Origin of the sequence: Streptomyces sp. NPDC051172, from assembly GCF_040682555.1 — a bacterium.
In the GTDB taxonomy this organism is placed as follows: domain Bacteria; phylum Actinomycetota; class Actinomycetes; order Streptomycetales; family Streptomycetaceae; genus Streptomyces.
In genome coordinates this window covers 1-55027 of sequence record NZ_JBFBBE010000064.1, presented here as the reverse complement: position 1 = coordinate 55027, position 55027 = coordinate 1, and the positions used below count along the sequence as shown (strand labels likewise).

Genomic DNA, 55027 nt, shown 5'->3' with positions numbered 1-55027 from the left:
CTCCCACTCCCCCCCTTCACCTTATAACCCCCTTTCCCTCAACCCGCCCTCACCCCCGGGCCGCCCGGCCGCCCCCGGCCCGGCGCCGACCGTTTTGCGCGCGCCGCTTTCGGAATCATTAATTCCGCCTGCCGCCAAGTCGATCCGGACCCATAGGCTCCGGCTTATGACGGCCACGCGCTTTATGTCTTGGACGGAGCAGAACCTCGGAATCTAGTATTTTGAACGTGAAATCAATCGGGTCCCGCCCGGAATTGTTTCGCAATCCCTTTCCGATCCACTTCCCCGGCTCCGCCGGGAAAACATGGGGAGAAGCGTGATCTCGACCAAGCTGACAGAGCTGCTGGGAATCGACCATCCGGTCGTCTGCGCCCCGATGGGCTCCGTGTCCGGAGGACTGCTCACCACCGCCGTCACCCGCGCCGGCGGGCTCGGGCTCGTGGGCGTCAGCTACGGCGACCCCGCCTTCATCGACGACCACGTGGCACAGGCCGCCCGGGGCGGGGGCGTCTGGGGAGTGGGTTGCGTGATGTTCACCTTCGACGAGCGGCCCGGCCTGTGGGACAAGGTGCTCGGCTACGCGCCGCCCGTGATCGCCCTCTCGTTCGGCGATGCCGACCAGGTGCGCCGGTACGTCGCCTCCGCCGCGGAGAGCGGGGCACATGTGGTGGTGCAGGTGCACGACACCGAACAGGCGGCGGTGGCCGTGCAGGCGGGCGCCTCGGTCCTGGTGGCTCAGGGCGCGGAGGCCGGCGGCCACCACAAGACGCAGGCCACACTGCCGCTCGTACCCGCCGTGCTCGACATCACCGGAGGCACCGTGCCGGTCGTGGCGGCCGGCGGGTTCGCCGACGGTCGGGGCCTCGCTGCCGCGCTGGCGCTCGGGGCCGACGGCGTGATGATGGGCACCCGTTTCGCCCTCACCGAGGAGTCGCTGGGCACGCCGGGCTTCAAGACCTCGCTGATGTCCGCCGCCACCACCGACACCGTGAACACCCGCGCCTTCGACGTGGTGCGGGGCATCCCGTGGGACACGGTGTACCAGGCCCGCTCGGTGAGCAACGCCTTCACCCGCGCCTGGACCGGCAAGGACACCGAACTCGCCGCCCGGCGGGCCGAGATCGAGCCCGAGTGGACCGCGGCCGTCGCCCGCGACGACGCGGCTCAGCGCGCGCTGTTCGCGGGCGAAGTCCTCGACCTCGTCCAGGACGTCCGGCCGGCGGCGAGCGTGGTCCACGACACCGTCGCCGAGGCCGAGGCGATCCTCACCCGTCTCGCGGGCGCCATCAAGCCCTGACCCGCGCGCGCAAGGCCTGAGCCCGGTGCCGGTCCGGGGGATCCGCTCCCCCGACTCTCCTGGACCCGAGGCTCCGCAAGGCGCTGCCCCGACCCCCTCTTCCCCTTCGCACCACGGGAGACCCCTGTGATCCACGTCCTCACCCTCACCTACCTCAAGCCGCGTGAGACCGTCACCGCCCACATGCCCGAGCACAAAGCATGGCTGCGCGAGCACTCCGACCGGGGCCGCATCCTGCTCAGCGGCCCCCGGCCGGACGGAGGAGCCGTCATCGTCACGGCCGACCTCGACGAGGCCACCGTGAGCGAGCTGATCGAGAGCGACCCCTGGCACCGGCTCGGCATCGCTTCGTACGAGCGGATCGGCTTCGAGGCCCGCAACGTCAGCCCGGGTGTCGTCACCGCACCCGAGCCGGACGAAGGCGTGCTGCTCATCAACGTGGCCACCACGGACGGCGCGCCGGAAACCGTGGATGCCCTCGCCTCCGCCGTCGAGCACGTGGCCGCCACCGCCGACGGGTTCCTCGGCTCCCGTCTGCTGACCAGCGTCGACGGCGACGCGGTGATCAACCTCGCGGCGTGGGCGGACGAGAAGCGGTTCAACGCGATCTTCGACGACCCTGAGTTCACCCGGCGCTACCAGGCGTTCGCGAAGACCACGACCGGCGCCAAGTACCGCCTGTACCGCACGAGCCGGGTCATCACCCCGGGCCGCTGACCTCGCCGCCCCTCGGCAACGCAAACTGTCACACCCATAGGAGCAAACATGTCAGCCTCCCCCGCATCCGCCGAGTACGACCTCGTCGTCATCGGATTCGGCGCCGCCGGACTGTCGGCCGCCCTGTCCTTCGCCGAGGCCACCGAAGGACGCGAACAGCCCGCCCGCATAGCGACACTCGAGCGGTCCGCCGAGAAGGACCGCGGCGGCGCCACCCGCTGGACCGGCGCCTTCCTCAGGATCAACCAGGACCGGCAGCTGGACAGCGACTGGGCGGAGCACGTCAGCCGGGTCTCCGGCGGCCTGGCCGACGTCGCCTACTGCCGCAAGGTCGAGCACGAGGCCCCGCAGACCCTCGCGTTCGTCGAGAAGCACGGCGTCGAGATCGCCTTCGCGGACTTCCCGCTCCCGCACACCTTCGACGGCGGCACCCCGTCGATGACCCCGCCCGCCAGCCCGCGCGGCGGCGGCGCCTCGATCGTCGAACACCTCGGCGCGGCCCTGGAGAAGGACCCCCGGGTGGACATCCGTTACGAGACGGAGGCGCTGCGGCTTACCACCGCCGACGACGGCACCGTCGACGGCGTCGTGGTCCGCGGCTCCGACGGCCGCACACAACGACTGGCCGGCCGCGCGGTGGTCCTGGCCTGCGGCGGCTTCGAGGGCAACACCGAGATGCTCACCCGGTACGTCGGCGACCGCGCCTGCGACCTGCCGCTGATCGCGCCCGGCATCGCCAACAACCGCGGCGACGCCCTGCGCATGGCGCTGGAACTCGGCGCGGACACGGCCGGCCAGTTCGACGGCATTCACGCCGAGCCGGTCGACCGCCGTACCGAGAAGGCCGACGCGGTGCTCTACGGCTTCCCCGCCGGCATCTTCGTCAACGGCCGTCTGGAGCGCTTCTTCGACGAGGGCCGCGACACCTGGGACAACACCTTCGAACACATCGGCTACGAGATCTGGAAGAACCAGGACCAGGAGGCGTACTGGATCGCCGACGGCAAGACCCTCGCCATCCCCGGCATCATGAACTCGCTGCTCAGCGACGTGCCGCCGGAGCAGGCGGACACCCTGGAGGAGCTCGCCGGGAAGCTCGGCGTCGACGCCGAGACGCTGGAGAAGACCGTCGCCGAGTTCAACTCGGCCGTCGGGCCCGGGGAGTTCGACTTCACCCGCCTCGACGGCAAGAGCACGGTCGGCATCACCCCGCAGAAGTCCAACTGGGCCACCCCGCTGGACACCCCGCCGTTCATCGGCGTCCCGGTGACCGCCGCCGTCTGCTTCACCTACGGCGGTATCCGCACCGACCTCGACGGCCGGGTCGTCACCCCGTCCGGCACCGCCATCCCGGGCCTGTACGCGGCCGGCGAGGCCACCGGCCTCTTCTACCACGCCTATCCGCCGGCCACGTCCGTCCTGCGCTCGCTCATCTTCGGCCGGCTCGCCGCCCACCACGCGGCCGCCCAGCAGTCCGTCTGACCCATCCCACGTCAGCTCTCTGTTCCTGGAGGATCCATGAGTATCGTCAACATCGACGTCACCCTCCGCGACGGCGGTTATCGCAACGGCTTCGACTTCCCGCTCCCCTACGCCCTGAAGCACGCGAAGTTGAGCGTGGAGGCCGGCTTCGACTGGGTCGAGATCGCCTACCGCAAGGGCTCGTTCGCCCCGATACCGAACCTGGGGCTCACCGGACGGGGCGACGACGACTACATCGCCGCCATGGCCCAGGAGATCGGGCCGAACCGGGTGGCGATGATCCTGCACCCGAAGAACATCACCCGGGACGACCTGCCTGCCATGTACGCGGCAGGAGCGCGACTGGTGCGCATCATCCTGCCCGCCGAGGGCTACGGACCGGGCCTGGACTTCATCCGGCAGGCCAGGGACATCGGCTTCACCGTGGGCGTGAACTTCGCCCGGATCAGCCAGTGGCCCGGCCGGGACGTGGTCGAGGTGGCGACCGCCGCCACCGACGCGGGCGCCGAGTTCGTCTACCTGGCCGACTCCAACGGCAGCCTCTCGCCCGTGGACACCACCGACCTCACCACCCTGACCAGGTCGGTCACCGGCGGAGCGGTGGGGCTGCACGCCCACAACAACCTGGGGCTCGCCCTGGCCAACGCCATCAGCGCGGTCGCCGCCGGCGCGACGTGGATGGACTCGTCGATCCAGGGCATGGGCAAGGGTCCGGGCAACCTCATCGCCGAGCAGTGGCTGGCCCACCTCGACCGGACGGACCCCAAGGCCGCGGCACGGCTCAACCTGGCCCCGGTTCTGGAACTGGCCGACCTGCTGCTCGCCAACATCCCCGAGGGCACGCCTTCGCTGCCGCTGCCGGACCTGGTGCTGGGCCGCTACGACCTGTCGGTGGAGCACCGCAAGCACCTGCTCGGCGAGCACGGTGAGGCCATCGCCACCGCGCGCTCCCTCGCCGCCGTCCAGTGACCCACGCCGGACCGGCTGCGCCGGCGGCGGTCTTCGGACCGGAGGCCGCCGTCGGCACGGCACACGCCCTCGTGTTCGCCCCCGTCACACCGCGCTGGGACGAGGGAGCGTTCTTCGCCCCCGTCATCCGGACTCTGACCCGCGCCGGGCTCAGGGTGACGGTGGTGGACACGCTCTCGCTGTGGGACGAGGAAGCGGACTCGATGGACTCCTTCGTCGCCCGCTGGCGCGCGCTGCTGCCGACGTTCGGCCCGGTCGACCTGCTCTGCGGGAACGCCCTGGGCGGTGCGGTGGCCCAGGCCCTGCTCCCGGACGTCGATCCCGCCACGGCCGTCCTCCTCGTCTCGGGGCCGGCGCGCACGGATGCCGTTCTGGAAGAACGGCTCCTGGAGATCGCGGACCTGGCCGCCGCGGGCCGCGCCGACGCCGCGCTCGCCCTGCTGCACAGGCGCGTCCTGCCCGACGGCACCTCGCCCGCGCAGGACGGCCCGGCACCTGCGGACGCCGACGCGGCCGCGGGCCGCCGACTCGCCGCCGGCATGCGCCTGCTGTGTGGCATCGACGTCTCCGCGACCGTACGGGCCCACCCCGGCCCGCTGCTCCAGGTCGTCGGCAGCCGCTCCCAGCTCGTCACCGGCCGCCACACCGCCGCCGCGCCCCACCACCGTGTGCACGTCGCCCCCGGCGCCGGCATGCGCCCCCACACCGAACAGCCCACGGAAGTCTCCGCGCTCGTCGAGGCATTCCTGTGGGAGAAGGGACTCCGATGAAGCCGACCCCGACCAAGAGCGTCGCCGTCCTTCCGGGCGACGGCATCGGACCGGAGGTCGTCTCCGCCGCGCTCGACACAGTCGAACAGCTCGACCTGCCCCTGGACTTCCGGTTCGGAGAGATCGGCTGGGAGTGCTGGCGCCAGGAGGGCACCCCGGTACCGCAGCGCACCTGGAAGCTCCTGGAGGAGACGGACACCTGCCTCCTGGGCGCCATCACCAGCAAGCCGCTGCGCGAGACGGAGGCCGAGCTCACCCCGTCGCTACGGGGCACCGGACTGGAGTTCGTCTCGCCGGTCATCCAACTCCGCCAGCGCCTGGGGCTGTACGCCAACGTCCGCCCCGTCACCGACCTGGACCACGGGCGGTTCGACTTCACCGTCATCCGCGAGAACACCGAGGGGCTCTACGCCGGTCTCGACGTCCACGGGCTCGACGAGGCGCTGTGGAACGCGGTGCGCCACCACCCCAACGCCGAGGCCTCCGGCCCCGAGGGCAGCAGCGTCACCCTGCGCCTCCAGACCCGGTTCGGCATCGACCGGCTGCTGCGCTTCGGCTTTGCGTACGCCGAGGCCCACGGCCACCGCCGGCTCACCCTCGTGGACAAGCCGATGGTCCTGCGCAACAGCAGCAACCATCTGCGTGAGCGTCTCGAACTGATCGCCGGGGACCACCCGGACATCGAGACCGAGATCCTCAACGTGGACGCCGTCGCCCTCTGGATGGTCCGCAGGCCCGAGCGGTTCGGCGTGCTGGTCGCAGAGAACATGTTCGGCGACATCCTCTCCGACCTCGGCGCGGGCGTCATGGGCGGCCTGGGCCTCGCCCCCAGCGGCAACATCGGTGAGCGCGGCAGCTACTTCGAGCCGGTGCACGGCAGCGCGCCCGGCATGGCGGGCAAGGGCAGGGCCAACCCGATGGCCATGTTGCTGACCTTCTCCCAGATGCTCGACCACCTCGGCCTGGCCGTGCCCGGCGAGGAACTGCGCAACGCCGTACGCACGGTCGCTCGCGCCCGGACGACCGTCACCTACGACCTGGGCGGCTCGGCGAGCACCGAGCAGGTGGCGCGGGCCGTTGCCCGCGAACTGCCGGGCGGGACGCACGAGTCGGCGGACACCGCCGGCCACGAGGCGGCTGCGAGGCCGGCCGTCCCGATGGACGTCGTGGACCGGCTGGCCCGGCTGGACACCGCCTCGGTCTCCGACGCGCTGGACAGCCTCGGCATCGTCGGAGTGCTGGCCGGGGTGACAGCGCGCGTCCCCGGGGCCCGTACGGCGGGACTCGCCCACACCGTCACGTACAAGCCGGTGGACGGCTCCGCCGAGGGCTTCCGCAACGCGGCGAACTACCTGGACGAGGTGCCCGCCGGATCCTTCGTGGTGGTCGACAACGGCGGAAGCTCCTCCTGCACGAACTGGGGCTCGCTCCTGACCGCCGTAGCGCAGAGCCGTGGGGTGCGCGGGACCGCGCTGTACGGCTCGGCCCGTGACATCGCCGAGATCCGTGCCGCCGGATACCCGCTGTTCAGCACGGGGGCCACGATGGTGAGCGGGAAGAACCGGGTCGAGCTGGCGGCGACCGGACGGGACGTCACCGTCGGCACCGTCACCGTGCATCCCGGGGACGTCGTCGTGGCCGACGACAACGGCGTACTCGTCGTACCCGCCGCGCGGGCCGCCGAGGTCGCCGACCGTGCCGAGCGCGTGGAGCGGACCGAGGCGGCGATCGCCGAGGCGGTGAGCACCGGGCTGCGCCTGGACGAGGCCCGCCGCCGGTTCGGCTACGCCAGGCCTTGGGAGGGCCCCGCCGGCCGGACCGGCGATGCCTGACCCGGCGCTGCGCCTGGTGGACGTCCACTACCACGCGGGCCCCGACCTGTACCGGCGCCGCCTGACGACCAGCGGCGCCGGGAGGGCGTACGCCCAGGCCGACGGCTGGGTGGTGATCAAGAGCCATCTGGGGTCCACGGCGGCCGCCGCGTGGGAGGCCCGGCAGGAGGGGCTGCCTGTCTCCGGTGCAGTCGTCCTCAACGACCTCGCGGGCGGCGTCCGTCCCCGGGTCGTGGAACAGGCCGTCTACGCGCACGGGCCGCAGAGCCCGGCCCGGCTGGTCGTGCACCTGCCCACCCTGGTCGGCCCCGCCCACCGGACCACGCTGCGCCGGGAGTCCTTCCACCCGCTGCTGGACGCCGACCGGTGGCGTGGTGACCGGGTCCTGGACGGCACGGGCCGGCTGAGCCGACGGGTGAGCGAGGTGCTCAGGGCGGCCCGCGACCTGCCGGTGGTCCTGGCGACCGGGCACTGCGACCGGGAGGAGACGTTGCGGGTGATCGACGAGGCGGCGCGGCTTGAGCTGCCACGGCTCCTGCTGACCCACGCCACCCACCCGATGTCCGGCCTCACCCCCGAAGACCTGGCCCAGCTGGCCGACCTTCCCGGCCTGTACGTCGAACTCACCGCCCTCACCCTCCTGTTGGGACATCGCGACGCCCGTCATCTCGGCGAAGTGGTCCGCGCCCACCCGCGGGTGGTGTTCAGCTCCGACCTCGGACAGCCCGACCAGCCGGACGTGAGCGGCTGGTTGACGGCGAGCCGGCGCTGGTTCGCCGACGCCCGGCTGACACCGGCTCAGGTCCGCGCCATCACTTCCGCCAACCCAGCAGCGCTGCTGGCGCCCTGAACCGCCCTTCCAGGGAGGACTCATGAACGTCCGCATCACGAACACCGCACTGCGTGCCGACATCCGCCGACTGGGTGATCTGCTGGGCGAGACGCTCGTCCGGCAGGAGGGCCCGGAACTGCTCGACCTCGTCGAGAAGGTCCGCCGCCTGACTCGAGAGGACGGCGAGGCCGCCGCCGAACTGCTGCGCGGCACCGAGCTGGAGACCGCGACCAAGCTGGTCCGCGCCTTCTCGACGTACTTCCACCTGGTGAACGTCACCGAGCAGGTCCACCGCGGCCGGGAGCTGAGGGCCGCGCGGGAACGGGAGGAGTCGGCGCTTGCCCGCGTGGTGAGGCAGGGCGCGGAACATTCCCCTGCTCTCCTCGCCCGCGCCGCCGAGCAGCTGCAGGTCCGTCCGGTGTTCACGGCGCACCCGACGGAGGCCGCGCGCCGCTCGGTCCTCAACAAGCTGCGCCGTGTCGCGGCCCTCCTGGAGGCCCCGGTCACCGAGGCCGACCGCCGCCGCCACGACACCCGCCTCGCCGAGAACATCGACCTCATGTGGCAGACCGACGAGCTGCGCGTGGTCCGCCCGGAGCCCGCGGACGAGGCCCGCAACGCCATCTACTACCTGGACGAGCTGCACGCCGGCGCCGTCGGGGACGTGCTGGAAGACCTCACCACCGAGCTGAAGCGCGCGGGGGTGGCTCTGCCCGAAGGGACCCGGCCGCTCACCTTCGGCACCTGGATCGGCGGCGACCGCGACGGCAACCCGAACGTCACCCCGCAGGTCACCTGGGACGTCCTGATCCTGCAGCACGAGCACGGCATCAACGACGCCCTGGAGCTGATCGACGAGCTGCGCGGCTTCCTCTCCCACTCCACCCGCTACATGGGCGCCACCGAGGAGCTGCTGGCCTCCCTCCGGTCCGACCTGGAACGGCTGCCCGACATCAGCCCCCGCTACAAGCGCCTCAACGCCGAGGAGCCCTACCGGCTCAAGGCCACCTGCATCCGGCAGAAGCTGGAGAACACCAAGCGGCGCCTGGCCACGGGGACCCCACACGAGCCCGGCCACGACTACCTGGGCAGCGGCGAGCTGCTCAGGGACCTGACGCTGATCCAGACGTCGCTGCGCGAGCACCGCGGCGCGCTGTTCGCCGACGGCCGGATGAACCGCACGATCCGCACCCTCGCCGCATTTGGTCTGCAGCTCGCCACCATGGACGTACGCGAGCACGCGGACGCCCACCACCATGTGCTCGGCCAGCTCTTCGACCGCCTCGGCGAGGAATCGTGGCGCTACGCGGACATGCCCCGCGACTACCGGCAGCGTCTCCTGGCAAAGGAGCTCACCTCTCGTCGGCTGCTCGGTCCGGCGCCGGTGGACGCGGCCGGCCAGAAGACCCTTGCTGTGTTCGCGACGGTCAAGAAGGCCCTGGAGACCTTCGGGCCCGAGGTCGTCGAGTCGTACATCATCTCGATGTGCCAGGGCGCCGACGACGTGTTCGCGGCGGCGGTGCTGGCGCGCGAGGCGGGCCTGATCGACCTGCACTCCGGCTGGGCGAAGATCGGTGTCGTGCCGCTGCTGGAGACGACGGACGAGCTGAAGGCGGCCGACACGATTCTTCAGGACATGCTCTCCGACCCGTCGTACCGCAGGCTCGTCGCCCTGCGCGGGGACGTGCAGGAGGTCATGCTCGGGTACTCGGACTCGTCGAAGTTCGGCGGCATCACCACCTCGCAGTGGGAGATCCACCGGGCGCAGCGGCGCCTGCGTGACGTGGCCCACCGCTACGGCGTACGGCTGCGCCTGTTCCACGGCCGCGGCGGTACCGTCGGCCGTGGCGGCGGCCCCTCGCACGACGCGATCCTCGCCCAGCCGTGGGGCACGCTGGAGGGCGAGATCAAGGTGACCGAGCAGGGCGAGGTCATCTCCGACAAGTACCTGGTGCCTTCGCTCGCGCGGGAGAACCTGGAACTGACGGTCGCAGCCACGCTCCAGGCCTCCGCCCTGCACACAGCGCCGCGGCAGAGCGACGAGGCACTGGCGCGCTGGGACGCGGCGATGGACGTCGTTTCGGAGGCCGCGCACGCAGCGTACCGGCGGCTCGTCGAGGACCCGGACCTGCCCGCGTACTTCTTCGCCTCCACGCCCGTGGACCAACTCGCCGACCTGCACCTCGGCTCGCGGCCCTCCCGGCGGCCCGACTCGGGCGCCGGCCTCGACGGTCTGCGCGCCATCCCGTGGGTCTTCGGCTGGACCCAGTCGCGGCAGATCGTCCCCGGCTGGTTCGGTGTCGGCTCCGGGCTGAAGGCGCTGCGCGAGGCGGGCCGACGGCAAGGCGGGGACATGGTGCTCGACGAGATGCACGAGCAGTGGCACTTCTTCCGCAACTTCATCTCCAACGTCGAGATGACGCTCGCCAAGACGGACCTGCGGATCGCCCGCCACTATGTCGACACGCTCGTCCCGGAGGACCTCAGGCACGTGTTCGCCACCATCGAGGCCGAGTACGAGCTGACCGTCAGCGAGGTGCTCCGCGTCACCGGCGGCCGGCAGCTCCTGGACACCCACCCCGTGCTCCAGCAGACCTTCGCGATCCGCGACGCCTACCTCGACCCGATCTCGTACCTCCAGGTCGCCCTCCTCAAGCGCCGGCGCGACGAGGCCGCCACCGAGGCCGCTCCGGACCCGCACCTTTCGCGGGCGCTGCTCCTGACGGTCAACGGTGTGGCAGCCGGACTGCGCAACACCGGCTGAGGGCTCCCCGCACCTGCCCGTTCCGCCCCGGCAACAGACGGCGTACCGGTGCCGATCGATGCCGACACCCTCAGGTTCATGCGACCCACAGGAGCCCTCACCATGACGGACGACCCCTGCACCCCTGACCTCTCGCGCCGCGGTGTGCTGCGCTCCGCGCTCGCCACTACGGCGGCGATCTCCGCCCCGCTCCTGGATGTCACCTCGGGCGCCGCACACGCCGCTGCGAACCAAGGCGGAGCCGACGCCACCGGCCCGGCATCCGTGCGAGGAGCGCTGCACACGGCCCGAGGGGGCACCCGGATCGGAGCGCTGAGCGACCAGTCAGCCGTTCGTACCTTCACCGTCGGCGACACTCGGCTCACTTACGTCGTCGACGGCGCCATGGAGTTGGACCCGGCAGGATTTCTCCCCGCCGTCCCCGCCGAATACTGGCAAGCCCACCCCGAGGCGCTGACCGGCTCCGGCCGCATCGCCGCCTCGGCGGGTGGTGTCCTCGTCGAGCGAGGGCGGCGGAGGCTGCTGATCGACGTGGGCCTCGGCGGCAACGTCCTCTCACCGTCGCTCGGCATCTCCCGCGGCGGCGCCCTGCTGCACACCCTCGGGGCACTCCGCGTGTCACCGGAGTCCATCGACACTGTGGCCTTCACCCACCTGCACACCGACCACACCGGCCTCGGCTTCCTGAGGGACCGCAACCAGGAACTGCACAAGGCGTTCCCCCGCGCCGACTACTTGGTGGCCGGCGCCGAATGGGAACCCTTCTGGCAGGGCGAGATCAAGGTGGGAGCCCCGTCCTGGGACGGGTTCATGGTGCCGATGTCCCGCGTGCTGCAGCGGTTCGACGATGGTGACGAAGTGTGGCCCGGCGTCACCGCGCTGATCACCCCCGGTCACAGTCCAGGGCACACCACATACGTGGTCTCGGCCTCAGGCGGACGGCGGATCCTGGTCCTCGGCGACGCGTTCCACACCCCCGCTCAGATGACCCATCCCGAGTGGCCCTCCGGCCCCGACGTGGACATCGAGGGGGTGCTGCACGCACGCACAACTCTCCTGAAGGAGTTGCTCGCTCCCCGTACCTACGCTTTCGCCTTCCACTTCGGGGACACGGTCTTCGGCCGGGTCGTCCGTGACGACGCTGGGAACGTCCAGTGGCAACCTGCGCCCGCCCGAGAGCTCCTGCCCGCCCCGGTCCTCCTCTCCTGACCATTTGGAGGAGGTGGAGCGCACGAGGGCCGTACGGCGCGGCAGATACGTCCGTACACAGCGGGGGTTGCCGCCGGGTTCGACGGCGACCCGGTCGCCGGTGCACACGACCCGGGCAGCGCTCGTAGCAAAGACAGCCGTCGGTCAACACCTCCCGGTTCCGCACTCGTTCGACAGCAGGACCACCGGCCACCGCTCAAAGCCCCCGCCCGGCGAAGGGCCCCGGCACCTCCCCCGACCCCCGCCTGATCAGTTCCGTCGGCATGACGAGGGTGCGGGGCGGCGAGGTGTCGCCGTGGATGCGGGCGAACAGGAGGTGCGCGGCCATGGTGGCGAGGGCGACGGGATCCTGGGCGATGACGGTGACGGGCGGGGTGAGCCGCTCGGCCAGCGGGAAGTCGTCGAAGGCGATGAAGGCGATCCGGGGCGGCAGTACCGTCAGCGCACCGAAGGCGAGGCTCTCGTTGTCGGCGAGGAGGGCGGTGGGCGGCTCGGCGGAGGCGAGCAGGCTCGTGACGGCCTCGGCGGCGGCCGGCGCCGAGCGCAGGCCGTGGCGGACGAGCCCGGGGTCGGCGGTGATGCCCGCGGCCCGAAGTGCCGCCCGGTAGCCCTGGTGGCGCTCGCCGTTGGTCCAGATGTCCTGTCGGCCACCGAGGTAGCCGATACGGCGGTGGCCGCGCGCGATCAGGTGCCGTACGGCCTCCTCGACCGCGGCGCGGTTGTCCACCACCACGGTGTCCGCGTCCAGGCCGGGTGCGGCCCGGTCCACGCACACGATCTTGGTGCCCTGCGCCTGGGCCGGGCGCAGGAAACGGTGGCTGCCCGCGGCCGGCGTGAGGATGAGACCGTCGACGCGGCGGGCGGTGAAGGCGGCGACGACCTCGCGCTCCCGGCGCGGGTCGGCGCGGCTGGAACCGATCAGCACCACGCTGCCGCGGCGGCGGGCGACGTCCTCGGCGGCGGAGGCGACGGCGGCCATGAAGGGGTCGGCGACGTTGTCGACCAACAGGCCTATCGTCCGGCTCGGTTGGTCCGCGCGGCGCAGCTGGCGCGCCAACTCGTCGCGCTGGTAGCCCAGTTTGCGGACGGCGTCCTCGACTCTCGCGGCGGTCCGCGGGGCCACGCTGCCCGCGCCGTTGACCACGCGGGACACCGTCATCGCGCTGACGCCCGCCTCGGCGGCGACGTCCTTCATCGTGGGGCGGCCGACCACGCCGCAGTCCTCCTCGGCACTCGGGCGGGCACCTCCGGGCCGCTGTGCAACCTCTTGGGAACAGGTCACACACGACCCTTGACGCCCACCCATGGGGCTCCCAGAATCGACGAACTGTTAACGATACCAACGCGAAGGCACAACATGGCCTCTGCAAGGGAACCACTTCTCGCGGCGCACGGTGTGGTCAAGCGTTTCGGTCACGTCCAGGCGCTGCAGGGCGCCGACTTCACGGCGTACGCGGGCGAGGTCGTCGCCCTGATCGGGGACAACGGCGCAGGCAAGTCGACTCTGGTGAACGTCCTGTCGGGAGTGCTCGCACCCGACGAGGGCGAAGTGCGGGTGGAGGGGCGGGCGGTCCGGTTCGGCGGGCCGATGGACGCCCAGCGGCACGGACTTGAGACCGTCTACCAGGATCTGTCGCTCGCACCGGATCTGGACGCGGCGGCCAATCTGTATCTGGGCAGGGAGGTCGTGCGCGGCGGGCTGCTCGGCCGGCTGGGGGTGCTCGACCGGCCCGCGATGCGGCGGGAGGCGGTCAAGGCGTTCGCCGAGCTGGGCGTCGAGCTGAAAGATGTGACGGCTCCTGTGACAACGTTGTCCGGCGGTCAACGACAGTCGGTGGCCGTGGCGCGTGCGGTCGCGTTCGCGAACAAGGTCATCTTCATGGACGAGCCGACGGCCGCGCTGGGGGTGGTGCAGCGCGCCCGGGTCCTGGACACCGTGCGCAGGGTCGCCGACCGGGGCATCTGTGTCGTGCTGATCAGCCACAACATGCCCGAGGTGCTCTCGGTCTCGGACCGGGTGGAGGTGCTGCGGCTCGGGCGCCGGGTCGCCTCGTTCACCGCGGCGGACACGACGATCGAGGAACTGGTCGGGGCCATGACCGGGTCACTGGACGAACCCGCCCGGCCCAACGGGTCCTTGAGGAAAGCGGAGGACGGGCGATGACCGCCGACAGCAGGGAAGTCCGGCCGGCCGCGGCACAGCAGCAGGCCCCGCCGGCGTCGGACGGTGCGGGCAGGACCGTACCGGACTGGCTGCGGCGGGCGGCCGGCATCAGCGAACTGTGGACCTTCGTGATCCTCGTGGTGCTGGTCGCGTTCTTCACCATCGCCGCACCGGGCAAGTTCTTCACCCAGTACGACCTCACGCAGATCGCCGTGAACGCGGCCATCTATCTGGTGCTGGGCGTCGGCATGACCTTCGTGATCATCACGGCGGGGATCGATCTCTCGATCGGTTCGGTGCTGGTGCTGTCCGCGGTGGCCGCGGGCGAGTACAACATCCACCACGGCGGGCCGGACGCCGGCTGGGGCACGGTCGCGGTCTGTGTGGTCATCGCCCTTGCGGTGGGCGCCGGTTGGGGTGTGCTGCAGGGTGCGGTGGTGGCGACCGGGAAGGTGCCGCCGCTGATCGTGACACTCGGCGGTCTGGGAGCGGCGCTGGGGATCGCCGAACTCGCCACCGGGGGCCAGGACCCGGCGGGTGCGGCGGCCACGCATCTGCAGAACAGCCTCGGCTTCGGCAAGGTGCTCGGCATTCCCTGGATGGTGGTGCTGGCCGCGGTGGTCACCGCCGTGTTCGGCCTGGTGCTGGGCGCGACGAGGTTCGGCACGCACACCCTGGCGATCGGCTCCCATCCAACTGCCGTACGGCGGGCGGGAATCGGAGTCGGTCGGCACCTGGTGAAGGTGTACGGGCTGATGGGCCTGCTGGCCGGGCTCGGCGCGGTGATGTGGCTGGCCTCGTACGGCACCACGTCGATCGCCGGGCACTCCACCGACAACCTGAAGGTGATCACGGCCGTGGTGCTCGGCGGCACCAGCCTCTTCGGCGGGCGCGGCTCGGTGCTGGGCACCGTGATCGGTGTGTTCATCCCGGCGGTGCTCACCACCGGACTGATCGTCATCGGCGTTCAGCAGTACTGGCAGGACGTCGCGGTGGGCGTGGTGCTCGTCGCGGCCGTCTACGTCGACCAGATGCGCAGGAAGACCCGAGAGCAGGATTGAGGAGATGTCTCGATGTTGAGCATTCGCAGCAGGCGCAGCGCACTGGTCGCCGCGGGCACCGTACTGGCCCTCACCGGGGCCGCCGCGTGCAGTTCGTCCAGCGGTGGCGGGTCGGGTTCGTCGGGTGGGGCCGCGCACAAGAAGGTGCGGCTGATCACCGGAGTGAAGAGCGACCCCTTCTACATCACCATGACCTGCGCGGCGAAGACGGAGGCGCAGGCCAAGGGCATGGACTTCGGCGCGGACGGTTCCGCGCAGTGGGATGTGTCGGTTCAGCGGCCGCTCCTGGACTCGGTGGCGGCCTCCCGGCCGGACGGGCTGATGATCTCGCCGGTGGACACCAGCGCGCTCACGCCGTCGTTGAAGCAGATCCAGTCGGCGGGCACCAAGGTCGCGCTGGTCGACACCACGGTCACCGACGACTCGATCGGCGTCACCCGTATCTCCTCCGACAACGAGAAGGGCGGCCGGGTCGCCGCCGACGCGCTGGCCAAGCTGATGGGTGAGAAGGGTTCGGCCATCGTGATCAGCGTCAAGCCGGGTGTCTCCACGACCGATGCCCGGATCAAGGGTTTCACGGAGGAGATGAAGAAGTACCCCGAGATCAAGATGCTGCCCACGCTCTACGACAACGACCTGCCGGCCACGGCTGCCTCCCAGATCCAGTCGACGCTGGCGGCCCACCCCGACCTGGGCGGTGTCTTCGCGGGCAACACGAACACCGGCCAGGGCATCGCCACCGGTCTCAAGCAGGCGGGCAAGCAGGGTGCGGTGAAGGTCGCCGCCTTCGACGCCGAGCCCGACGAGGTGGCCTCGCTCAAGGCGGGCACGCTGCAGGTCCTCGTCGCCCAGGACCCGGCGGCGATCGGCAGGGAGGCCGTCGACCAGCTGGCGGCCGCCTTCGAGGGCAAGAGCGTCCAGAAGTCGATCGGCACCAACATGGTCGCCATCACGAAGGCGAACATGAACGACCCGTCGGTCAGCAAGTACTTCTACAGGTCGGGCTGCTGACCGGCCGACGCCGAACGACCGGGTGACTCTGGCGGGTTCACCCGGTCGCGGCGCCCGTCACGAGCCGCACGAGATCAACTCTTCGCGCAGGCAAGCCCGTTGAGGGTGAAGTCGTACGGCGAGGAGTTCCTGCCCTGCCAGGATCCCAGGAAGCCGAAGGTGATCTTGCCGTCTGCGGGGACGGCCTTGTTGTAGTCGGCGGCGGTCGCGGTGACCCGGGAGCCGTCCTGGGAGACGCTCGCGTCCCACATCTGGCCGACCTTCTGGCCGTCCCGGTAGGACCAGGCGACGCGCCAGGTGTCGAGGGCGGCGGCGGTGGTGACGGTGACAGTGGCCTGGAAGCCGTCGGTCCACTGGTTGTCCAGGTGGTAGGCGACCTTGCAGGTGGCGGACGCGCTGTTGCCGGGATCCGGGGCGCTGCTCTGCGTGGTGGCGGAGGTGCCCTGGGGTTCCGGGTCGGAGTGCCTGCCCCCGTCGGGTTTCGTCGGGGTGGCGGAAGTGGTCGGCGAGGCGCTCTTCGGCGTCGGAGTGGCGGACGGCAGGGACGGGCGCGGGGCCGCCACGGGGCTGCTGTCGGTCGGTGCGTCGCTGCTCGCGGCCTCGTTGTCGCTGCCGCCGAACGGCATCATCGACGTGGCCAGCGCCAGCAGCGACACCATGACGGCGGCCACCAGCAGCCCGCCCCGGACGACGCGTGCGCGGTCGACGACGGCCTTCGGTTCGCCGCTCTGCCCGTCTGCCGCCTGCGGCCGCCCCACACCGAGGCGCACCTCGGCGGCCCGGCGGCGGCGTTCCAGGTAGGCGAGGCCGCCCCAGCCGATGACACCGCCGGCGAGGGCCGCGGGCAGCCCGCCGCCCTGCGGACGCAGACAGGCGGCGGCCTCCGCGCAGTCCACGCAGGTGGCGAGGTGCCGCGAGAGGTCCGGCGGGATGTCGGCGGCGGGCGACCTGGTGATCGCGTCGAGGAGGCGCGCATAGCTGCGGCACTGCGCGTCCATCGGCGTGTCGAGGTGGTTGCGGTGGCAGCGGTCCCTGAACAGGCCCCGCACCTGGTCGAGTTCCTCGCCCACGAGGGCCGGGTCGAGGCCGAGCCGGCGGGCCACCACGGACCGCGGCAACGACTCCACCTCGGCCAGCCACAGCAGCGCCGCATCCGCCTCCTGGAGGTCGCGCAGGCCGCGCAGGGCGATCGGGCGGCGCAACGGGGGGCCGGTGTAGCGGGCGGCCTTCTCCGAGTTGAGCCACAGGCGCAGATCGGGGTCGAGGTCCTGGCCCTGACCGTCGGCCTCCCAGGCCGCCGCCGTGGTGCGTACGGCGGTCAGCAGCAGGGGGATCACGGGGAGCCGGGGCGAGCGGCGGCCGTTGCTCCGGGAGCCTCCGGTCTCGGCGGCGCGGACCTCGCGGATACCGAGCGCGAACGCCTCCGTGGCCAGCTGAGTGGCCGCGGTGGCGCCGGCCGTGCACAGATCGGCGTAGGAAAGCACCGCGTCCCAGCACTCGGAGAACAGCGCGGCCTCGGCAGCGTCCTTCGGGTTCGGCAGGTCGGGCATGAGTCTCCTGCATCCACAAGCGAGGTCAACTCACCAATTTCGGCGAAGGAGTTGGGGGGAACCTCGCGGCAGGACAGGAGCCTTTCACGCTTTCAACACAACTGACAAGCGCTGTCTTCAGTTGTCCTGACAGAACCTGTGAACCGGCCGGAGACACAACTCCGGCCTCTTGTACGGACGGGGACCCGATTTGACTCAAAGTCCCCGTCCGCCACTCACACCTCCGCCGCCTCCTGAGCCGGGAGACTGTCCATGAACGAGCTGACCGAGAACACCGCGCGGCCGGGTCCGGGCGGGCCGTATCCGGGCGGCGAGGAGAGGCCGAAGTCGTCCATGGTCTGGCGATAGGCCTGCAGCAGCCGGATGTGGTACTCCAGCGGGGCGCCCTGCGGGTTGGCCTTGCCGAGCGGGGTGGTGGGCTCGGGGCACCAGGTGGTGAAGCGGGGCGTGATGCCGTGCGACATGAAGAAGCGCAGTCCCTCGGTCGTGGACTCGATGGCCTCGTCGACCGTCTTGAACCCGAAGGGCTCGGCCATCTCCACGCCGGCCACGAAGTTGGGGATGACGTTGCGCGCGCCGAAGATCTCCGCCGAGTCGAGGATCCGCCTGTGCCACTCCTCGCGGCCGACGTAGCGCTCCTTGCCCGGGCAGTACATCTTGAACAGATACTCGTCCCACACCTCGTAGTTGGGGTGGTAGATCTGCACGCCGTAGTCCTTGAACCGCTTCACGTCGTCCTTGGGCAGCGCCTGGGCGACGACCTTGCCGATCCAGCGGCCCGGGAAGTGCTCCTCGATGGCCTTGGCGTACATGCCGTAGAAGTCGGCCTCGTCACGGCCCTGGAGCCTGGAGGTGATGGCGCCGCCGGTGAGGGTGTAGGCCGTGGAGACCTTCGCCGTGTCGTAGCGATTGATGATCTCCAGGGCTTCCAGGACCTCGTCGACGTCCTTCACACCGGTGTACGGCCGCCCGGCGGCCTTGTGCTGGCGCCAGTTGTGGTTGATGTCGCAGTACTGGCACTCCTCCTTGGCGCCGAAGTACTGGCAGACCCGGAAGACGGTGAGGTAGATGAGGTAGCCCCACTGGATGGTGGGGGCCACCTCCATCACGGACTTTCCGTTGGAGAGCGTGTGCTTGTAGTACTCGGGCATCGGTGGCACACCCACGTCGGCGACGCGCTTCCCATCGAGGTAGAGCCCGAGCATCCCCTCATCGTCTGCGGCGACGCGGTACGGAGAGGACGGGTTCACCCGCACCGATACGACGGTACGCCGCAGGTCGTACGGCCCGCCAGTGAGGATGATCTCCTCCGGGGGCCGCCGCAGAGCAGCCTCGCCCAGTTCCGGCAGGGTGCCGTGGTCAAAAGAGAAGATGAAGTACGACTTCGGCTTGACCTCGCCGCGCTCGTTGTCACTCAAGGCCGATGGGTCGAAGGCCACGCCGCCACGGAGCAGGTCCTCTTTGAAGACGGCCTCCCGTGGCACGTACGGGAACCGCTCCATCAGGTCCTCGACCAGCGCGGTACGGCTGTCCATCCCTGTCTCCTCCCAGCTCAGACATACGACTCTCACGGTACGCCTGAGCTCGCCAAGGCCGCCCAGGAGGGGGGTGAGCACTACCGGCACACCGTTGCTGCAGACGACCTCAGCGTCTTCCAGCATCCCCGGCATTTCTGCCGGAAAGGTTCGTGGCGGTGTCACCAAAGAGTGAGGGCTTCGGTGTCCTGACGACGATCTCTCGCTTCTTGCTGCCGCTGGTGCGGCAGGGTTGCGCCACCTGCCCGCCCGCCTCGGCCGGGGTTCCGGCCGGGACGTTGGCGGCGGGTCTTACGGTCGGCTCCACGAGGCTTCGACACGCTGGGCGCGTCCTGGTCTCCGGCCACTCCGGTACCAGTCGATGCGGCCGCTGCGAGAGCGGCGAGGTTACTGGCTGCGTTCTCGTCCCGGTCCAAGACCAAGCCGCAGACATCGCAGGTGAAGACTCGGACGTGCAGCGGCAGCTTGGCTTTCACCGCGCCGCATGCCGAGCAGATCTTGCAGGAGGGATACCAGCGGTTCGCCACGATCGTGCGGCATCCGTTCCACTGGCCTTTGTAGGTGAGCTGGCAGCGGATCTCCCCGAATCCGGCATCGGCCACTCGGCGGGCGAGTCGTTTGTTGCGGAGCATTCCTGCGACGTTGAGGTCTTCGATCACCACGGTGCCGTACTCGGTCCGGACACGGGTGGTGAGTTTGTGCAGCGCGTCGGTACGCAGGTTCGCCACGCGGTGGTGGATCTTGTTGCGCTCGGCGTTGGCCTTCTCCCATCGCCTCGACGGCTTCTGGCCGGTCCTGCGGTCCGGACCCTCCCGCCGGGAGGCTCGGCGGGAATGGAATCTCGGTAGCTTGAGGGCGCCGTCCAGGTGCTTCGGGTTCGGCTCGTAGCGGATCTCGCCGGAGCTGTCGGCCAGGATCGCCAGATGTTTCACACCCAGGTCGATCCCGACCGCAGTGTGCGGGCGGTCGACGCGTGTGATCTCCCGGGCAGTCTCGACCTGGAAGGAGGCGAACCAGCGCCCGCGCTCATGCCTGACGGTCGTGGACAGGATCCGCGCCGCCCCGGCCTGGATGAGGGCCAGGAGCTTAAGCGTGGGTTCGTGGGTACGCAACGTGCCCAGCCGAGGCAGGGTGACGTGGCGGCCGTCAGGTTCGATGCGGATCGCGCCGGTGGTGAACCGGCAGGCCAGGCGGGCCTTCCGCTTCGACTTCCGGCGCGGGACACCCACCCTGGCACTCTTGCGTTTGCCCTGCTTGGACTTGGCGTAGTTGTCGAACGCGGCAGCCGCGTTCGCCAGCCCGGTGCTGTAGGCCTCCTTGGAGTTCTCCTCCCACCAGGCGGCGAATCTCGGGTCGGTGGTCTTGACCTGGTTGAACTCCTTGCGCAGCGCGGGCAGCGACCACGGCCGCCACGGCGTCAGCTCCTCATCACCGATGCCGTAGGAGACTTCCGCCTTGCGCTGCCACCACGAGGCGGTCACCCACGACACGGCCCAGTTGTAGGCGGCACGGGCGGCGCCGCAGTGCGAGCGCAGCGCCTGCTCTTGCCCAACGTTTGGGTCAAGGGCGAACCGATAAGCCTGCACCAGGAAACCGGCTCGCGGCCGAAACTTCCTGCTCACTCGGCAAGCTCTCCCCCACTTGAAGATCCCTCGCCGCACTCAACGAGCATCCGACCTGAAGGTCACGCATTCGATGCACGACCATCCGTTCGCACCCCCTCACGCCTCCCGTTCCAACGCCCCCAAATCCACCGGATGCGCCAACTCCCCTCCCGCCACCAGCCGTGCGGCCTCCTCCGCGACCGTCATGCCGAGGCGGGACAGCTCGTTGCCCTGCGAGCCCGCGAGGTGCGGGGTGACGAAGGCGCCCGGGAGGTCGTAGAGCGGGGAGTCCGCGGGGAGGGGCTCGGGGTCGGTGACGTCGAGAACGGCGTTCAGACGGCCGGTGCGGACCTCGTCGACCAGGGCCTCGTGGTCGACGAGGCCGCCGCGTGCGGTGTTGATCAGGGTCGTACCGGCCGGCATCAGGGCGAGTTCCCTGCGGCCGATCAGGTGGTGGGTCTCCGGGGTCTCGGGCGCGTGGACGGTGACGATGTCCGAGGTGCGCAGAAGGTCGTCCAACGGCAGGAGTGCCGCGCCGAGTTCGGCCGCTCGCGGCTCGGTGACGTACGGGTCGGTGAGGCTCACGCGCAGGTCGAAGGGTGCCAGTAGCTCGATGACGCGGCGGCCGATGCGGGAAGCACCGATCACACCGACCCGGCGGCCGTGGTTGCCGATGCCGGGGACGACGCCCCAGCCGGGATGGGACCGTGTGGTGCGCAGGCGTTCCCGGGCGCCCAGGAGGTCCTTCCCGGCGAGCAGGATCATCGCGAGCGCGTACTCGGCGACCGGCAGGGCGTTGGCCGCGGCGGCCGAGGAGACCGCGATGCCGCGCCGCCAGACCTCGGGCGTGGTGAAGCCCTTCACCGAGCCCGCCGAGTGCAGGACCGCGCGCAGTTTCGGTGCCGCGTCGAGGACGGCGGCGTCCAGGCGGGGGCAGCCCCAACCGGTGACGAGGATCTCGGTGCGCGCGAGCACCTCACGGACGCGCGGCTCGGCGAAGTCCCCGGCGATCAGGTCCGGATCGACGTCCAACGCCTCGCGCAGTCGCGCAAGGACCCCTGCGGGGAAGACGAGCGGCAGGTTCTCGGCGGTCATGGCGAACAGAGCCTGGGGACGCTCGGGCAAGGGGCGGGCCCTCCGGCTTCGTCGAGGAAGTTGTAGAAAACGCTCTCCACGGTAGGTCCCGGCAGATGAGAGGGTCAATGCAGAGGGTCCATGCACACGCACTCGCCGGAGGGACGACAGGAATGACGGAGACCGTCACCAACTGGGCAGGCAACATCACCTATGCGGCAAAGGAGTTGCACCGCCCCCACTCGCTCGACGCGCTCAGGACCCTCGTGGCCGGCAGCGCGAAGGTCCGCGTCCTGGGCAGCGGCCACTCCTTCAACGAGATCGCCGAACCCGGCCCCGAGGGCACCCTGCTCTCGATCGCCGGACTGCCGCCGGTGATCGACGTGGACACCACGGCCCGCACGGTACGGGTCTCGGGCGGTGTCCGGTACGCGGAACTGGCCCGCGTGGTGCACGCACACGGGCTCGCGCTGCCCAACATGGCCTCCCTGCCGCACATCTCCGTCGCCGGTTCGGTGGCGACCGGCACCCACGGCTCGGGGGTGGCCAACGGGTCGCTGGCGGCACCGGTGCGCGAGGTGGAGCTGGTCACGGCCGACGGCGACACGGTACGGATCGGGCGGGGCGACGCGCGGTTCGACGGCGCCGTCACCTCGCTGGGCGCGCTCGGCGTCGCGGTCACCCTCACCCTCGACCTGGAGCCGGCCTTCGAGGTCGAGCAGCACGTGTTCACCGAACTCCCCCTCGCCGGGCTGGACCCGCAGACGTACGAGGCGATCGCGGCGGCGGCGTACAGCGTGAGCCTGTTCACCGACTGGCGGGAGCCCGGCTTCCGGCAGGTGTGGCTCAAGCGGCGTACCGACCAGCCGCTCCCGGACTTCCCGTGGGCAGCGCCCGCCACCGAGAAGCTGCATCCCGTGCCGGGGATGCCGGCCGTGAACTGCACGGAGCAGTTCGGGGTGCCGGGGCCGTGGCACGAGCGGCTGCCGCACTTCCGGGCGGAGTTCACACCGAGCAGCGGGGCCGAGCTGCAGTCGGAGTACCTGCTCCCGCGGGAGCACGCCGTCGACGTACTGCATGCCCTCGACGGGATCCGGGCGACGGTGGCCCCCGTGCTGCAGACCTGCGAGATACGCACGGTCGCCGCCGACCAGCAGTGGCTGAGCCCGGCCCATGGGCGGGACACCGTGGCGGCGCACTTCACCTGGATCGAGGACACGCAGGCCGTGCTGCCGGTGGTGCGGCGGCTGGAGGAGGCACTGGACTCCTTCGACGCCCGCCCGCACTGGGGCAAGGTCTTCACCACGCCGGCGGCGGTGCTGCGCGGCCGGTACCCCCGGCTGGCCGACTTCCGGGCGCTTGCGCGGGGGCTGGACCGGGACGGAAAATTCGCCAACCCGTTTGTGCGGACAGTGCTGGGCGACTGACCTCCGAAGGGCTTTATAAACCCCCTTTCCTAACCCCTTGTCGAAAGTCCCCGGCAGGCCATAGCCTTGCGCCGCGCCGGTGCCGACCTGCCCGGTCCGCCTGGCTGAAGGAACGGGGGTCGACCGGTGCTGTGTCTTCCCGGGGGACAACCCCCGGACCCCCGGCCAGGGCGTCGCACCGGAGGTTCGGCAGTAAGGGGAGTTCGATGAAACGCGGCACATCACGTGACATCCGCACCGCGAACCGCTACGAGGTGCTGCGCCAGATCATCGCCGCGTCTCCCACCTCCCGGCAGGAGCTGGCGGCCGCCACCGGTCTGAGCCTTGCCACGGTCGCCACGCTCGTCGGCGAGCTCCTCGATCTGCGGATGATCACCGAGGTCGGGTTCGAGGACTCGGCGGGCGGCCGCCCCCGGGGTCTCGTGGCGGTCAATGCGTCGGGGGGCGCGTTGATCGGCGTCGACATCGCGGAGACGTACGTCCATGTCGAGCTGTTCGACCTGGCGCTGAACGTCCTCGCCCGCGCCGAGGAGGACGTCCGCCCCGGCGAGAGCCTCCCCGAGCAGCTGGTCGGTCATGTCGCCGCCGCCGTCGGCTCGGTGGTCACGCAGGCCGGCATCGAGGGTGCGCGGGTGCTGGGCGTGGGCGTCAGCGTGCCGGGGCAGGTGGACCGCGCCACCGGCATCGCCGAGTACGCGCCGAACTGGGACTGGCACGACGTGCCGCTGCTCGACCTGCTCACCGAGCACATCGCCTACCCCCTCTACCTGGACAACCCGCTGCGTGCCGTCGCGGTCGCCGAGCTGTGGTTCGGGGCGGCGCGCGGACGCGGGGACGCCGTCGTGGTCACCCTCGGGACCGGCGTGGGCGCCGGGCTCGTCCTGGGCGGCGGGCTGCACCGCGGGATCAGCAACAGCGCCGGCGAGTGGGGCCACAACACGATCGTCCTCGACGGCCGGCTGTGCCACTGCGGCAACCACGGCTGCGTGGAGACGTATGTCGGAGCGCCCGGAATCATGCTGAACCTGCGGGAGCTGAGCCCCCAGAGCCCGCTGCTGCACCCGGAGGACCAGACGGCCACCATCGCCGCGCTGGCCCAGGGGATGCGCGAGCACGACCCGGTGGCGGTCAAGGTGGTCCGGGACACCGCCCGTTACCTCGGCGCCGGCATCGCCGACCTGGTCAACCTGTTCAACCCCGAAGTGGTCGTGCTCAGCAGCTGGGTCGCGGCCGCCCTCGGCGAGCCTCTGGTCGCGGAGGTGCGCGAGGCCGTCGCCCGGCACGCGCTGCCGCGGCCGATGGCCGCCACCGAGATCGTCCTCTCCCCGATCCCCACCGACCCGGCGTGTCTGGGTGCGGCGACGTTCGCGCTGGAAGGCGCGCTGCAGTCCGTCGGGCAGAGGAATGCGAAACGCACCACCCCCGCAAGGAGCCGTACCGCACCACCTTCATGACGACGGAAGGGATGCACGTGCCTCACCCCCACCCCCGCAGATCCGCCCTGTTGACGGCCGCAGCCGCGCTCGCCCTCGCGGGTCCCCTGATATCCGCCCCGCCCTCCTCGGCCGCCACCCCCACGGCGGCCGAGATCTCCCCGCACGCCGCCCAGACCATCGACGACATCGGTGCGTCGGGCGCCTGGTGGGTCAACGACCTGCAGCACTTCAAGCCCGAGGTGCAGGCCCGGGTCGCCGATCTGCTCTTCTCCCAGCAGGGCCTGGCCCTCTCCTCCTACCGCTACAACATCGGCGGTGGCGGCACCGCGGTCACCACCCCGGCCCGCGCCGCCCAGGACTTCCTGGGCGCCGACGGCTCGTACAACTGGAGCAATGACAAGGGCGGCCGTACGTTCCTCAGGTACGCCGCGAAGTACGGCGTCAGGGACCTCATCGGCTTCGTCAACAGCGCGCCCGCGCAGTGGACGACCAACGGCCGGAGCTGCGGCGGCCAGTTGAAGGCCGGCAGCGAGGCGGACTACGCCAAGTACGTGGCGGACGTGACCGACCACTTCGCCGAGCAGGGCGTGAAGCTGGACTACATCAGCCCGTTCAACGAGCCGGACAACGACTTCGGGGACTGCGGCCAGGAGGGCATGAAGGTCACGGTCGACCAACGCGACGACATCGTGCGGGCCTTGGGCGCCGAGCAGCGGGCCCGCAAGCAGCGGACGTCGATCATCGCCGACGAGTCCAGCAAGACCACCCAGTTCACCGACGAGCTGCCGCAGTGGATCTCGCAGCCGGGCACCGCGCAGTACGTGTCCGCGCTCGCCCACCACACCTACAACAACCCCGACGACGGCCAGCTGGGCAACGTCTACGGGACGTCGAGGACGGTCGGCAAGAAGTCCTGGGCCACCGAGATCTGCTGCTTCGGCAAGGGCGGCACGGGCTGGAACCAGGAGTACGACCCCACCATCGACAACGCCCTGCTGATGTCGCGGATCATCTACAAGGACTTCGCGAGCTCGCACGACTCGGCGTTCCAGTGGTGGGTGGCCCTGGCCAGCGGCTACGGCACCTCCCCCACCGAGCGCAACGACACGGGCTGGAACGACGGCCTGATCTACTACGACCCCGACTACGCGACGAACGGCAACCAGAAGCTGTACTTCACCAAGCGGTACTACGCGCTCGGCCAGTACAGCAGGTTCGTGAGGCCGGGCTCGGTCGCGCACAACGTGACCGGAGCGCCGGACGGCGTCGAGGTGTCGTCGTACGACCGGAACGGCAAGTGGGTGGTCGTGGTCAACAACCACAACTCCACCGACACACCGCTGAGTTTGCACTTCAATAACAAGACGCCGGTGCGGGCCGAGCAGGCTGTCCGGACCTCGGCCACGGAGGACTGGGCGAACGTCGCCAGGCCGACGGTGAGCGGCGGCACGGCGTCCACGACCCTCGCGGCCCGCTCCGTCACGACGTACGTCTTCGACCAGAAAGGCCGCGGCGGCTCGGCGATCACGGGCGCGCTGCAGGGCAGGCAGTCCGGAAAGTGCCTGACCGCGGGCGCGTCCGGGGCCGCCATCAGCACGTGCACGGGCGGGACCGAGCAGTCGTGGTCGTACGACGGCAAGGGCGCCCTGAAGGGCCCGAACGGCTATCTCACGGCCGGGAGTTCGGGCCTGACGACGACCGCCGACTTCACCGGTGACGCAGGCCAGCGCTGGCTGCTGAACGCCAACGGCCAGATCCTCAGCGAGGCGTCCGGCAAGTGCCTGGACGTCAGCGGGCAGGCGACGGCCGACGGCAGCAAAGTGATCCCGTACAGCTGCAACGGCGGGACCAACGAGGTCTGGAACAAGGCCTAGCTCCCTGCACCGAGGGCCGCCGGCCGCACCCCGACCCGGCGGCCCTCACCCCCCGCACCCACCCTCGCGTTCGGGATTCCGAACCGGATTTAACGCTTCGAACAGACTTCGTCCAACCCCTTGCCGAAGCCTTAGCCGAAGGTTAACGTCCCCGCACCACCACGCAATTCGAGCCACGCAGCAGCCAGGTGCGCTGGAGCCGTGGAGCCGCAGCCGCCAACGAGACAAGGACGTCAGCATGTCGGCAATGAGCAACAGCAACTTCTCCCGCCGGTCCATATTCCGGGCCGCCGCGGGCATGGCCGCCGCCGGCACGCTGGCCGCGTGCGGCAGCAACAACGGGCGTGGGGGCGGGTCCGGCGGGTCCGGTTCGGGCACGCCGCTCACCCAGTACTTCCACGCCTACGGCGAGGCGGGCACGGAGCAGGCCCTCAAGCGGTACGCGGCGGCCTACAAGAAGGCCAATGTCAGCACCAACTGGATCACGGGCAACAACTTCGAGTCCGCGCTCTTCGCGGCGCTGCTCACCTCGAAGGCGCCCGACGTCTTCGAGTTCCACCCCCAGCTGCAGCTCGTCAAGAGCGGCCAGGTGGCGGACCTGACCGACATCATCGACCCGGTCAAGAGCGACTTCAACCCGAACGACATCAAGTCCCACACGGTCGACGGGAAGGTCTACGGGATCCGGATGATCGACGACCCGCAGTTCTTCTACTACCGCAAGTCGATGCTGGAGAAGGCGAAGGTCGAGGTCCCGACCACACTCGACGAGCTGATCGAGGCCGCCGCCAAGCTCACCACCAACAAGGTCAAGGGCGTCTTCCTCGGCAACGACTTCAGCGCGATCCAGAACCCCATCATCTGGTCCGCGGGCGCCGACACCATCAACGAGAAGAACCAGATCGCCTATCACACGGACGGAGTCGTCGAGGGCCTCAAGAAGCTTCGCACGCTGTTCACCAGCGGCAACGTGCTCCTCGACGCCCCGACCGACTTCTGGGACCCGTCCTCGCTCAACCAGGGCCTGTGCGCCATCCAGTGGGGCGGCATGTGGTCCATGCCGGCCATGCAGAAGGCGCTCGGCGACGACCTGGGCATCTTCCCGTTCCCGAAGATCGGCAGCGCGGGCAAGCAGTCCGTCTACAACGGCGGCTGGTCGATCTTCGTCAACGCCAAGGGCAAGAACGTCGAGGCGGCCAAGGAATACGTGAAGTGGCTGTGGATCGACCAGACGCAGTACCAGGAGGACTGGGCCACCTCGTACGGCTTCCACATCCCGCCGCGCACCTCGATCGCCAACAAGGCCGACAAGCTCAAGTCGGGTCTGCCGGCCGAGGGCGTGAAGCTCTTCACCGACTACGGCCACTTCGACAACATCGCCTACGACCAGACGATGCAGACCGCGTTCGCCGATGTGATCGCGTCCTCCGTCCGTAAGAACGGCAACCCCGAGGCGGCGCTGGACACCTGCGACAAGAAGGTCAACGTCGAGCTCAAGAAGCTGTTCGGATAGGCCGCCGGGAAGACCACGACATGTCGACCACCACCACACGCGGGGTCGCCCAGCCCGCCCCGGCCAAGGCCTCCCCGGCCCGGCCGCGGCGGGGCCTGCGGGGCAACGCCACCCTGAACTTCTGGCTCTTCACCGGGCCCTTCCTGATCGGCCTGGCGATCTTCGTCTTCGTGCCGATCGTCTGGAGCATCTGGCTCAGCTTCTTCGACGCCCGCTACACCGTCACGCCGAGCCATTTCATCGGTTTCGACAACTACAAGCAGATCCTGACCAACAGCGAGTTCCCCGGTTCACTGGTGACGTTCACCGTGTTCGCCGCGTTCATCGTGCCGACCACCTGGGCGCTGTCGCTGGGCCTCGCGCTGCTGGTCAACCGGCTGCGCTTCATGCGGGCGTTCTTCCGCTCGGTGTTCTTCCTGCCGACCGCCGTCTCGTACGTGGCCGCCGCCCTGATCTGGAAGATGTCCATCTTCAGCGGCGTCCGCTTCGGACTCGCGAACACGGTCATCGGCTGGTTCGGCGCCGACACCATCGCATGGATGTCGAACCCCACCCCGCCCTGGTACTGGCTGGTCATCGTGACCCTGCGACTGTGGATCCAGTCCGGTTTCTACATGATCCTCTTCCTGGCGGCGCTGCAGAACATCCCGACCGAGCTGTACGAGGCCGCCGCCATCGACGGGGCGAAGAAGGGCTGGCAGACCTTCCGGTACATCACGCTGCCGCAGCTGCGCGCCACCTCGACCGCGGTGATCCTGCTGCTGCTCATCGCCGCCTACCAGGCGTTCGACGAGTTCTTCAACATCATCGGACAGAAGGCGACCTGGGCCCAGACACCGCTCATGGTGCTCTACAAATCGGCCCTCGGCACCAGCCAGGACTACGGCGCCGGCAGCGCGGGCGCGGTCATCCTGTCGCTGCTCATCTGCCTCGTCACCCTGATCCAGGGCAAGTTCATGGGCTTCGGAAGGGGGGATGAGTCCAAGTGACCACCACCGCACCTCAGGTCGGCAAGCAGCGCAAGAAGGGCCGGGGCGTATTCGGCAACACAGGGCTGTACATCGCCGTCGGCGTCGCCGCGCTGCTCTTCCTGATCCCGTTCTACCTGATCGTCCGCAACTCCCTCTCCACGGACCTGGAGATCACGGGCGAGAACTGGAAGGTGCTGCCCTCCTTCCAATGGGGCAACATCTCCGAGCTGTTCGACGACCCCACGGTCGACTTCGGCCGCTCCATGATCAACTCGCTGGTGGTCGCCGTCCTGACCACCTTCGGCACTCTGCTGGTCTGTTCGCTGGCCGGCTACGGCCTGGCCCGCATCCCGTACAAGCACGCCAACAAGGTCTTCTACGCGGTCCTGGCGACCCTGATGGTCCCGACGGCCGTCACCTTCGTGCCCAGCTTCGTGCTGGTCTCTTCACTCGGCTGGGTGGACACCTACCGCGGTCTGATCATCCCGGGCCTTTTCAGTGGTTTCACCTGCTTCCTTTTCCGGCAGTACTTCCTCGGATTCCCGAAGGAGCTGGAGGAGGCGGCACGCGTGGACGGGCTCGGCTACTGGGGCGCGTACTGGCGGATCGTCGTGCCCAACTCGCTGAACTTCTTCGCGGCGATCGCCACGATCACGTTCATCAGCGCCTGGAACTCCTTCCTGTGGCCGCTGGTCATCGGCCAGGACCCGAGCTCCTGGACCGTCCAGATCGCGCTGTCCTCCTTCATGACCAACCAGACCGTGAACTTCCATCTGATCTTCATGGCCACCGCCATCTCCATCCTGCCCCTGATCTTCGTGTTCCTCTTCCTCCAGCGCTGGCTGGTCCAGGGGATCGCGCAGACCGGTATCAAGGGCTGACACCCGCAATCCCGAGACCTGGAGACCGATGACTTCCCGCACCACCTCCCCCACTCTCGGCTCCGCTCGAGCGGGGGGACCCCCATCCATCGACTACGTCGAGGACGTATCCCCCGGCAGCGGGGCCCTCCAGCCCCGCGCCTGGTACCCGTCCTCCGACGCCAAGTCGCTCTCCCTGAACGGAAGTTGGCGGCTGCGCGTATCGCCGACCATCGACGCCGAGGACGACTCGTTCGCCGAGCCCGGATTCGACGCCGACGGCTGGCCCGAGGTCACGGTCCCCGGCCACTGGGTCCTCCAGGGCGACGGCGCCTTCGGCCTGCCCATCTACACCAACCACCTCTACCCCTTCCCGGTCGACCCGCCGCACGTCCCGACCGAGAACCCGACCGGCGACCATCTGCGCGTCTTCGACCTGCCCGCGGACTGGCCGGCCGACGGCGGTGCGGTGATCCGGTTCGACGGCGTCGAGTCCTGCGCCCGCGTCTGGCTGAACGGCACGGACATCGGCGAGTTCAAGGGCTCCCGGCTGCCGCACGAGTTCGCGGTCGGGCACCTGCTGAAGCCCAGCGGCAACGTGCTCGCCGTACGCGTGCACCAGTGGTCCGCCGGCTCCTACCTGGAGGACCAGGACCAGTGGTGGCTGCCCGGCATCTTCCGTGACGTGACGCTGCTGCACCGCCCGGCGGGCAGCGCCCTCGACTTCTTCGTGCACGCCTCCTACGACCACGTCACCGGCGAGGGCACCCTGCGCGTCGACTCCGACGTCGACGGGCGGGTGACCGTGCCCGCCCTGGACATCGATGTCTCGACCGGAGAGTCGGTGACGGTGCCCGTCGAGGCATGGACCGCCGAGACGCCGAAGCTGTACGACGGCGTACTGGCCACGGACGGCGAGCGTGTCCCGCTGCGCATCGGCTTCCGGACCGTCGTCCTCGAGGACGGTCTGATCAAGGTCAACGGCAAGGCGGTCCTCTTCAAGGGCGTCAACCGCCACGAGTGGCACCCGGAGAAGGGCCGCGCCCTCGACCTCGACACCATGCGCGAGGACGTGCTGCTGATGAAGCGGCACAACGTCAACGCCGTCCGCACCTCCCACTACCCGCCGCACCCGGCCTTCCTCGACCTGTGCGACGAGTACGGCCTGTGGGTCATCGACGAGTGCGACCTGGAGACCCACGGCTTCACCGAGCAGGCCTGGCGGGACAACCCGGTCGACGACGACCGCTGGACCCCGGCCCTCCTCGACCGCGCCGCCCGCATGGTCGAGCGGGACAAGAACCACCCGTCGGTCGTCATCTGGTCGCTGGGCAACGAGGCCGGCACCGGGCGCGGCCTCACCGCCATGGCCGAGTGGATCCACGGCCGGGACGCCTCACGCCTCGTGCACTACGAGGGCGACTGGAACTCCCGTGACACGGACATGTACTCGCGGATGTACGCCTCCCACGCCGAGGTCGAGCAGATCGGCCAGGAGCTGGACGGGGGCACGCACAAGCGGCGCCGGCTCCCCTTCATCCTCTGCGAGTACGCGCACGCCATGGGCAACGGCCCCGGCGGACTCGCCGACTACCAGCGGCTGTTCGAGACGTACGAGCGTCTCCAGGGCGCCTTCGTGTGGGAGTGGATCGACCACGGCATCACCCACCCCGAGCTGGGCTACGCCTACGGCGGCGACTTCGGCGAGGAGCTGCACGACGGGAACTTCGTCTGCGACGGACTGCTGTTCCCCGACCGGACTCCGTCGCCGGGCCTTGTGGAGTTCAAGAAGGTCGTCGAGCCGGTCGGCATCGAGGGCTGGGGGTCCCCCCAAACGGAGTTTGGGGGAGGCTCCGCCGGCACCGTACGGGTGACGAACAAGCAGGACTTCGCCGACCTGTCCGCCTTTGCGTTCGAGTGGTCCTACCAAGTGGACGGCGAGACGGTGGAGTCGGGCTCCCTGTCGGTGCCCGCGCTGGCCCCGGGCGAGTCGGGCGAGGTGAAGCTGCCCGAGCCGCCCGCCGACGGTGGCGGCGGCGAGACGCAGTGGACGGTGCGGGCCTCGCTCGCGGCCGACACGACCTGGGCGCCCAAGGGCCACCCGGTGGCGTGGGGGCAGTTCGCGGTGGCCGCGAGGCCGTCGCCGAGGATTGCGGCGACCGACGGACCCGTCCTCGGCGAGCGTGTCATCACCCTGGGCCCGGCCTCCTTCGACGCCCGCACCGGTGCGCTGAGGACCATCGGCGGGGTCGCGGTGAACGGCCTGCGCCTCGACGTGTGGCGGGCGACCACCGACAACGACGAGGGCGCCGAATGGGTGACCGGCACCAGCTTCGCGGAGCTGTGGCGCAAGTACGGCCTGCACCGCATGCGGCACCGGCTCGACGGCGTGGAGACCGGCGACGACGCGCTGACCGTGCGGACCCGGGTGGCCCCCGCCGCCTGGGAGTTCGGCCTCGCGACCGTGTACCGCTGGACCTCCGACGGCAACCGGCTGAAGCTGACGGTCTCGGTGGGCCCGGAGGGTGAGTGGACGGTGCCGCTGCCGCGGCTCGGCGTCCGCTTCGGGCTCGACGCGAGCGCCGATCGCGTGCGCTGGTTCGGTGGCGGCCCCGGCGAGGGGTACGCGGACACCAAGTCGGCCTCGCAGCTCGGCCGTTGGGAGTCCACGGTCGACGGACTGCAGACGCCGTACCTCCGCCCGCAGGAGAACGGCGCCCGCGCCGACGTCCGCTGGGCGGAGATCGGCGGGCTGCGCATCGAGGGCGATCCGGAGTTCTCCTTCAGCGCCCGGCGCTGGACCACGGAACAGCTGGACGCGGCCGCGCACCGCACCGACCTCACACCCGGTGACACCGTGTGGGTCAACCTCGACCACGGCCTGCACGGCATCGGCACCGGGTCGTGCGGCCCGGGTGTTCTGCCGCAGTACGCGCTGCGTGCCGAGCCGGCCGAGTTCTCCTTCGTGTTCTCGGAGATCAGTTGACGGACACGGACATACCGTCCACTGCGGCCGGTCGGCACGGGGGTCTGGGGGTGGTGCCCCCCAGAAGACTCTGTAGTCGGCCGGCCGCGGTCGCGTCCTGCCTCGGCTTCGTCCTCATCGGCATGCTCCAGGCTCTGTACGGCCCCGCGGTGCCGGGCCTGCGCGCGGAGTTCGCCCTGTCCCCGTCCGGTGCCGGGCTCGGTCTGAGCCTGCACTTCACGGGCGGCGTCGCGGGCGTCCTGGCCTTCAACGCGATCCACTCCCGGATCAGCAACAGGGCGCTGCTGGCGGCGAGTTACGGTCTGATGGCGCTGGGCGGTGCGGGCTTCGCGCTCGCCCCGAACTGGCCCCTCGCGCTCGCCGCCGCCTTCCTCGGCGGCCTCGGCTTCGGCGGCATCGACTACGGCCTCAACCAGCTGTTCGCGGTCGGCTTCGGTGACCGTTCCACGGCGATGCTGAACGTGCTCAACGCCCACTTCGGCATCGGGGCGGTGCTCGGCCCCGCGGTGGTGGCCTGGCTGGGTGCGGACGCGTACGCGTACGCCTTCGGGGCGTGTGCGGTGCTGGCCGCCGTGCTCGTCCCGCTGGGATCGAGCGGCGTACGGACGCGCCCGGCCGAGCCGTCGGAGAAGGAACAGCAACCCGGATCGTCAGGCGGCCTTCCCCGCATCCTGGTCGGCTTCCTCGCCCTGTACATCCTGAACGTCGGTGTGGAGGCAGGTGTGGGCGGCTGGGAGCCCACGCATCTGGAGACCGTCGGCTACAGCGCGGCCGTGGCCGCCTCGGCGACCTCCGTGTACTGGCTGATGATGACGGCGGGCCGTTTCCTCGTCGTGCCGATCACCCTGAAGTACTCCCCCGAGCGGATCCTGACGTTCTGCGCGGCCGGCATGACGGTGTGTCTGCTGTTGGCACGTGTAAAAGGAGTGGCGCCGGTGGCCTACGCCGGTGTTGGGTTGTTCATCGCGCCGGTCTTCCCGACCGGACTGCCCTGGCTGAACAGGGCGCTTCCCCAGGCGAGGCGCGCCGGTGCCTGGGTCATCGCCGCGTCGATGACCGGCGGAGTGGCGGCTCCGCCGCTGCTGGGGGCGGGCATCGAGGCCTCGGGCATCCACGCCGTCCCCTGGCTGCTGACCGCGCTCTCCGCCGCCTCACTCGCGGTGACCGTCTGGCTGATCCAGCTCACCCGGAGGTTCAAAGAGTGATCGGCAGTATCGAGGTCCGCTCCCTGACCCGCACCTTCCACACCACCGTGCGCCGCCCGGGTTTCGCCGGCGCGCTCAGATCGCTCGTCAACCCGGAGCGGGCCGTCAAGCACGCCGTCTGCGACATCAGCTTCGACGTGGCGCCGGGCGAACTCCTCGCCCTGCTGGGCCCGAACGGCGCCGGCAAGTCCACCACCATCAAGATGCTGACCGGCATCCTCACACCCACCTCCGGCGAGGCCCGGGTCGCGGGCGTGGTGCCGTACGAGGAGCGGGAGCGCAACGCCCGTAACATCGGCGCCGTGTTCGGGCAGCGCACCCAACTGTGGTGGGACCTGCCGGTGCGGGAGTCGTTCTCGATCCTGCGGGACATCTACGACGTACCGGGTGCCGAACACGCCGCCCGGCTGCGGGAGTTCGACGACATCCTCGAACTGTCCGCCTTCTGGGACACCCGCGTACGCCATCTCTCCCTCGGCCAGCGGGTGCGCTGCGACCTGGCCGCGGCGCTGCTGCACGACCCGCCGGTGGTCTTCCTCGACGAGCCCACGATCGGCATGGACGTGGTGGTCAAGGAGCAGGTCCGGGAGTTCCTGCGCCACCAGGTGGAGGAACGCGGCCGTACGGTGCTGCTGACGACGCACGACATGACGGAGGTCGAGCGGCTCGCGGAGCGGGTCGTCCTGATCAACCACGGGCGGCTGGTCCTGGACGGCTCTCTCGACGAGATCCGCCGCAAGTTCGGCTCGACCTGGCAGGTGCGGGCGACGCTCGCCGACGGGCACACCGACGTCGTACCGCCCCCGGGCATCGCACTACTGCGACAGGACGGCCCGCAGGTGGTGTTCGGCCCGGACGGGCCGGAGGCCCCCACGGTCCACCAGGCGCTCAAGGCGGTCATCGAGCGGTACGAGGTGACCGGCATCGCCATCGACGAGGCGGACCTGGAGGACGTGATGCGGGTCGCGTACGCGCATGCGGAGCCCGCGGCAGAAGGGGTCTGACATGGCCGTTCTGCACGCGTGGCGGACCGCCCGCGTCACCCCGCTCGGCGAGCTGCACGCCCCGCCCCGGATGACGGCCGTCCTGGTCCGGCTGGTCGTCCAGGTGGTCCTGGTCGCGTCCCTGTGGAGCGGCCTGTACGCGAACACCACCGTGACGGCCGGCATGAGCCGCGAGCAGGCCATCACGTACGCCGTGCTGGCCGTGCTCGCGTCCCGGCTGCGGGAGCTGGACCAGTACGCGGGCCGGGACACGGTCATCCAGCACATGCACTTCGGCACCATCGTCTACTGGTACCTGCGCCCGCTGTCCCCCGCCCGCTACCACGCGCTGCGCGCCCTCGGCGAGCAGGTCTACGGGGCCGCGTGGGTGCTCGCCGGTTACGCGGTCTGCCTCGCGGCCGGAGTGATCGAGCCGCCCGGCTCGGCTGCCGTCGCCGGGGTGTTCGTGGTCAGCCTGCTGCTCGGGCAGCTGGTTCTGTACCACGTCATGCTCCTGCTGGACCAGATGTGCTTCTGGACCGTGCGCAACACCGCGGCCATGCTGATCCTGATCTTCGCGCAGAACCTGATGTCCGGGGTGTACGCCCCGCTGTGGTTCTTCCCCGAGTGGTTCCGCACCCTGAGCGCCTTCCTGCCCTTCCAGGCGACGCTCAATGTTCCGCTGTCCCTCTATGTGGGCCGGATCCACCTGTCCGGCGCGGGCGGGCAGCTGGCGATCCAGGCCGGCTGGGCCGTGCTGCTCCACCTGTTCACCCGGTTCCTGTGGCGGCGGGCCGCCCGCCGTGTGATCTCCCAGGGAGGCTGAGGTCCGTGAACGCCGTCCGGATCGCCTGGCGCATCACGCGCCTCAATTTCCGCTCCCAACTGGAGTACCGCACCGAGTTCCTGCTGATGGTCGCGATCGGCGCGATCTGGCAGGTGTCGGTGATCGTGTTCGCGACCGTGCTGCTGAGCCGGTTCACCGGGATGGGCGGCTGGGACAGCTCTCAGGTGCTGCTGATCCCGGCGACCCGGATGCTGGCCCACGGGCTGTTCGTGCTGTGCCTGGGCCGGGTGCATCAGCTGGGCCGGTTCGTCCAGGAGGGGAGGATCGACATCTATCTGCTGCGGCCGATGCCGGTCCACCGGCAGGTGCAGCTGCAGTTCTTCCCCACCAACGCCTTCGGTGACCTGACGGTCGCCGTCGGTCTGATGGCCGGCGCCCTGTCCCGCAGCCACCTCGACTGGACGGCGGGGCGGGCCACGTATCTCGTCGCCTGCGTGCTCGGCGCCATGCTGCTGGAGGCCGCCCTGTTCACGGCTGTCGCCTGCGCCGCCCTGCGTTTCCCGGCCGCCGACTACTGGGGCCGCTGGCTGGAGGAACTGCTCGGCACCTTCGGCAGCTACCCGCTGAACGTGCTGCCCAAGGCGGTGGGCGGCTTCCTCACCTTCGGCCTGCCGCTCGCGTTCGTCGCCTACTTCCCGGCCGCGGTGCTCACCGGGCACGGACACGACACGGGCGTCCCGTACTGGCTGGCGGCGGCCTCCCCGCTGCTCGGCGTGCTCGCCTACCTCGGGTCACGGCTGCTGTGGCGCTGGAGCCTCGACCACTACACGGGGGTGAACGGATGACGTCGGCCGCGGCGCCGTCCGCCGACTTACGGGCCCGCCTCGCGGTACGTCTCGTGTTCGTCATCCTCGGGGGTACGCAAGGCGGTTGGATGGCCCGGATCCCGGCGATCCGGGACCAGGTCGGCGTGGACACGGCCCGCTGGGGGCTGCTGAGCAGTTCCTCGGCGGCCGGTGACCTGGTCGCGATCGTCCTGATCACCGTCCTGATCGGGCGGGTGAGCACGCGGCTGCTCGCCCTGGCGGCCGCGTCCGTCGTCCTGCTCAACGCGCCCGTGCTGGCCGGGGCTGCGTCCGTCCCGGCCCTGGTTCTGGGCCTGACGGTGTGGGGAGTCGGCGCGACCTTCCTGGCGACGCCGGTCAACGCGCTCGCGGTCGCGGTGGAGCGCGCCCACGGTCGCCCGCTGATGTCCGGCTTCCACGCCTGTTACAGCGTGGGCGTGCTGGCCGGCGGCGCCCTGGGCACACTCGCCGCGGCCGCGGACATCGCACCGGGCGTTCAGATGGCAGTCAGCAGTGGTGTTCTCGGGGCGCTGCTCCTGCTTCTCGGCGCCGGGTTGCCGCAGGACGCGGCGGTCGAGAAGCAACAAGGGCGGCCGCTGCGGAACCGGTTCACCGCTCAGTTGGTCCTGCTCGCCGCCATCGCCTTCCTGGGTTCGTTCGTCGAGGGGGCCGCGTCCCAGTGGAGTTCGGTGTACACGGCGGACTACCTGGGCGAGGGGGCGGCGCTGGGCGCGGCGACGTACACGTCGTTCTCGGTGGCGATCCTCGCGGGGCGGCTCCTGGGCGACCGTTGCGTGGCCCGGCTGGGCCGGCGGGCCTTCCTGCGCGTCTCGCTGCTGACGGTGGCGGCGGGCGTGACGGTGATCGTCGTACACCCCGGCGTGTGGCTCGCCGTCGCCGGGTTCGTCGTCGTCGGCCTGGGCATCGCGTGTGTGCTCCCGGCGGCGATCGCCCTGGCGGGTCGGCAGCCGGACGTCCCGGCCGGCGAGGGCGTCTCGGTGATCACCATCGGCCAGTGGCCCGGCTTTCTGCTGGCGGGCCCGGCCGTGGGTCTGACGGCGGGGGCCACGAGCCTGCGGGCGGCGTTGGGGGCGCTGGTGGTGGCGGGGATCGGTGCCGCGGTGCTGGCGAGGTGGGTGGTCGTGCCTCGTGGAGACTGACCTGCCCTTTGTCCCATGGCCGAACGAGGTACCGGGTGAGGTGCCGGCGTGCTGAGACACCGGGAAGCAGGAGGGTGGTCTCGCGGGCCGGTGAGCCGGTCAACTATTGCGCCCTGCCCGTCGTACCGGCGTGAACAGGGCCGCGACCGCGATCAGTACGCAGCAGCCGCCGGCCACCACACCCACCGGGGCCGTGCCCTGCCGTTCCGCCGACCAGGTGAGGACGGCCGCGCCGATCGGGGCCGCGGAGTAGTGGAGGGTCCAGAAGGCTGAGGTGACACGGCCGAGCAGGGGCTCGGGGGTGATCTCCTGGCGCAGGGACATGGAGCAGGTGCCCGCGACGGCGATACAGGCCAGGAAGGCCGCGCCCAGGGCGGCCACCACACGTACGTCCCGCGCCCAGCCGAGGCCGGCGAAGGCGAGTCCGCACACCGCGACCGCGCCCGTCCAGGTCCGCCCGAAGCCCAGTCGGCGCCGGATCCGGGCAACCAGCAGGGAGCCGGTGATGGTGCCGAGCGCGCCGCAGGCCATGACGGTGCCGACCGTGCCGTCGTCGTGACCGAGGTCGTGCTTGAGGTGGTAGATGACCAGGTCGGTCAGGCCGAGGGTGAGGAAGCTGAAGACGAAGAGAAGGGCGGTGAGGGAGCGCAGGACCGGGTGACCGTAGAGGAAGGACACCCCGGTGCGCAGGTCCCGCCGGAGGCCGGTGCGCTCGGGTGGGCTCTCGTCGGTGGGACGGGCGCGGAAGCGTACGAGGAGCATGCAGGCCGCCGACACCCCGAAGCTCGCCGCGTCCACGCCGACGGCGGCGGCCGGGCCGGTCCAGGCGGCGACGAGTCCCGCGCCCAGCGGCCCCAGCACCCCGGCCCCGGCGGCCGTGGCGTTCAGACGGCCGTTGGCCTCCGTCAGCCGGTCGCCGGCGACCAGGCTGCGGACGACGGTGACGTAGCCGACGGCGAAGAACGTGCCGACGGCCTCGCACAGCGGCAGCACCGCGTACAGCAGCCACAGTTGCGGTCCGAACAGCCACACGGCGGGGATCAGCCCGTACAGCAGCATCCTTACGAGGTCGCAGGCGATGAGGAGTCTGCGGCGGTCGGCACGGTCCACCACGACCCCGGCGAACACCGCCGCGAGGACGGCGGCGGCCGTGCCCACCGCCGTCAGCAGACCCATGCGGGCGACCGAACCGGTGGCCTGGAGGACCAGCAGGGGCAGGGCGATCAGGGCGAAGGAGTCACCGAGGACGGACAGGGTCTGGGCGGCCCAGAAGACACCGAAGTCCCTTTGCCGCCAAAGGGGTTGGGCAGCCGGGGGTGCGGTGCCGGGGGTGCTGCTCCCGGGCTCGCGGCTGTCGGAGTCGCCGTCACGGTTGCCGGACTCGCCGTCCGGCCTGCGCACCTCGTGCGTCACCCATTCCCCCTCGCCGCCTCATGCTCCTCCCGGCCCGGCAACCCTATGTCCGTCCCGATCTCCGGCAACCGAATTTTCGGCCCCGTTCACGCGGTGCCCAGGTCGTCCCAGTGGTCGGCGAGTGCGGGAATGGGCTGGGGAACGGGGCCGAGGCCCCCGTCGTACGGTGCCTCCAGCTCGTCGACCGCGTCCTTGACCGCCCGTTCGGAGACGGCCGGCGGCACGGGAGGCAGCGTGTAGCGGACGCCCGGGCCGTCGCAGGCGTGGGGAGTGGTGTCGGCGTGGTGCGGTACGGGTGTGTAGCTGGTCCAGTCGAGGCTGTTGAGGCGGTGGATCTGGTCGGCCCAGTGCTGGGCGTCACGCATGTCGCCGCGGCGCAGATGGAGCAGATACAGGCACAGGGCGGCGGTGACGCTGCCGGCGCCTGCGGTGTAGCGCCACCAGAACTGGGCGCCCTCCTCCTGGTCGGCGAGGTACAGCAGACAGGCGAAGGTCAGGGCGCCGTCGGGGTCGCGTTCGGTGTCGAAGGCGGTGATGCGGCGGGCGGCACCGTGGTGGTGGACGGTGCCGCGGCACAGCAGGCGCAGGTCGTGCGCCGCCTGTTCGTGCAGGGCGGCCGGGAGCGGGGTGGTCCCGGCGGTGCGGCCGCAGTGCCCGGCAGTGTTGAGGAACCGCATCCAGCGCAGCTCGTGCAGGTCACGTGCGAGGTCGTGCCGGGCGGCTTCCAGGTCGGCGTAGCCGTACTCGCCCTGGAAGACGCGGGAACGGCGCAGAGCCTCCTCGATGCTGCGCGGGGTGCGGTTCACGGGTGGGTCACTCCTTCTCGTCGTCGGCGGGGTCCGGGGCGTTCTCGGTCCGATAGCCCATGGCGGTCGCGAGCCGGTGGATCGCGGTGCGCCGGGTGGACCGGACGGTGGCCTCACGGATGCCCATGATCAGCGCCGTGTCCTTGGTGTCGAACTCGAGCACGTCACGCAGCAGGATCACGTCGAACTGACGCTCGCTCAGCCGTGACATCTGGCGGAACAGGCCCAGCCCGTCCTCGAGTTCGGCGATCTCCTCTCCGTACTCGGCCTGGAAGGCGCTGCGGAAGGCGCCGAGCAGGGGCGCGCTGGCCGCACGGATGGCCCGTGCGAAGGCAAGGGTCTCGGTCGTGGCGGGGCTGCGGCCCTGGGCGGTGAGTTCGCCGTGGACGCGCTGCTTGAACAGGGCCCAGGCGTAGGCGCCGGGATTCTCCATGGCCTCCAGGCGGGGCCAGATGGTGGCCAGGTACAGGAAGGTGCGGTTGACCAGCCGGCGGGCTGCGAGGGCGTTGCCGCCGAGGTGGATGCGGCTGTACTCGAAGCAGGCACGGTCGTAGCGGGCGTGGAAGTCCCAGAACTCGGCCGGCATGACGAAGTCGGAACTGCGCCTCGTGCGTCCGGCGGGGTCGGGTTGCGGGCTGGTCATCGGTGGCCTCCTTCGGTCCAGGAGGCCGGGGCGGGGGGTGTCGGAGCGGGGGGAGGCTGCTGTTCGCTCAGGGCGAGGGCCCCTACGCGGACTCCGGCGCCGAGCAGACGCCGCACTAAGAACCACACGTCGGGCGCGTACGAGCGCGCCACGGCGGCGAAGGCCAGCACGAGGCTGACTACGTCGTAGTTCACAGTGACTGTTTTCCTTCTCTTTCGGACAGTGCCGTTACCGCCCGGTCCCCCGCACTGGACGGGCCTGGCACCTAGAGCCTCGTTGCTCTGGGAAACAGACAACCGGACGCGACCCGGAAAACGTGCAGTCCTTCGAACAGATCTTTATAACGGAGGGTAGCTTTCCGCTGACTGTTGGCCAGGGGCGAATTCACAGCCGCGCACCGCCACGGCCCGCCGACCCTCGCACCCCATGCGCCACCCCTGCCGAACTGCGCATCCGTCGAAAGCGAAGGACTTCGAACGCCGTTTGCGCGAACGTGACCTGGTACAGACCTCAAGTGATGTGCCGTGGGTCACATTTGCGCGTGCGGGGTGCAACCGACCGCAGAGGATGGGGTCATGTACAGGCCCTTCGACAACCCCACGCCCCGTCAGGTCCGGCCGGGCGAGTACCCCGTGCTGGACGAGGCCCTCGCCCTGGTCAACCGGGACGTTGCCGCGACCCTGCCGGATCAGGGGCCGCTGCGGCTGATGGCTCTGCCGCCCTGAGAGGAGGGCGAGCCGGAGAACGTGTACGTCACCCTGCCCAACGGGGAATGGTGGGGCAACCAGCTCTGGCAAAGCTCCCCCGGCTCGCCCCGCGAGGAGCCTCTCGCCGCCGTCGCCGCCGTCGCCGAGGCGGCGCAGGACACCCTCACCGAGTGCCTGTGGCAGGCCTGGCCGGTGTGCACCGCGCACGACCTCGGGATGCATCTGGGCAAGGCGGACGGGCGGCCCGTGTGGCGGTGCGCCGGAGCCGGGCGGGAACCGGAGCACGTACGGGCGGCGGCCGGAGAGCTCGACACCGTCCACCGGCCGCTCCGCCCGAACCGCAGGCGAAAGCAGAAGTAGCCGGCGGTCACCCCAACTCCTCACGGAACCCCTGGCGCCACGACGGATACCGCGGTTCCCAGCCCAGCTCCCGCCTCGCCTTGGCGTTGGAGAAGCCGCGGCCCTCGGTCATCATGCCGACCACCAGCTCCCCGGCCAGCAGCCGCGCCAGCCATGCCGGGAGCCGCCGCGGCGGTTTGGCCCCGGCACACCGCGCGAGATACGGCAGCCACTCACCGACCGGCGCCGGCTCGTCGTCGACGATGTTGAAGACTCCCCTGGCCTTCTGCTCCACGGCCAGCACGGTGGCGCTCGCCGCGTCGTCGAGATGCACCCACGAGGTGTAGCCGGTGCCGCCCCCGACGAGCGGGAACATCCGCCTGCGCACCATCTTCACCTGATCGTCGTTGGCGCCCGGCCCGTAGAACGCGCCGTAACGCAGGGCCGCACCGCCCGCCCTGACGACGGCGTCCTCGAGGTGGCCGATCGCCTTGGTCCCCTCCACCACCTGCAGCGGGTCCTCCTCGGTCTTGACCCAGCCGCCCTCGCGGCTCCCGTTGAAGCTGGCGTGGCTCTGCGCGACGACATGGGAGACGCCGGTCGCCTCGGCGGCGGCCAGCAGATGGTCGATCCCCTCGGTGCGGAGCCGGTTGGTGGTCGCGAAGAATCGCTCGGCCCTCCTCATGTCGGGCCTGCCGGCGTGCACTTCGGAGAGACCCGTCATCTGATGCACGATCACGTCCGGCCGGGCCTCCGCCACGGCCCGACCGACCGCCACCGCGTCCAGCCCGTCCATCACGACCCCTTCGGCGCCCAGCCGCGCCAGCAGGTCCAGCCTGGCCGGACTCGTCGTCGTGGCCGTCACCTGATGACCGCGAGCCACCAACTGCCCCACCAGCCGCCGCCCCAGGACCCCGCTCCCGCCTGCCACGAACACCCGCATGACCATCCCCTTCCTGATCCTGAGCCTGTTCCCGAGGCCCTTCTTCGAGACCTGGGACGAGACAGCCCGGCCGCCTGTGACACGGGAGCAGAATTCGGTCGCGGAGAAGCAGCTGAGCACACTAGGTTTCTGCCTAGGGATCCTAGGAAGGAGGGCTGCATCCATGGCCAGAGCCGGCCTGACCCCCGCCCGCATCGTCGAGGCGGCAGCCGACCTCGCCGACGAGGTCGGCTTCGAGAACGTCACCCTGTCCGCCCTGGCCCGTCACTTCGGCGTGAAGGACGCGAGCCTCTACTCGCACCTCAGGAACCTCGACGACCTGCGCACCCGCCTCGCGCTGTTCGCGGGCGCCGAGCTGATCGACCGCATCGCCGTCGCGGTCGCCGGACGTGCCGGCAAGGACGCGCTGACCGCCTTCGCAGGCGCATACCGGGAGTACGCGCTGGAGCGGCCCGGGCGGTACGCCGCCACCCAGATCCGTATGGACCAGGCACTGATCGCCGCCTCCCCCGGCTTCCGCCGCACCGCCGGGATCACCTACGGCATGCTCCGCGCCTACGGCCTCGAGGAGCCCGATCTCACCGATGCCGTACGCCTGTTGCGCAGCACCTTCCACGGCTACTGCGCCCTGGAGGCCACCGGCGGCTTCGGCGCCGCACGCGATGTACAGAAGTCCTGGGACAAGGCCGTCGCCGCCCTGCACCTGGCGCTGGAGAACTGGCCCCGGGAGAGGAGCAGCGAGAACAGCAGCGAGGAGCAGAGCAATGACTGAGGAGCTGCACTACGACGTACGAGGCAAGGGGCCCGTCCTGCTGATCGTCCCGGGTGGGGCCGGGCACCCCATGGGATTCGCCCCGCTGACGGACGTGCTCGCCGACCGCTTCACCGTCGTGACGTACGACCCCCTCGGGCTCGCTCACGGGCGGCTCGGTCGACCCGTGGGCGACCAGCGGGTGGAGGAGTGGAGCGACGGGGCGCACCGCGTCCTCGACGAGGTCCTTGCGGAGGGCGAGTCCGCGTACGTCTTCGGGACCAGTTCCGGCGGTATCGCCGTCCTCGACCTGCTCGCCCGACGCCCCGAGCGGCTGCGGCACGTCGTGGCGCACGAGCCGCCGTGCGTGGGGGTGCTCCCTGGCGGAAGGCGGCAGCAAGCCATGTTCCAGGAGGTGTACGACATTTATCGCGCCGCCGGGGTGCAAGCGGCCGCCGCCGGGCTGGGCGCCGTACTGGCGGGACAGGAGCCGGAGGAGAGCCGGTCGGGTCAACCCCTCTCCCGCGACGAGGAGTTGGGCACCCCGATGGCCCTCTTCCTCGCCCATGTACTGCGACAGTTCGCCTCGTACGCCCCCGACCTCACCGCGCTCACCGCCTCCGCCACCCGCCTCACCCTCGCCGCAGGAGCCGACTCCGGCGGTCAACTCCTGCACCGCACCGCCCGGTTCCTCGCCGACAACAGCGGCAACGGCAGCCGCTTCGTCGAGTTCCCCGGCGGGCATGTCGGTGTGGCCGAGCATCCCGTCGCGTTCGCCGAGCTGCTCACCGAGACGCTGCTCGCAGGCGGCGGCACACCTGTCCCGCTGACCACTTAGACTGGAAGCCTCGGGGGAGGGAGCGTGCCTTGTCTCAACAGCAGCTGGGACGCGGTCCCTTGAGACCGGACGACACCGCACCGGAACCCGGCGCACCGGAACCCGGCGGCCCGAGCGAGGCCGCGCGGTTCGTCGGCTGGCTGGGCAGCCTCGGCTGCGCTGCCGCCGGGTATGCCGTGTTCCAGTTCCTGTTCGGGGTGCTGCCGGGCTCCCTCGGCGGGGACGCCGCCAAATACCTGATCTCGGGGGTCAGCGGAATCGGGACCGGCGTGGCCGCCTGGCTGGCGGCGGCGCTGCTCAGGGCCCGGGCCGCGGCCGGCCCCTCCCGGCCCGCCACCACCGCCCCCGTCACAACGGAGCGTTCGGCGCCCGGGCCGCTCGCCCAGGTCTTCGCCGGCGCGTACGGCGCGCTCGTCGACAAGGTGTGCGTGGTCGACGACCCGGCCCGCGGGCGGCTCACCGGCTGGTCGCACTCCCTGGGCGAGAGCAGCCCGCCCCGCCCCACCTCCGTCGGCACCGCGTACGGCCTGCACATCATGCTCGACTTCGGCGTGCCCGACGGACGGCTGCGCACCGGGGATCTCGTCGACACGCTGTGGCGGCTGCGGCTGCCCGCCGGAGGCTGGTCCGCACGGTCGCAGGGCGCGGAGCCACGGCCCGAGGTCACCGCGCTGGTGCTCGGGGCGCTGGCCCGTGCGGGGGCGTCCGGCGAGCGGCTGGCGGAGGAGGTGGGCCGCTGCACGGCCGGCTTCACCCGCGAGCACGATCGCGCCGGGCGGGAGTCGACCCATGTGGTGACGACCGTGCTGCGCGGGCTGCTGCGCGCCGCGCCCGACTCCGCCGTGCTGCCCGTGCTGCGCGAGGCCCTGGCCGACGGCGCGATCAGCGACCCGCGCCGTGAGCACCTGCGCTGCTGGAGCTACCGTCTCGACCCGCCGTACGGCATGCCCTCCGCGCTGCACACCGCGCAGGCGGTGGTGGCCCTCGACCGGGCCGCGCGGGTGCTGGACGAACCCGAGGGCGCGGGCGCCCGCTCCGCCCGCGAGGACGGCGTCCGCTGGCTGCTGGCCTGCGCGGGCGCGGCCCACACCCGCTGCCCGGACCTGCGGAACCTGCGCGAGGAGGTGCGCCGCCCCCGCACCGACGACCCCGAGCGCCACGAGGTGCTGAACGTACGTCACTTCACCGCCTCCTGGGTGCTGCGCGCGCTGATGACCCCCGGCGCCCGCGAGGTCGCGGCGCAGGACGGCCTTGAGGAGGCGTGGCGGGAGCGGCTGGACGGCGCGGCGGCCGTCGTGTGGGCCGGTCAGACGGACGGCATCTGGTCCTGGGGCCGGACCGACAGCAGTGAGCTGCGGCATCCCATGTGGATGACCTACCAAGGTCTTTCGGCGCTGCGGGCCCATGCCGTATGGATGTATCGACCGGAAGAATGAACCGGAAGCGGTGACCCGAGAGCAGTGAGCGCGGAGGTATGTGTGCATGGGCGGTCGGCAGGTTCTGGCGGCACGACGACTGCTGGCCGGGACGCTGGACGGTGAACTGCCCGAACACGAACGGGTCGCCGCGGCCCGCTCCGTCGTCGCCGAACTCGGTTCACCCGAGCGGCTGTTGGAGCTGATCGCCGAACTGGCCTCCGGGGAGGGCGATCCGGAAGGATGCGCCCGGCTCTCGTACCGGCACGTCCTCGGCTTCGACAAGCTCCTGCTGATCGACGGCGGACCGCGGCACATGCTGCGCGCCCACCTGTGGCATCCGGGTGCCGGCGCGATCGGCGAGGAGGACATCCACAACCACCGCTCACCGCTCGCCTCTTATGTCGTGCGCGGGCGGCTCGCCATGGAGTTGTACGACGTGGACGACGGCGGCAGGGACGGCGTCTTGGCCGTCCGGTACGAGGAGTCACTGAAGGAAGGGTCGTCGGACTGGCTGCTGGAGCCGACAGGTCCGGCGCGGCTGCGGATGACGCATGTGGGGCAGTACGCGGCGGGCAGCGCCTACGCCCTGCCCGCGCACACCCTGCACCGCGCATGGTGCGACACGGACGTACCCACCGTGACGCTGTTCCTGGAGACGGGGAGCGGTCGGCGGCAGCACACCGACGTGTTCACCGCGGCGGGCCCGCATCCCGGCGCCGTACCGAAGGTGCCGCTGGAGACGGACGACTACCTGGCAGCGCTGGGCGGACTCGCCGAGCTGCTCAGGAGTTCATGAAGGCCTGGTCGACGATGTCGAGGTTGTACTCGTCGATCTCGACCGTGGTCAGCTCGGAGCGCGCCAGCCAGGCATAGGACTGGTCGGCCCGAGGGAGGGTGATCTGCTCGCTCAACGGCCTGACGAGGAAGTTCTCCTGCCAGTTCTTGATCTCGTGCCCTCGGTACTCGCTGACGAAGGACGACTCGCCGACCTTGCGGACGACCTCACCGAGGAGTCCCGTCTCCTCCTTCAGCTCCCGCAGCGCGCCGTCCCGGGCGCTCTCCTCCGGATCGAGCTTGCCGCAGGGGACGCCCCACACTCGGGGCAGGAACTTCTCCGTCTCACTGCGGCGGACCAGGAGTACCCGGCCCTCGTCGTCCATGACGACGGCAGCCGCCAGTCGCTTGTCGCCGGGGATGTCCATGTCCATGGTTCCTCGGTCCCTCGCCGGAGATGAGTCCAAAGGGTCTGATACCCACGAAAGTGCCCACTCTACCAAGGACTCACCGCCGAGCGCTGTGAGCCGGGTCATGAGAGGTCGCCCACCGCGTCGGCGTAGTACGTCGATCCCTTGAGGTGCAGGTCGAGTTCGCGGAAGCTCCAGCCTTCGCCGGGCGAATGGTCGAGCTGGTCGTCGGTGAGCGAGCCGAGGCGGTTCGCCCAGATGCGGGCGAGGCGGGTGAGGCGGCTGCGGGCCTCGTCGAGGTCTGCCGGGGTGAAGGGGACGAGGTCCGCCTCGGTCGTCAGGGCGGAGGCGTGCCAGTGGTCCGGCTGCGGATCCTCGCCCGCCAGCCGGGCCTCCAGCTCCGCGAGGTGGTCGACGAGGTGGTCGGCGACCCGGCGGATCGCCTTGTGCGGGGTGTAGATGCGGTCGTCGACGTGGGTGGGCTTGCCGTCCCAGGTCGTCCAGGTGGCGGCCAGTTCGAGGACGTGGTCGACCATGCCGGTGACGGCCGGTGCGGGTGCTTCCTGCGGGGTTTCGCTCATGTCGGCAGGCTAGGAGCCCATCGTTTCGGCCCCGGCCGAACTGTCCCCGCGAAGGCGGCCGGGACAGGTGAACAGGTGGGAACGGGCTGCTCCATGAGAGGTGTCGCGCGCGGCTGTCGCCCACCGCCCGCCGGTCGCTCCTCGGTCGGATGGTGTCCCGGAGGCGGTCGGGCCGGTGGCGCGCCAACTGGGCCGCGCTCTGTGTGGGGGCTCGCCCTGACGCCGGCCGTGGGGCAGCAGGGCGAGGCGGCCGCGACCGCCGGGCCCACGCCTCCACCGCCGCGCGCCTGGTACTCCACGGCCGGTGCCTCGACCACGGCCGCAGGCGCCTCTCGGTCGCCACCACCTCGATGGGTCTCGCGGCCAGGTTCCCCTATCTGTCCACGGGTTACAACAACACCCGCGAGCGGACACCGCTGTCGAGGCCCGCATCACGGGTGACAGCACCGTCTCTGCGAACAGCACCCTGACCTGGGCGTGCGTCCCGGTCACGCCGTCCTGCGCGGCGGCGCTCAACGGGGCGCCCCCTGCCTCACCCTGCGGGACGGGACTCCTCCACGACGATCTCGGCCCCGGTCCCGCCGAGCGACACCCGCACCTCGGGCCCCTCGCTCCAACGCACCGTCAACTCCCGGGCGCCGTCCACCCGTACGCTCACCGTCTCCCCCAGCGGCACGGGATCCACCTCACCGGTGAGCCTCACCAGTGCGACGAACAGGCTGTCCCGCTCGCCGCAGACCCCGGTGAGCTCGTCGGAGAGACCGACGACCGGCGACAGTTCGGCCCGCAGCCCCTCTGCCGCCGCCCACCCGGTCACCCGCACCGCCGTCCCCGGCGCGGCACCCGCGACCAGATGAGCCCGTACCTCCACGGCCCCGCGCGCCAGCACGACGCTGGTCACCCGCGCTCCCCCGCCCGCCGTGTGCCGCGAGGCCACCCACCCGGCTCCCACCCCCAACGGCTCGATCCCGGTGCGGCTCGGATCGTCGCCGACGACCACGCTGTTGTCGTACGACGAAGCGGGCTCCGTCACCGTCGAGTAGGCGAGGCGCGTGTAGTACGGGTCATAGCGGACGTCCTCGCTGCCGTGGTTGTGGAGGCGGACCACGCCGTCCGAACGCGTGGACTGCAGAAGCCAGTTGGGGGCCGCGATCGGGGTGAGGGCGTCGGAGCGCTCCGCCGGGCCCGGCTCCTCCGTTGCCGTCCACACCGGGTGGTCCGGCGGCAGGAGCAGGCCGAGGAAGCCCTTGCTCGCCCAGTACGGGGAGGCGGGGCCCGAATAGCCCTGCAGGACGGCCGGGGCGGGGCCGTGCCAGCCGAGGGTGAGCAGGCCGCGGGAGTCCAGCGCGCCCCGCTCCAGGAAGTACTTCAGGGCCCCGGACGCCAGCCGCCGCGTCTCCCCCGGCGGCAGCGGCGTGTGTCCCGTCAGCGCACCCAGCCACAGCGGGGCCGTCGTCGCGAAGCGGTAGGTGAGCGAGCGGCCCTGGTGCATCGGGGCGCCGTCGCCGCCGAACAGGCGGGCGTAGTCCTCGAGATGGCGGGAGAGCCTGCCCCCGTACAGGTCGAGCAGTGCGGTGTCCTGCGCCAGCCAGGCGTGCAGCACCGGGTACAGGTGCATCGCCCAGCCGTTGTAGTAGTCGAACTTGCGGCCGTCGCCGTCGGTGTACCAGCCGTCGCCGACGTACCAGGCCTCTATCCGCTCGAGGCCGCGGTCGATCGCCTTGCGGGACGCTGCTGTCTCGTAACCGACTTCGGCGAGGAATCCGCCCACTGTCACCGGGAACAACTCCCAGTTGCAGGGCCAGGCTTCGGCGGTCAGCGCGTCCCCCAGCCAGGCGGCCGCCCGCTGTCGTACGCCGTCGTCGAGGCGGTCCCACAGCAGCGGGCGGGTCAGCCGCAGCGCGAGGGCGATCGACGCCGCCTCGACCAGGGGCTGGCTGCGGTCCTCGATCCGGGGCCAGACGCCCGCGACACCGGCCGCGAGTCCGTCGGCGTAGCGCTGCAGCGCGGTCTCGTCACGGCGGAAGGCCGCGGCGAGCAGCGTACGGGCGTAGCCCTCCAGGCCGTCGGAGAGCCGGCCGGACCAGCTCGTGCGGTCGCCGGGGAGGTGGTAGAGCGCGCCGCCCTGAGCGGCGTACGGCTCGACCGCGGTGAGCAGGGCGTCCGCGGCCGCCTCCCAGTGGGCCCGGGTGCAGCCGGTGTGCGGACTGACGGTGCGGTCCTCGGCAGGCAGGTGCATCGGTTCTCTCTCAGGGGCTGTGGCGAGGGACGAAGGGTGGGACCTGGGGCGCCTCGGTTCCGGTCGAGACGCCCCAGGAGTTCATCCCACCCGCACCAGTGACTCCGGTACCAGATGCTGGGCGACAAGTGCGTCGCGGACAAGTCCCGCGTACACCGTGGCGCCGTGGACGGAGGTGTGGGTGTTGTCCTTCTTCTCGTTGTAGAGGTAGATCGCCTTGGAGCCCTCGACGCCCAGGGACTCCACCAGCGCCTTCGTCCTGGCCGTCAGGTCGACGAGTGGCACGTGCTGCGCCGCGGCGACCGAGCGGATGACAGCAGGATGGTCCACTCCGAGGCTGTTGACCAGCAGTGCGGTGTTGATGTTCAAAGTGCCGTCCGCATTGAACCAGCGCCGCACGACGGGAGTCACGAGCACCGGTTCGCCGCCCTTCTCCCGTACACCTGCCACCAGTGTCTCCAAGTTGGCCCGGTACGTCGCCTCGTCCGTGGATGTATCTCTATCATAGGTAGGACACTTGGGGGGAGGGAGCACGGCCGACAGGGAGGGACCATGACAGCGGCACGCGAGTACGCCCGATCGAGTAAGGGCAGGGGCAACCGCAGCAGGTCTACCGAGGACCAGCACGCAGACAACCTGCGGGCAGAGCAGGAGTTCGGCCCCTGGGCATGGGGCGAGGCGTACGTGGACACAGGCTCCGCCAGTACGTACGCGATCAGAAACCGCGAGGCCTTCGACCGACTGACAGCCGACTTGGCGACCAGGGAGTTCGGCGGGCGGGGCACCGTGCTCGTGCTGTGGGAGATCAGCCGACTGTCCCGTGAGATGGGCGTCGGCACGAAGATCGTGGACCTGTGCGAGGCAGGCGAGTACCTGATCCACATCACGTCCGAGGAGCGCACCTACAACCCGGTGAACTACAACGATCGGCACACCCTTCTCGCCGGGATCAATGACGCTGAACGCGAGGCACGGCGCCTGTCTAAGCGAACGAAGCGAGGAGTGGACAGCAACGTGAACGCGAAGAACGACGAGGGTGAGGACGCAGCACGCCCGCACGGCGTGCTGCCCTACGGCTACCGGCGCCGGTACGACCTGGTGGACGGTAAGTCGCGATCGGTCGAGCAGTACCCCGACTCCGAAGAGGCAGAGATCATCCGCGAGGCGTACCGCCGGGTGCTGGCTGGTGACTCGATCAGGTCCGTCGCGCTCGACTTCCAGACACGGGGGATCACTGGCCGACGGGGTCGGCCAGTCTCCGCAGCCACGCTCCGCGTGATGCTGACCAAAGACGCGTATCGCGGCTACCGCAGCCACAAGGGCCGTGTCATCAGGGCAAGCTGGCCCGCCCTGGTGGACGCCGAGACATGGCACGGCGTACAGCGCCTCCTGGCCGACTCGTCCCGCCGTACGCACACGGGCACAGCCGTGCGCCACGTCCTGACGATGACGATGCGCTGCGACGCGTGCGAGGGACCGATGACCGTGGCCTACCGCTCCGGCGGACGACCGTCCGCGTACTTCTGCCACGACAAGGGGTGCGTGAGCATCCCGAAGGACGACGTGGACGCGTTCCTGATCGGGGATGCGCAGTTTCCCGGCGTGATCCTGGCCTACCTGTCGCGGCCGGACGTGGCAGCGGGGCTTTCTTCCCCTGACGACGGTACCGAGGCGTCCGCCGTGCGCATGGAGTTGGCCACGGCGCGGGCCGCCATGGATTCCTTCGAGGCGGAGGACCCGGAGACCCCGGCGGAGGCGCGCATCATCGCCCGGAAGATCTCCCGCTTGGAGGTGGAGATCTCAGAGTTGGAGGAGCGTGAGCGCACCCTCACCGCACCCAATCCGCTGGTCTCGATGTTCGAGCCCGGCCCCGGTGCGCTGGAGCACTGGGAGGCCACGCCCATCAATCGGCGCCGGGCCATTGCTGCACTGCTGCTGACCCCGGAGATCCTCGGCCAGGTGCGCATCATGCGCGTGGCCGACAGTGAATCAGAGGCGGTACAGGACCGAATCAGGTGGGAGAAGACCCGAACTGTGAAGAAACCAAAGCCGCAGGCTGAGTGATAAAGGCCTTCAGGTAAAAGAAGAGTAGATACAAACCAGTTCCCGCCACCGCACAGGACCAGAACCCGAGAATGATCACGACCTCACACAATCCCCAGTGTGCCTGCACGGCGTCACCCTGCTGATGCGCCCAACATCGCTTCCTAAGCGGCTTTTTGAAGCTCGGTGTTGATCTCCTCCTCGGGGTCGAGGCGGTGGATGTGGATGTCGTGGGTGACGCGGCTGGTGGGTGGCTCGTCGGGGCGGAGGGTGCGGTAGCCGGGGGTGCTGCGCTTGGTGGCGCGGGGTGCTGATCGGCCAGGGCGGGGGCGGATGGCTTCGCGGGCCAGGTCGGCCTGGACGTCACGGATTTTGCGCCGGAGCTGTCCGGGGGGAAAAGGCCGTGCCGACGGATCGCCGGGCGGCGTTGAGGACCTGCTTGAAGCTGATGTGGTCGGGCGGGAGGCCGTGTTCACTGGCGGTGTCGCAGACGAGTTCACGCAGGGCCTGGTAGACGCAGAGCATCGCCCACAGTTCCTGCTCAACCATGGCGGGGCTGTTGGAGCGCAGGGTGGCGGTGCGCCCGCCGCGCTGTTCGATCTTGATGTGCCTGTAGATCGTTTCGCTGGTCCAGCGGCACGCATACAACTCCGCCAGTTCCAGGGCCGGGGCTGTCTCGGGCTGGAGCAGGGTGGTGATCAGGCAGAACAGCTCCGAGGTCTGTTTCTCTTCGCCGCCGGTGCGGGTGCGGGTGTGGGTGGTGGTGACGGTGTACTCGATGACGCGGACCGTGAGGCGCTCGCCACGCCGCCGGCCGTTGAGGTGGCTGAGGTAGGTGCCGTCACTCAGGCGCTCGTCAACGGGCAGGGCGAAGGAGTCCGAGACGCGCCACAGCAGTTCGGCCCCCCTGGCCTGCGCGTCACGCCACAGCGTGAAGGACGGGAAGCCACGGTCGGCCGTCACCAGCATGCCGGGGGTGAAGTACGGCAGCAGGCGGCGGGCCAGGGTCCGCTCGCCCACGGCGAAGGAATCGAAGACCGCACCGGCCAGCGACCGGGTCCCGCACTCACCCAGCGCGACCATGCGGACCTGCGGATACGCAGCGGGCCGCGAACCGTTGGAGGGACGGCTGTAGGCCGCCGCGTTCGCGCTGGAGTCGGGCACGTCGAAGCAGGTCCCGTCCATCGACATCACTCGCAGCTCACGCCGGAACACCCCCGGCGTCGCCCGCGTACCCCGCACCCCCGCGACGTGGCCGAACAGCCACCGCAACGGCGCCTGACCGATCCGGGCACGCGCCTTCGTGATCGACCCGGTACGAGCCGGGCGCCACAACTCCCCCTTGCGCAGAGGGAAGTTCTCCACCAGCTCCCGCAGCACCGCCCCGTACCCCAGGTGCGTGAACAGCCACATCGTCAGCGTGAAGTACACCACCAGATGCGAGGGCAGCGCCTTCGTACGCTCCTCCCGTACCCCGGTCTCCTCGATCGCCAGATGCACCAGCTCCGGCGTGAAGGTCCGCGACAGCAGCCCCATCCGCGTCCGCTCAGGGTAGGTCTCACCAGCTATGTGCCCACTCGCCACAAGATCAGAACCCTACCCGACCAAGATCACACTACGGAAGCGACGTTGGCTGATGCGCCGCCCCGTCGACCTCGCCGGCGTCCGGCTACCTGGGGGGACAGAAATCGCACAGAACTACTCCAGGCGCCGAGCCGCCGGAGGTGCGAAGGCGACGCGCAGGTCAGTTGGTCCGTGCAGCGTCCTGCGGCCACACCACATCTACGGGGAGGCCAGCGTCGCGCGCCTCCAGGACGGTGTCCGCGGTGCCTCCCCTGCCTGACGGCGGCTCGCCGTTCCACACGGCGACCAGGCGCTCGGCGCGCTGGAGCATGGCGCGGTTAGCGCCCTCATAGGCGGCCCGGTTGGCCGTCTCGTTGTCGAGGACGAGGACCGTGTCTGCGGCGCCGACGAGTCGGTCGAAGGTGGCGGCGTGGTCGGGCTTGACCTTGTTCTGCCGGTAATCCTTCGAAGGGATCAGCTGCGGCTCTCGACAGCCACGGAAGCTGTCGGACAAGCAGCTCGCGCGAGCGCGAGAACTTCTCGACGACCCCCGGCAGACGATCACCAGTGTCGCAAAGGATCTCGGCGTCGCACGCACCGTCCTCTATGCAGAAGTGCCTGAGGCGAACGGCCGCCATGCCCGACTCCGATCAGCCGCGCAGCCAACGACGTAGCTCATAGTCCATAGAACTTATCTCCCACGGGTTCCTGTCCTTGTATCCACCCTTGGGGCGCGCGAACTCGGTGGGCCTGCTCTCGCGACGCCCCGCCGATCGAGGTGTCATTCAGGGCGCCGTTGGCCCTGCGCTCAGGTGCATCCGGTTTTCGTAGAGGTGATCCCAGTTCATGACCAGGCGGAAGCGCCGGTGCGCCTCCAGCCGTTCCGCGTCGGCCTGTTCCTGTCCCCGATGCACCTGGGCGTCCCCGGCCTGGACGAGCTCCGTAAGGGCGAGACGCACATCGTCGGCGTCCCGGCCGGTGGCAGCCGCCAGGCGGTCCAGGGAGGTGAGGACCTCTTGCGGCTCTGCCAGATCGTCGACGAGGTAGTTGATGAGGGTGTCGACGAGCGGTCCGGTGCGCATCGTCCAGCGGATCCCATCGAGGCGCTGGGTGAGTTCGGCGTCCAGAGGCAACAGATCACCGGGCAGCGGCAGCGCGGCGGGCATCGACCACCGAGTGCCGTCCGGCGTCTCCTCGCGGCTCGCCAGACCCCACGTCAGGTAGAGCTCGGACAGGTCCCGCACGGTCTGGGGCACTGGGAAGCCGGCGGCCGTGAGCATGGCGCCGAACGTCTCCCAGCGCTTCGCCTCGTTCGCGTCGCGCCCCTCCGGACCTTCCTCGTAGTCCCACTCCTCGTCGGGCCATGAGAACGTGAGCGCGCCGTCGAGGTCGCCGCCGATCATGTCCCAGCGGCCATCGAAGATCTCCTGCAGGAGGTCGTCCAGGGAGCCGGTGAAATCGGGCTGGCTCGCGGTCCCGATCAGCATCGTCAGCGGGAAGGCCTGACGGGGCAGGACATGCTCCCAGCCCGACGTCCACCAGTAAACATTCATCCCTGAAGGAACGGGGCCGGTCAAGTGCCTGACCTGTCCGTGTTTTTGGCGGTTCCCGGCTGCTTTTGGGCAGCGCCCGGCGAGGCTC

Annotated in this window: 47 protein-coding genes and 3 pseudogenes; 32 read left to right on the top strand and 18 right to left on the bottom strand. The window is 70.4% G+C overall.

Annotation, left to right across the window (positions count from 1 at the left end):
- Positions 1-316: 316 nt before the first annotated feature.
- The 9 genes from AB0N07_RS31660 to AB0N07_RS31620 all read left to right on the top strand — a co-directional run bounded on the left by AB0N07_RS31660 (position 317) and on the right by AB0N07_RS31620 (position 11872).
- Positions 317-1297, top strand: coding sequence for a nitronate monooxygenase (locus tag AB0N07_RS31660; RefSeq protein ID WP_365840900.1), 981 nt, complete (start codon positions 317-319; stop codon positions 1295-1297).
- 126 nt (positions 1298-1423) lie between these two features.
- Complete coding sequence (locus AB0N07_RS31655; RefSeq protein WP_365840898.1) at positions 1424-2014, top strand: YciI family protein; 591 nt, start codon at positions 1424-1426, stop codon at positions 2012-2014.
- Positions 2015-2062: 48 nt separating this feature from the next.
- Positions 2063-3496, top strand: a complete 1434-nt coding sequence (locus AB0N07_RS31650) for an FAD-binding protein (protein ID WP_365840896.1) — start codon at positions 2063-2065, stop codon at positions 3494-3496.
- Between the two features lie 36 nt (positions 3497-3532).
- Positions 3533-4465: a hypothetical protein gene (locus AB0N07_RS31645; RefSeq protein WP_365840894.1), complete on the top strand. Its 933-nt coding sequence runs from the start codon at positions 3533-3535 to the stop codon at positions 4463-4465.
- A complete protein-coding gene (locus AB0N07_RS31640) occupies positions 4462-5235 on the top strand; it encodes a hypothetical protein (protein ID WP_365840892.1) in 774 nt (257 codons plus the stop codon). Before AB0N07_RS31645 ends, AB0N07_RS31640 begins: the two co-directional genes overlap by 4 nt.
- Positions 5232-7067: an isocitrate/isopropylmalate family dehydrogenase gene (locus AB0N07_RS31635; RefSeq protein WP_365840890.1), complete on the top strand. Its 1836-nt coding sequence runs from the start codon at positions 5232-5234 to the stop codon at positions 7065-7067. Before AB0N07_RS31640 ends, AB0N07_RS31635 begins: the two co-directional genes overlap by 4 nt.
- Entirely contained in the window at positions 7060-7917 is an 858-nt protein-coding gene (locus tag AB0N07_RS31630) for a DUF6282 family protein (RefSeq protein WP_365840888.1), read from the top strand. The genes AB0N07_RS31635 and AB0N07_RS31630 overlap by 8 nt, the downstream gene beginning before the upstream one ends.
- 22 nt (positions 7918-7939) lie before the next feature.
- Entirely contained in the window at positions 7940-10663 is a 2724-nt protein-coding gene (gene ppc / locus AB0N07_RS31625; RefSeq protein ID WP_365840886.1) for a phosphoenolpyruvate carboxylase, read from the top strand.
- 78 nt (positions 10664-10741) lie between these two features.
- Positions 10742-11872 carry an MBL fold metallo-hydrolase gene (locus AB0N07_RS31620; protein ID WP_365840884.1) on the top strand — a complete coding sequence of 377 codons (1131 nt, stop codon included), beginning with the start codon at positions 10742-10744 and terminating at the stop codon, positions 11870-11872.
- On the opposite strand, the pseudogene AB0N07_RS31615 reads toward AB0N07_RS31620, so the two are convergent.
- Positions 11870-11986: pseudogene (locus AB0N07_RS31615) on the bottom strand (GTPase RsgA); the annotation flags it as partial. The gene AB0N07_RS31620 and the pseudogene AB0N07_RS31615 sit on opposite strands and share 3 nt — an antisense overlap.
- Positions 11987-12068: 82 nt before the next feature.
- Positions 12069-13085: a LacI family DNA-binding transcriptional regulator gene (locus AB0N07_RS31610; RefSeq protein ID WP_365840882.1), complete on the bottom strand. Its 1017-nt coding sequence runs from the start codon at positions 13083-13085 to the stop codon at positions 12069-12071.
- A gap of 144 nt (positions 13086-13229) precedes the next feature.
- Between AB0N07_RS31610 and AB0N07_RS31605 the strand changes: the two genes are divergently transcribed.
- Genes AB0N07_RS31605 through AB0N07_RS31595 form a run of 3 tightly spaced genes read left to right on the top strand, consistent with a single transcriptional unit; the run spans position 13230 to position 16108 of the window.
- Entirely contained in the window at positions 13230-14036 is an 807-nt protein-coding gene (locus AB0N07_RS31605) for an ATP-binding cassette domain-containing protein (RefSeq protein ID WP_365840880.1), read from the top strand.
- Complete coding sequence (locus tag AB0N07_RS31600; RefSeq protein WP_365840878.1) at positions 14033-15097, top strand: ABC transporter permease; 1065 nt, start codon at positions 14033-14035, stop codon at positions 15095-15097. The genes AB0N07_RS31605 and AB0N07_RS31600 overlap by 4 nt, the downstream gene beginning before the upstream one ends.
- Before the next feature lie 12 nt (positions 15098-15109).
- Positions 15110-16108: an ABC transporter substrate-binding protein gene (locus AB0N07_RS31595; protein WP_365840876.1), complete on the top strand. Its 999-nt coding sequence runs from the start codon at positions 15110-15112 to the stop codon at positions 16106-16108.
- Between the two features lie 74 nt (positions 16109-16182).
- On the opposite strand, the gene AB0N07_RS31590 is transcribed toward AB0N07_RS31595, so the two are convergent.
- From AB0N07_RS31590 to AB0N07_RS31575, 4 genes are all read right to left on the bottom strand, one after another.
- Positions 16183-17658 carry a cellulose binding domain-containing protein gene (locus AB0N07_RS31590; protein WP_365840874.1) on the bottom strand — a complete coding sequence of 492 codons (1476 nt, stop codon included), beginning with the start codon at positions 17656-17658 and terminating at the stop codon, positions 16183-16185.
- Positions 17659-17873: 215 nt separating this feature from the next.
- Positions 17874-19193 (bottom strand): radical SAM protein, encoded by a 1320-nt coding sequence (locus AB0N07_RS31585; protein ID WP_365840872.1) that lies wholly within the window; start codon positions 19191-19193, stop codon positions 17874-17876.
- A 161-nt stretch (positions 19194-19354) separates the two neighbouring features.
- Positions 19355-20779, bottom strand: a complete 1425-nt coding sequence (tnpB, locus tag AB0N07_RS31580; RefSeq protein ID WP_365840906.1) for an IS607 family element RNA-guided endonuclease TnpB — start codon at positions 20777-20779, stop codon at positions 19355-19357.
- A gap of 135 nt (positions 20780-20914) precedes the next feature.
- Positions 20915-21922, bottom strand: a complete 1008-nt coding sequence (locus AB0N07_RS31575; protein ID WP_365840870.1) for a hydroxyacid dehydrogenase — start codon at positions 21920-21922, stop codon at positions 20915-20917.
- Between the two features lie 122 nt (positions 21923-22044).
- Between AB0N07_RS31575 and AB0N07_RS31570 the strand changes: the two genes are divergently transcribed.
- From AB0N07_RS31570 to AB0N07_RS31515, 12 genes are all read left to right on the top strand, one after another.
- Complete coding sequence (locus AB0N07_RS31570; protein ID WP_365840868.1) at positions 22045-23298, top strand: FAD-binding protein; 1254 nt, start codon at positions 22045-22047, stop codon at positions 23296-23298.
- Between the two features lie 206 nt (positions 23299-23504).
- A complete protein-coding gene (locus tag AB0N07_RS31565) occupies positions 23505-24752 on the top strand; it encodes an ROK family transcriptional regulator (protein WP_365840866.1) in 1248 nt (415 codons plus the stop codon).
- An 11-nt stretch (positions 24753-24763) separates the two neighbouring features.
- Complete coding sequence (locus AB0N07_RS31560; protein WP_365840864.1) at positions 24764-26608, top strand: glycoside hydrolase; 1845 nt, start codon at positions 24764-24766, stop codon at positions 26606-26608.
- Between the two features lie 238 nt (positions 26609-26846).
- On the top strand, positions 26847-28121 hold the full coding sequence (locus AB0N07_RS31555; RefSeq protein ID WP_365840862.1) for a sugar ABC transporter substrate-binding protein: 1275 nt from the start codon (positions 26847-26849) through the stop codon (positions 28119-28121).
- A gap of 20 nt (positions 28122-28141) precedes the next feature.
- Positions 28142-29110, top strand: coding sequence for a sugar ABC transporter permease (locus AB0N07_RS31550; protein ID WP_365840859.1), 969 nt, complete (start codon positions 28142-28144; stop codon positions 29108-29110).
- On the top strand, positions 29107-29973 hold the full coding sequence (locus AB0N07_RS31545; RefSeq protein WP_351467331.1) for a carbohydrate ABC transporter permease: 867 nt from the start codon (positions 29107-29109) through the stop codon (positions 29971-29973). Before AB0N07_RS31550 ends, AB0N07_RS31545 begins: the two co-directional genes overlap by 4 nt.
- A 28-nt stretch (positions 29974-30001) precedes the next feature.
- Positions 30002-32938, top strand: a complete 2937-nt coding sequence (locus AB0N07_RS31540) for a glycoside hydrolase family 2 TIM barrel-domain containing protein (protein ID WP_365840857.1) — start codon at positions 30002-30004, stop codon at positions 32936-32938.
- A gap of 44 nt (positions 32939-32982) precedes the next feature.
- A complete protein-coding gene (locus AB0N07_RS31535) occupies positions 32983-34143 on the top strand; it encodes an MFS transporter (protein ID WP_365840904.1) in 1161 nt (386 codons plus the stop codon).
- Positions 34140-35147, top strand: a complete 1008-nt coding sequence (locus AB0N07_RS31530; protein ID WP_365840854.1) for an ATP-binding cassette domain-containing protein — start codon at positions 34140-34142, stop codon at positions 35145-35147. Before AB0N07_RS31535 ends, AB0N07_RS31530 begins: the two co-directional genes overlap by 4 nt.
- Before the next feature lies 1 nt (position 35148).
- Positions 35149-35952: an ABC-2 family transporter protein gene (locus AB0N07_RS31525; RefSeq protein ID WP_365840852.1), complete on the top strand. Its 804-nt coding sequence runs from the start codon at positions 35149-35151 to the stop codon at positions 35950-35952.
- A 5-nt stretch (positions 35953-35957) separates the two neighbouring features.
- Positions 35958-36758 carry an ABC-2 family transporter protein gene (locus AB0N07_RS31520; protein ID WP_365840850.1) on the top strand — a complete coding sequence of 267 codons (801 nt, stop codon included), beginning with the start codon at positions 35958-35960 and terminating at the stop codon, positions 36756-36758.
- Positions 36759-36847: 89 nt separating this feature from the next.
- Positions 36848-37918: an MFS transporter gene (locus AB0N07_RS31515; protein ID WP_365840848.1), complete on the top strand. Its 1071-nt coding sequence runs from the start codon at positions 36848-36850 to the stop codon at positions 37916-37918.
- A gap of 99 nt (positions 37919-38017) precedes the next feature.
- Here the strand turns inward: AB0N07_RS31515 and AB0N07_RS31510 are convergent, their stop codons facing one another.
- From AB0N07_RS31510 to AB0N07_RS31495, 4 genes are all read right to left on the bottom strand, one after another.
- On the bottom strand, positions 38018-39331 hold the full coding sequence (locus AB0N07_RS31510) for an MFS transporter (protein ID WP_365840846.1): 1314 nt from the start codon (positions 39329-39331) through the stop codon (positions 38018-38020).
- A gap of 86 nt (positions 39332-39417) precedes the next feature.
- Positions 39418-40137 (bottom strand): hypothetical protein, encoded by a 720-nt coding sequence (locus AB0N07_RS31505; RefSeq protein WP_365840844.1) that lies wholly within the window; start codon positions 40135-40137, stop codon positions 39418-39420.
- 7 nt (positions 40138-40144) lie between these two features.
- On the bottom strand, positions 40145-40780 hold the full coding sequence (locus AB0N07_RS31500; RefSeq protein WP_365840842.1) for a sigma-70 family RNA polymerase sigma factor: 636 nt from the start codon (positions 40778-40780) through the stop codon (positions 40145-40147).
- Entirely contained in the window at positions 40777-40974 is a 198-nt protein-coding gene (locus AB0N07_RS31495) for a hypothetical protein (protein ID WP_099932078.1), read from the bottom strand. Before AB0N07_RS31495 ends, AB0N07_RS31500 begins: the two co-directional genes overlap by 4 nt.
- Before the next feature lie 381 nt (positions 40975-41355).
- Here AB0N07_RS31495 and AB0N07_RS31490 point away from each other — a divergent pair, with 381 nt between their 5' ends.
- Together AB0N07_RS31490 and AB0N07_RS31485 are read left to right on the top strand one after the other, a co-directional pair.
- Complete coding sequence (locus tag AB0N07_RS31490) at positions 41356-41505, top strand: hypothetical protein (RefSeq protein WP_365840839.1); 150 nt, start codon at positions 41356-41358, stop codon at positions 41503-41505.
- Between the two features lie 21 nt (positions 41506-41526).
- Positions 41527-41847, top strand: coding sequence for a hypothetical protein (locus AB0N07_RS31485; protein ID WP_365840837.1), 321 nt, complete (start codon positions 41527-41529; stop codon positions 41845-41847).
- A 7-nt stretch (positions 41848-41854) separates the two neighbouring features.
- Here AB0N07_RS31485 and AB0N07_RS31480 read toward each other — a convergent pair whose 3' ends face one another.
- Positions 41855-42775 carry an NAD(P)-dependent oxidoreductase gene (locus AB0N07_RS31480; protein ID WP_365840835.1) on the bottom strand — a complete coding sequence of 307 codons (921 nt, stop codon included), beginning with the start codon at positions 42773-42775 and terminating at the stop codon, positions 41855-41857.
- A 157-nt stretch (positions 42776-42932) separates the two neighbouring features.
- On the opposite strand from AB0N07_RS31480, the gene AB0N07_RS31475 reads away from it, so the two are divergent.
- The 4 genes from AB0N07_RS31475 to AB0N07_RS31460 are packed head-to-tail and all read left to right on the top strand — an operon-like array spanning position 42933 to position 46572.
- Positions 42933-43541 carry a TetR/AcrR family transcriptional regulator gene (locus tag AB0N07_RS31475; RefSeq protein WP_365840833.1) on the top strand — a complete coding sequence of 203 codons (609 nt, stop codon included), beginning with the start codon at positions 42933-42935 and terminating at the stop codon, positions 43539-43541.
- Positions 43534-44358: an alpha/beta hydrolase gene (locus AB0N07_RS31470; protein WP_365840830.1), complete on the top strand. Its 825-nt coding sequence runs from the start codon at positions 43534-43536 to the stop codon at positions 44356-44358. The genes AB0N07_RS31475 and AB0N07_RS31470 overlap by 8 nt, the downstream gene beginning before the upstream one ends.
- Positions 44359-44387: 29 nt before the next feature.
- Positions 44388-45794 (top strand): hypothetical protein, encoded by a 1407-nt coding sequence (locus AB0N07_RS31465; RefSeq protein ID WP_365840828.1) that lies wholly within the window; start codon positions 44388-44390, stop codon positions 45792-45794.
- A 46-nt stretch (positions 45795-45840) separates the two neighbouring features.
- Positions 45841-46572, top strand: a complete 732-nt coding sequence (locus AB0N07_RS31460) for a hypothetical protein (RefSeq protein ID WP_365840826.1) — start codon at positions 45841-45843, stop codon at positions 46570-46572.
- Here AB0N07_RS31460 and AB0N07_RS31455 read toward each other — a convergent pair.
- The 4 genes and pseudogenes from AB0N07_RS31455 to AB0N07_RS31440 form a co-directional block, all read right to left on the bottom strand.
- Positions 46559-46978 carry an NUDIX hydrolase gene (locus tag AB0N07_RS31455; protein ID WP_365840902.1) on the bottom strand — a complete coding sequence of 140 codons (420 nt, stop codon included), beginning with the start codon at positions 46976-46978 and terminating at the stop codon, positions 46559-46561. The genes AB0N07_RS31460 and AB0N07_RS31455 overlap by 14 nt on opposite strands.
- Before the next feature lie 104 nt (positions 46979-47082).
- Complete coding sequence (locus AB0N07_RS31450) at positions 47083-47541, bottom strand: hypothetical protein (RefSeq protein WP_365840824.1); 459 nt, start codon at positions 47539-47541, stop codon at positions 47083-47085.
- A 532-nt stretch (positions 47542-48073) separates the two neighbouring features.
- Positions 48074-49780: a DUF2264 domain-containing protein gene (locus tag AB0N07_RS31445; RefSeq protein ID WP_365840822.1), complete on the bottom strand. Its 1707-nt coding sequence runs from the start codon at positions 49778-49780 to the stop codon at positions 48074-48076.
- An 81-nt stretch (positions 49781-49861) separates the two neighbouring features.
- Positions 49862-50272 (bottom strand): annotated as a pseudogene (locus AB0N07_RS31440) (carbohydrate esterase); the annotation flags it as partial.
- 60 nt (positions 50273-50332) lie between these two features.
- Between AB0N07_RS31440 and AB0N07_RS31435 the strand changes: the two are divergent.
- Positions 50333-51844: a recombinase family protein gene (locus tag AB0N07_RS31435; protein ID WP_365840820.1), complete on the top strand. Its 1512-nt coding sequence runs from the start codon at positions 50333-50335 to the stop codon at positions 51842-51844.
- 342 nt (positions 51845-52186) lie between these two features.
- Here AB0N07_RS31435 and AB0N07_RS31430 read toward each other — a convergent pair whose 3' ends face one another.
- A complete protein-coding gene (locus AB0N07_RS31430; protein ID WP_365840818.1) occupies positions 52187-53359 on the bottom strand; it encodes an IS4 family transposase in 1173 nt (390 codons plus the stop codon).
- Positions 53360-53567: 208 nt separating this feature from the next.
- Complete coding sequence (locus tag AB0N07_RS31425; RefSeq protein ID WP_365840816.1) at positions 53568-53984, bottom strand: hypothetical protein; 417 nt, start codon at positions 53982-53984, stop codon at positions 53568-53570.
- Here AB0N07_RS31425 and AB0N07_RS31420 point away from each other — a divergent pair.
- Positions 53932-54060, top strand: a pseudogene (locus AB0N07_RS31420) (hypothetical protein); the annotation flags it as partial. The gene AB0N07_RS31425 and the pseudogene AB0N07_RS31420 overlap by 53 nt on opposite strands.
- A gap of 111 nt (positions 54061-54171) precedes the next feature.
- On the opposite strand, the gene AB0N07_RS31415 reads toward AB0N07_RS31420, so the two are convergent.
- The gene (locus AB0N07_RS31415) at positions 54172-54939 is read right to left on the bottom strand and encodes a DUF6042 family protein (RefSeq protein WP_365840813.1); all 768 of its coding nucleotides are present in this window, start codon (positions 54937-54939) and stop codon (positions 54172-54174) included.
- Positions 54940-55027: the final 88 nt, after the last annotated feature.

Bases quoted from the DNA above. Each gene is read 5' to 3' on its own strand.
- AB0N07_RS31650 (WP_365840896.1), top strand. From the start codon at position 2,063: ATGTCAGCCTCCCCCGCATCCGCCGAGTACGACCTCGTCGTCATCGGA.
- AB0N07_RS31645 (WP_365840894.1), top strand. From the start codon at position 3,533: ATGAGTATCGTCAACATCGACGTCACCCTCCGCGACGGCGGTTATCGC.
- AB0N07_RS31635 (WP_365840890.1), top strand. From the start codon at position 5,232: ATGAAGCCGACCCCGACCAAGAGCGTCGCCGTCCTTCCGGGCGACGGC.
- AB0N07_RS31630 (WP_365840888.1), top strand. From the start codon at position 7,060: ATGCCTGACCCGGCGCTGCGCCTGGTGGACGTCCACTACCACGCGGGC.
- ppc (WP_365840886.1), top strand. From the start codon at position 7,940: ATGAACGTCCGCATCACGAACACCGCACTGCGTGCCGACATCCGCCGA.
- AB0N07_RS31620 (WP_365840884.1), top strand. From the start codon at position 10,742: ATGCGACCCACAGGAGCCCTCACCATGACGGACGACCCCTGCACCCCT.
- AB0N07_RS31605 (WP_365840880.1), top strand. From the start codon at position 13,230: ATGGCCTCTGCAAGGGAACCACTTCTCGCGGCGCACGGTGTGGTCAAG.
- AB0N07_RS31600 (WP_365840878.1), top strand. From the start codon at position 14,033: ATGACCGCCGACAGCAGGGAAGTCCGGCCGGCCGCGGCACAGCAGCAG.
- AB0N07_RS31595 (WP_365840876.1), top strand. From the start codon at position 15,110: ATGTTGAGCATTCGCAGCAGGCGCAGCGCACTGGTCGCCGCGGGCACC.
- AB0N07_RS31590 (WP_365840874.1), bottom strand. From the start codon at position 17,658: ATGCCCGACCTGCCGAACCCGAAGGACGCTGCCGAGGCCGCGCTGTTC.
- AB0N07_RS31585 (WP_365840872.1), bottom strand. From the start codon at position 19,193: ATGGACAGCCGTACCGCGCTGGTCGAGGACCTGATGGAGCGGTTCCCG.
- AB0N07_RS31570 (WP_365840868.1), top strand. From the start codon at position 22,045: ATGACGGAGACCGTCACCAACTGGGCAGGCAACATCACCTATGCGGCA.
- AB0N07_RS31565 (WP_365840866.1), top strand. From the start codon at position 23,505: ATGAAACGCGGCACATCACGTGACATCCGCACCGCGAACCGCTACGAG.
- AB0N07_RS31560 (WP_365840864.1), top strand. From the start codon at position 24,764: ATGCACGTGCCTCACCCCCACCCCCGCAGATCCGCCCTGTTGACGGCC.
- AB0N07_RS31555 (WP_365840862.1), top strand. From the start codon at position 26,847: ATGTCGGCAATGAGCAACAGCAACTTCTCCCGCCGGTCCATATTCCGG.
- AB0N07_RS31550 (WP_365840859.1), top strand. From the start codon at position 28,142: ATGTCGACCACCACCACACGCGGGGTCGCCCAGCCCGCCCCGGCCAAG.
- AB0N07_RS31540 (WP_365840857.1), top strand. From the start codon at position 30,002: ATGACTTCCCGCACCACCTCCCCCACTCTCGGCTCCGCTCGAGCGGGG.
- AB0N07_RS31525 (WP_365840852.1), top strand. From the start codon at position 35,149: ATGGCCGTTCTGCACGCGTGGCGGACCGCCCGCGTCACCCCGCTCGGC.
- AB0N07_RS31515 (WP_365840848.1), top strand. From the start codon at position 36,848: ATGGCCCGGATCCCGGCGATCCGGGACCAGGTCGGCGTGGACACGGCC.
- AB0N07_RS31500 (WP_365840842.1), bottom strand. From the start codon at position 40,780: ATGACCAGCCCGCAACCCGACCCCGCCGGACGCACGAGGCGCAGTTCC.
- AB0N07_RS31490 (WP_365840839.1), top strand. From the start codon at position 41,356: ATGTACAGGCCCTTCGACAACCCCACGCCCCGTCAGGTCCGGCCGGGC.
- AB0N07_RS31480 (WP_365840835.1), bottom strand. From the start codon at position 42,775: ATGGTCATGCGGGTGTTCGTGGCAGGCGGGAGCGGGGTCCTGGGGCGG.
- AB0N07_RS31475 (WP_365840833.1), top strand. From the start codon at position 42,933: ATGGCCAGAGCCGGCCTGACCCCCGCCCGCATCGTCGAGGCGGCAGCC.
- AB0N07_RS31470 (WP_365840830.1), top strand. From the start codon at position 43,534: ATGACTGAGGAGCTGCACTACGACGTACGAGGCAAGGGGCCCGTCCTG.
- AB0N07_RS31460 (WP_365840826.1), top strand. From the start codon at position 45,841: ATGGGCGGTCGGCAGGTTCTGGCGGCACGACGACTGCTGGCCGGGACG.
- AB0N07_RS31455 (WP_365840902.1), bottom strand. From the start codon at position 46,978: ATGGACATCCCCGGCGACAAGCGACTGGCGGCTGCCGTCGTCATGGAC.
- AB0N07_RS31450 (WP_365840824.1), bottom strand. From the start codon at position 47,541: ATGAGCGAAACCCCGCAGGAAGCACCCGCACCGGCCGTCACCGGCATG.
- AB0N07_RS31445 (WP_365840822.1), bottom strand. From the start codon at position 49,780: ATGCACCTGCCTGCCGAGGACCGCACCGTCAGTCCGCACACCGGCTGC.
- AB0N07_RS31435 (WP_365840820.1), top strand. From the start codon at position 50,333: ATGACAGCGGCACGCGAGTACGCCCGATCGAGTAAGGGCAGGGGCAAC.
- AB0N07_RS31430 (WP_365840818.1), bottom strand. From the start codon at position 53,359: ATGGGGCTGCTGTCGCGGACCTTCACGCCGGAGCTGGTGCATCTGGCG.
- AB0N07_RS31415 (WP_365840813.1), bottom strand. From the start codon at position 54,939: ATGAATGTTTACTGGTGGACGTCGGGCTGGGAGCATGTCCTGCCCCGT.